At 64.9% G+C, this 56,995-nt stretch carries 50 protein-coding genes, 1 tRNA gene and 3 pseudogenes (1 of these 54 cut by a window edge); 31 read left to right on the top strand and 23 right to left on the bottom strand.

Going from position 1 to position 56,995, the window contains the following annotated elements; translation table 11 throughout:
• The 8 genes from infB to AS156_RS14145 all read left to right on the top strand — a co-directional run.
• On the top strand, nt 1-827 hold part of the coding region annotated (infB, locus tag AS156_RS14180; RefSeq protein ID WP_245312810.1) for a translation initiation factor IF-2 (this coding region is incomplete at its 5' end). 1,428 nt of the annotated region lie to the left of the window's left edge; 827 of 2,255 annotated nt are visible.
• Between the two features lie 169 nt (nt 828-996).
• Nucleotides 997-1,407 carry a 30S ribosome-binding factor RbfA gene (gene rbfA / locus AS156_RS14175; protein ID WP_066504941.1) on the top strand — a complete coding sequence of 137 codons (411 nt, stop codon included), beginning with the start codon at nt 997-999 and terminating at the stop codon, nt 1,405-1,407.
• Nucleotides 1,407-2,516 carry a tRNA pseudouridine(55) synthase TruB gene (gene truB, locus AS156_RS14170; protein ID WP_066504939.1) on the top strand — a complete coding sequence of 370 codons (1,110 nt, stop codon included), beginning with the start codon at nt 1,407-1,409 and terminating at the stop codon, nt 2,514-2,516. The genes rbfA and truB overlap by 1 nt, the downstream gene beginning before the upstream one ends.
• 2 nt (nt 2,517-2,518) lie before the next feature.
• Nucleotides 2,519-2,788, top strand: a complete 270-nt coding sequence (gene rpsO / locus AS156_RS14165; RefSeq protein WP_066504937.1) for a 30S ribosomal protein S15 — start codon at nt 2,519-2,521, stop codon at nt 2,786-2,788.
• A 318-nt stretch (nt 2,789-3,106) separates the two neighbouring features.
• On the top strand, nt 3,107-5,263 hold the full coding sequence (pnp, locus tag AS156_RS14160; protein ID WP_066504935.1) for a polyribonucleotide nucleotidyltransferase: 2,157 nt from the start codon (nt 3,107-3,109) through the stop codon (nt 5,261-5,263).
• A 209-nt stretch (nt 5,264-5,472) separates the two neighbouring features.
• Nucleotides 5,473-6,204 (top strand): superoxide dismutase, encoded by a 732-nt coding sequence (locus AS156_RS14155; RefSeq protein WP_066504932.1) that lies wholly within the window; start codon nt 5,473-5,475, stop codon nt 6,202-6,204.
• Nucleotides 6,205-6,422: 218 nt separating this feature from the next.
• The gene (locus AS156_RS14150; protein WP_066504929.1) at nt 6,423-6,884 is read left to right on the top strand and encodes a GNAT family N-acetyltransferase; all 462 of its coding nucleotides are present in this window, start codon (nt 6,423-6,425) and stop codon (nt 6,882-6,884) included.
• A gap of 81 nt (nt 6,885-6,965) precedes the next feature.
• Complete coding sequence (locus tag AS156_RS14145; protein ID WP_066504927.1) at nt 6,966-7,562, top strand: glutathione S-transferase family protein; 597 nt, start codon at nt 6,966-6,968, stop codon at nt 7,560-7,562.
• Nucleotides 7,563-7,614: 52 nt separating this feature from the next.
• Here the strand turns inward: AS156_RS14145 and fabV are convergent, their stop codons facing one another.
• The 3 genes from fabV to fabA all read right to left on the bottom strand — a co-directional run bounded on the left by fabV (nt 7,615) and on the right by fabA (nt 10,654).
• Entirely contained in the window at nt 7,615-8,787 is a 1,173-nt protein-coding gene (gene fabV / locus AS156_RS14140) for an enoyl-ACP reductase FabV (protein ID WP_066504925.1), read from the bottom strand.
• Between the two features lie 78 nt (nt 8,788-8,865).
• Nucleotides 8,866-10,089: a beta-ketoacyl-ACP synthase I gene (gene fabB, locus AS156_RS14135; protein WP_066504923.1), complete on the bottom strand. Its 1,224-nt coding sequence runs from the start codon at nt 10,087-10,089 to the stop codon at nt 8,866-8,868.
• Nucleotides 10,090-10,132: 43 nt separating this feature from the next.
• Nucleotides 10,133-10,654 carry a bifunctional 3-hydroxydecanoyl-ACP dehydratase/trans-2-decenoyl-ACP isomerase gene (fabA, locus tag AS156_RS14130; protein ID WP_066504921.1) on the bottom strand — a complete coding sequence of 174 codons (522 nt, stop codon included), beginning with the start codon at nt 10,652-10,654 and terminating at the stop codon, nt 10,133-10,135.
• A gap of 326 nt (nt 10,655-10,980) precedes the next feature.
• Between fabA and AS156_RS44355 the strand changes: the two are divergent.
• Together AS156_RS44355 and irrA are read left to right on the top strand one after the other, a co-directional pair.
• A pseudogene (locus AS156_RS44355) lies at nt 10,981-11,120 on the top strand (transcriptional repressor); the annotation flags it as partial.
• Between the two features lies 1 nt (nt 11,121).
• Nucleotides 11,122-11,477: iron response transcriptional regulator IrrA (irrA, locus tag AS156_RS14125; RefSeq protein ID WP_245312809.1), on the top strand; the 356-nt coding region annotated here is incomplete at its 5' end.
• A 172-nt stretch (nt 11,478-11,649) separates the two neighbouring features.
• On the opposite strand, the gene AS156_RS14120 is transcribed toward irrA, so the two are convergent.
• Nucleotides 11,650-12,174: an SH3 domain-containing protein gene (locus AS156_RS14120; protein ID WP_066504918.1), complete on the bottom strand. Its 525-nt coding sequence runs from the start codon at nt 12,172-12,174 to the stop codon at nt 11,650-11,652.
• Between the two features lie 339 nt (nt 12,175-12,513).
• Between AS156_RS14120 and AS156_RS14115 the strand changes: the two genes are divergently transcribed.
• Nucleotides 12,514-13,518: a 2-hydroxyacid dehydrogenase gene (locus AS156_RS14115; RefSeq protein WP_066504916.1), complete on the top strand. Its 1,005-nt coding sequence runs from the start codon at nt 12,514-12,516 to the stop codon at nt 13,516-13,518.
• A 307-nt stretch (nt 13,519-13,825) separates the two neighbouring features.
• On the opposite strand, the gene AS156_RS14110 is transcribed toward AS156_RS14115, so the two are convergent.
• Nucleotides 13,826-14,737 (bottom strand): LysR family transcriptional regulator, encoded by a 912-nt coding sequence (locus AS156_RS14110; protein ID WP_066504914.1) that lies wholly within the window; start codon nt 14,735-14,737, stop codon nt 13,826-13,828.
• Nucleotides 14,738-14,861: 124 nt separating this feature from the next.
• Here AS156_RS14110 and AS156_RS14105 point away from each other — a divergent pair, with 124 nt between their 5' ends.
• Complete coding sequence (locus AS156_RS14105) at nt 14,862-15,869, top strand: aldo/keto reductase (protein WP_066504911.1); 1,008 nt, start codon at nt 14,862-14,864, stop codon at nt 15,867-15,869.
• 215 nt (nt 15,870-16,084) lie between these two features.
• On the opposite strand, the gene AS156_RS14100 is transcribed toward AS156_RS14105, so the two are convergent.
• On the bottom strand, nt 16,085-16,885 hold the full coding sequence (locus AS156_RS14100; protein ID WP_066504909.1) for a HesA/MoeB/ThiF family protein: 801 nt from the start codon (nt 16,883-16,885) through the stop codon (nt 16,085-16,087).
• A gap of 28 nt (nt 16,886-16,913) precedes the next feature.
• On the bottom strand, nt 16,914-17,108 hold the full coding sequence (locus AS156_RS14095; RefSeq protein ID WP_066504906.1) for a hypothetical protein: 195 nt from the start codon (nt 17,106-17,108) through the stop codon (nt 16,914-16,916).
• Between AS156_RS14095 and AS156_RS14090 the strand changes: the two genes are divergently transcribed.
• Complete coding sequence (locus tag AS156_RS14090; protein ID WP_066504903.1) at nt 17,107-18,483, top strand: serine protease; 1,377 nt, start codon at nt 17,107-17,109, stop codon at nt 18,481-18,483. The genes AS156_RS14095 and AS156_RS14090 overlap by 2 nt on opposite strands.
• 413 nt (nt 18,484-18,896) lie before the next feature.
• On the opposite strand, the gene ggt is transcribed toward AS156_RS14090, so the two are convergent.
• Both ggt and mutM read right to left on the bottom strand, forming a co-directional pair.
• Entirely contained in the window at nt 18,897-20,576 is a 1,680-nt protein-coding gene (gene ggt, locus AS156_RS14085) for a gamma-glutamyltransferase (RefSeq protein ID WP_066504900.1), read from the bottom strand.
• A 62-nt stretch (nt 20,577-20,638) separates the two neighbouring features.
• Nucleotides 20,639-21,520: a bifunctional DNA-formamidopyrimidine glycosylase/DNA-(apurinic or apyrimidinic site) lyase gene (mutM, locus tag AS156_RS14080; RefSeq protein WP_066504898.1), complete on the bottom strand. Its 882-nt coding sequence runs from the start codon at nt 21,518-21,520 to the stop codon at nt 20,639-20,641.
• An 80-nt stretch (nt 21,521-21,600) separates the two neighbouring features.
• On the opposite strand from mutM, the gene ubiE reads away from it, so the two are divergent.
• From ubiE to AS156_RS14040, 8 genes are all read left to right on the top strand, one after another.
• A complete protein-coding gene (gene ubiE, locus AS156_RS14075; RefSeq protein ID WP_066504895.1) occupies nt 21,601-22,362 on the top strand; it encodes a bifunctional demethylmenaquinone methyltransferase/2-methoxy-6-polyprenyl-1,4-benzoquinol methylase UbiE in 762 nt (253 codons plus the stop codon).
• Entirely contained in the window at nt 22,359-23,933 is a 1,575-nt protein-coding gene (ubiB, locus tag AS156_RS14070) for a 2-polyprenylphenol 6-hydroxylase (RefSeq protein ID WP_066504892.1), read from the top strand. The genes ubiE and ubiB overlap by 4 nt, the downstream gene beginning before the upstream one ends.
• Nucleotides 23,934-24,065: 132 nt before the next feature.
• Nucleotides 24,066-25,490, top strand: coding sequence for a bifunctional phosphopantothenoylcysteine decarboxylase/phosphopantothenate--cysteine ligase CoaBC (gene coaBC / locus AS156_RS14065; RefSeq protein WP_066504887.1), 1,425 nt, complete (start codon nt 24,066-24,068; stop codon nt 25,488-25,490).
• A complete protein-coding gene (dut, locus tag AS156_RS14060) occupies nt 25,487-25,945 on the top strand; it encodes a dUTP diphosphatase (RefSeq protein ID WP_066504886.1) in 459 nt (152 codons plus the stop codon). Before coaBC ends, dut begins: the two co-directional genes overlap by 4 nt.
• A gap of 271 nt (nt 25,946-26,216) precedes the next feature.
• Nucleotides 26,217-28,727, top strand: coding sequence for a PAS domain-containing sensor histidine kinase (locus AS156_RS14055; RefSeq protein ID WP_066504884.1), 2,511 nt, complete (start codon nt 26,217-26,219; stop codon nt 28,725-28,727).
• Nucleotides 28,724-30,247 carry a tRNA (adenosine(37)-N6)-threonylcarbamoyltransferase complex ATPase subunit type 1 TsaE gene (gene tsaE / locus AS156_RS14050; RefSeq protein WP_066504881.1) on the top strand — a complete coding sequence of 508 codons (1,524 nt, stop codon included), beginning with the start codon at nt 28,724-28,726 and terminating at the stop codon, nt 30,245-30,247. The genes AS156_RS14055 and tsaE overlap by 4 nt, the downstream gene beginning before the upstream one ends.
• A gap of 86 nt (nt 30,248-30,333) precedes the next feature.
• Entirely contained in the window at nt 30,334-30,654 is a 321-nt protein-coding gene (locus AS156_RS14045) for a PilZ domain-containing protein (protein WP_066504878.1), read from the top strand.
• A gap of 180 nt (nt 30,655-30,834) precedes the next feature.
• Nucleotides 30,835-31,557 carry a nucleotidyltransferase family protein gene (locus AS156_RS14040; protein WP_066505339.1) on the top strand — a complete coding sequence of 241 codons (723 nt, stop codon included), beginning with the start codon at nt 30,835-30,837 and terminating at the stop codon, nt 31,555-31,557.
• 248 nt (nt 31,558-31,805) lie between these two features.
• Here the strand turns inward: AS156_RS14040 and AS156_RS44350 are convergent.
• The 3 genes and pseudogenes from AS156_RS44350 to AS156_RS14030 form a co-directional block, all read right to left on the bottom strand.
• Nucleotides 31,806-32,069, bottom strand: a pseudogene (locus AS156_RS44350) (DUF2891 family protein); the annotation flags it as partial.
• A gap of 1 nt (nt 32,070) precedes the next feature.
• A pseudogene (locus AS156_RS14035) lies at nt 32,071-32,770 on the bottom strand (DUF2891 domain-containing protein); the annotation flags it as partial.
• Between the two features lie 44 nt (nt 32,771-32,814).
• Complete coding sequence (locus AS156_RS14030; RefSeq protein ID WP_245312808.1) at nt 32,815-33,741, bottom strand: hypothetical protein; 927 nt, start codon at nt 33,739-33,741, stop codon at nt 32,815-32,817.
• 57 nt (nt 33,742-33,798) lie between these two features.
• On the opposite strand from AS156_RS14030, the gene AS156_RS14025 reads away from it, so the two are divergent.
• The 5 genes from AS156_RS14025 to AS156_RS14005 all read left to right on the top strand — a co-directional run bounded on the left by AS156_RS14025 (nt 33,799) and on the right by AS156_RS14005 (nt 42,699).
• Nucleotides 33,799-34,755 carry a LysR family transcriptional regulator gene (locus AS156_RS14025; protein ID WP_245312807.1) on the top strand — a complete coding sequence of 319 codons (957 nt, stop codon included), beginning with the start codon at nt 33,799-33,801 and terminating at the stop codon, nt 34,753-34,755.
• A gap of 62 nt (nt 34,756-34,817) precedes the next feature.
• On the top strand, nt 34,818-37,964 hold the full coding sequence (gene addB, locus AS156_RS14020) for a double-strand break repair protein AddB (protein WP_066504865.1): 3,147 nt from the start codon (nt 34,818-34,820) through the stop codon (nt 37,962-37,964).
• The gene (gene addA, locus AS156_RS14015) at nt 37,958-41,434 is read left to right on the top strand and encodes a double-strand break repair helicase AddA (RefSeq protein WP_066504856.1); all 3,477 of its coding nucleotides are present in this window, start codon (nt 37,958-37,960) and stop codon (nt 41,432-41,434) included. Before addB ends, addA begins: the two co-directional genes overlap by 7 nt.
• 116 nt (nt 41,435-41,550) lie before the next feature.
• A complete protein-coding gene (gene trxA / locus AS156_RS14010; RefSeq protein ID WP_066504853.1) occupies nt 41,551-41,871 on the top strand; it encodes a thioredoxin in 321 nt (106 codons plus the stop codon).
• A 369-nt stretch (nt 41,872-42,240) separates the two neighbouring features.
• Nucleotides 42,241-42,699, top strand: a complete 459-nt coding sequence (locus AS156_RS14005; protein ID WP_066504850.1) for a DUF2231 domain-containing protein — start codon at nt 42,241-42,243, stop codon at nt 42,697-42,699.
• Nucleotides 42,700-42,847: 148 nt separating this feature from the next.
• On the opposite strand, the gene AS156_RS14000 is transcribed toward AS156_RS14005, so the two are convergent.
• The 3 genes from AS156_RS14000 to trpA all read right to left on the bottom strand — a co-directional run bounded on the left by AS156_RS14000 (nt 42,848) and on the right by trpA (nt 46,071).
• Nucleotides 42,848-44,092 carry a bifunctional folylpolyglutamate synthase/dihydrofolate synthase gene (locus AS156_RS14000; RefSeq protein WP_430641796.1) on the bottom strand — a complete coding sequence of 415 codons (1,245 nt, stop codon included), beginning with the start codon at nt 44,090-44,092 and terminating at the stop codon, nt 42,848-42,850.
• A 95-nt stretch (nt 44,093-44,187) separates the two neighbouring features.
• Nucleotides 44,188-45,129 carry an acetyl-CoA carboxylase, carboxyltransferase subunit beta gene (gene accD, locus AS156_RS13995; RefSeq protein WP_066504844.1) on the bottom strand — a complete coding sequence of 314 codons (942 nt, stop codon included), beginning with the start codon at nt 45,127-45,129 and terminating at the stop codon, nt 44,188-44,190.
• 105 nt (nt 45,130-45,234) lie between these two features.
• Nucleotides 45,235-46,071, bottom strand: coding sequence for a tryptophan synthase subunit alpha (gene trpA, locus AS156_RS13990; protein WP_066504843.1), 837 nt, complete (start codon nt 46,069-46,071; stop codon nt 45,235-45,237).
• A gap of 72 nt (nt 46,072-46,143) precedes the next feature.
• On the opposite strand from trpA, the gene AS156_RS13985 reads away from it, so the two are divergent.
• The gene (locus AS156_RS13985; protein WP_082747519.1) at nt 46,144-46,488 is read left to right on the top strand and encodes an endonuclease domain-containing protein; all 345 of its coding nucleotides are present in this window, start codon (nt 46,144-46,146) and stop codon (nt 46,486-46,488) included.
• A 79-nt stretch (nt 46,489-46,567) separates the two neighbouring features.
• Here AS156_RS13985 and trpB read toward each other — a convergent pair whose 3' ends face one another.
• The 8 genes from trpB to aroA form a co-directional block, all read right to left on the bottom strand.
• Nucleotides 46,568-47,785 carry a tryptophan synthase subunit beta gene (gene trpB / locus AS156_RS13980; protein ID WP_066504842.1) on the bottom strand — a complete coding sequence of 406 codons (1,218 nt, stop codon included), beginning with the start codon at nt 47,783-47,785 and terminating at the stop codon, nt 46,568-46,570.
• Complete coding sequence (locus tag AS156_RS13975; RefSeq protein ID WP_066504839.1) at nt 47,782-48,441, bottom strand: phosphoribosylanthranilate isomerase; 660 nt, start codon at nt 48,439-48,441, stop codon at nt 47,782-47,784. The genes trpB and AS156_RS13975 overlap by 4 nt, the downstream gene beginning before the upstream one ends.
• Before the next feature lie 75 nt (nt 48,442-48,516).
• The gene (locus AS156_RS13970; RefSeq protein ID WP_066505333.1) at nt 48,517-48,903 is read right to left on the bottom strand and encodes a LapA family protein; all 387 of its coding nucleotides are present in this window, start codon (nt 48,901-48,903) and stop codon (nt 48,517-48,519) included.
• A gap of 71 nt (nt 48,904-48,974) precedes the next feature.
• Nucleotides 48,975-49,304, bottom strand: coding sequence for an integration host factor subunit beta (locus tag AS156_RS13965; RefSeq protein ID WP_066504837.1), 330 nt, complete (start codon nt 49,302-49,304; stop codon nt 48,975-48,977).
• Between the two features lie 172 nt (nt 49,305-49,476).
• Complete coding sequence (gene sppA / locus AS156_RS13960) at nt 49,477-50,454, bottom strand: signal peptide peptidase SppA (protein ID WP_066504834.1); 978 nt, start codon at nt 50,452-50,454, stop codon at nt 49,477-49,479.
• A gap of 194 nt (nt 50,455-50,648) precedes the next feature.
• Nucleotides 50,649-52,358 (bottom strand): 30S ribosomal protein S1, encoded by a 1,710-nt coding sequence (rpsA, locus tag AS156_RS13955; RefSeq protein ID WP_066504830.1) that lies wholly within the window; start codon nt 52,356-52,358, stop codon nt 50,649-50,651.
• A 396-nt stretch (nt 52,359-52,754) separates the two neighbouring features.
• Nucleotides 52,755-53,384, bottom strand: coding sequence for a (d)CMP kinase (gene cmk, locus AS156_RS13950; protein WP_066504828.1), 630 nt, complete (start codon nt 53,382-53,384; stop codon nt 52,755-52,757).
• Nucleotides 53,381-54,718, bottom strand: a complete 1,338-nt coding sequence (gene aroA, locus AS156_RS13945) for a 3-phosphoshikimate 1-carboxyvinyltransferase (RefSeq protein WP_066504826.1) — start codon at nt 54,716-54,718, stop codon at nt 53,381-53,383. Before aroA ends, cmk begins: the two co-directional genes overlap by 4 nt.
• A gap of 145 nt (nt 54,719-54,863) precedes the next feature.
• Here aroA and AS156_RS13940 point away from each other — a divergent pair, with 145 nt between their 5' ends.
• The 4 genes from AS156_RS13940 to AS156_RS13925 all read left to right on the top strand — a co-directional run bounded on the left by AS156_RS13940 (nt 54,864) and on the right by AS156_RS13925 (nt 56,982).
• Nucleotides 54,864-55,274, top strand: coding sequence for a TIGR02300 family protein (locus AS156_RS13940; RefSeq protein ID WP_066504818.1), 411 nt, complete (start codon nt 54,864-54,866; stop codon nt 55,272-55,274).
• Nucleotides 55,275-55,376: 102 nt separating this feature from the next.
• Nucleotides 55,377-55,452, top strand: a tRNA-Ala gene (locus AS156_RS13935).
• A gap of 180 nt (nt 55,453-55,632) precedes the next feature.
• On the top strand, nt 55,633-55,875 hold the full coding sequence (locus tag AS156_RS13930; protein ID WP_066504816.1) for a GIY-YIG nuclease family protein: 243 nt from the start codon (nt 55,633-55,635) through the stop codon (nt 55,873-55,875).
• Nucleotides 55,876-55,917: 42 nt separating this feature from the next.
• Entirely contained in the window at nt 55,918-56,982 is a 1,065-nt protein-coding gene (locus AS156_RS13925; RefSeq protein WP_066503481.1) for an IS630 family transposase, read from the top strand.
• Nucleotides 56,983-56,995 lie beyond the last annotated feature (13 nt).

The following is a 56,995-nucleotide window of genomic DNA, read 5'->3' as shown; positions in this document are numbered from 1 at the left end:
TCGACGAAGCCGGACCGTCCGTGCCGGTCGAGGTGCTCGGCTTCAACGGTCCGCCGGAAGCCGGCGACCGCCTCGCCGTGGTCGAGAACGAAGCCCGCGCCCGCCAGGTCACGAGCTACCGCGCGCACCAGAAGCGCGAGAACGCGGCAGCTTCGATCTCCGGCATGCGCGGCTCGCTCGAGCAGATGATGTCGCAGCTCAAGACCGCGGGACGCAAGGAATTCCCGCTGATCGTGAAGGCTGACGTGCAGGGCTCGCTGGAAGCGATCCTGGGCTCGCTGGAAAAGCTCGGCACCGACGAAGTCGCCGCGCGCATCCTGCATGCGGGCGTCGGCGGCATCTCGGAGTCCGACGTCACGCTGGCGGAAGGCTTCAACGCCGCGATCATCGGCTTCTCCGTCCGCGCCAACAAGGAAGCGGCGGCCGCGGCCAAGCGCAATGGCATCGAGATCCGCTACTACAACATCATCTACGATCTGGTGGATGACATCAAAAAGGCGATGTCCGGCCTGCTCGCGCCCACGCTGCGCGAAACCATGCTGGGCAACGCGCAGATCCTGGAGGTGTTCAACATCTCCAAGGTCGGCAAGGTCGCGGGTTGCCGCGTCACCGACGGGACCGTGGAGCGCGGCGCCAATGTTCGCCTGATCCGCGACAACGTCGTGGTGCACGAGGGCAAGCTCTCGACGCTGAAGCGCTTCAAGGATGAAGTGAAGGAAGTGGTCGCCGGCCAGGAGTGCGGCATGGCGTTCGAAAACTACGGCGACATGCGTGTCGGCGACGTGATCGAGTGTTACCGCATCGAGACGATCCAGCGCTCTCTGTAAGTCCAAATCTTACGAAGCGCAGATCTTACTAAGCGTTGGATCCATTTAACTGAAAATGCGTCGGCGTGGCCGGGCCTGGTCCGGCCACCCCCGCGTTGCCTGAATTGAATAGCTAGGACATTGATGCCTGCGGCTTGGCCCGCGGGCGCGACGGTTTTGGAAGAAGGTCATGCCCCGTCAGAAGAAGAGTTCCACGCCCGGAGGATCACAACGTCAGCTGCGCGTCGGCGAAACAGTTCGCCATGCGGTTGCCGAGATTCTCTCGCAAGGTGACGTCCACGATCCGGATCTTGAAGGCCACATCATCACCGTTCCCGAGGTGCGCATGTCGCCGGACCTGAAGCTCGCCACGATCTACGTGATGCCGCTCGGCGGGCGCGACACCGACGCGGTGATCGCAGCGCTCGAGCGCAACAAGAAATTCCTCCGCGGCGAGATCGCGCATCGCGTTAACCTGAAATTTGCACCCGACATTCGCTTCCGCGTCGATGAGCGATTCGACGAAGCGGAACGTATCGAGAAATTACTGCGAACACCTGCGGTGCAGCGAGACCTTGCACCCGATTCGGACGACGAGTGATGACTGTGACGACGACCAACAGCGTGATCGACGCGAAAGATGCCGACGCGCGCGACGCTGACAGAGATATTTTTTCCGAACAGCGCAGTGAGGGTTCGCGTCGGGTGAACAATGATCCGCGGCAGAAGCAGGGCAAGCAGAATCAGCAGCCGCGCCGCGACAAGCGCGACGTGCACGGCTGGGTCGTGCTCGACAAGCCGATCGGCATGACCTCGACGCACGCGGTCGCCGTGCTCAAGCGCCTGTTTCAGGCGAAGCGCGCAGGCCATGCCGGCACGCTCGATCCGCTCGCCTCCGGGGGGCTGCCGATCGCGCTGGGTGAAGCCACCAAGACGGTGCCGTTCGTGATGGACGGCCGCAAGCGCTATCGCTTCACGGTGAGCTGGGGCGAGGAGCGCGACACCGACGACACCGAAGGACGCCCGACCAGGACCAGCGAGAGCCGGCCGACGGCAGAGGCGATCCGCGAGCTGCTGCCGAGCTTCACCGGGATGATCGAGCAGATCCCGCCGCAATATTCGGCCATCAAGGTGCAGGGTGAGCGCGCTTATGACTTGGCGCGCGACGGCGAGACCGTGGAACTGAAGCCCCGCCCGGTCGAGATCCACGAATTAATCCTTGTCGAACATGGAGATAACGGCCAGTCCGTGTTCGAGGCCGAGTGCGGCAAAGGAACCTATGTCCGGGCGCTGGCCCGCGATATGGGCCGGATTCTGGGCTGTTTCGGCCATATCTCGGCCCTGCGGCGGACCATTGTCGGCCCGTTTACGGAAGCGGACATGATTCCGCTGGAACAGTTGGAGGCTTTATGCAATAGAGCCGCGTCTGGCGAGGGCAGCCTCGCCGACGCGCTTTTGCCCGTTGAGACCGCGCTGGACGACATCCCGGCACTGGCCGTTACACGGGCTGATGCGGCAAGGCTCCACAGGGGCCAGGCCGTTTTGTTGCGCGGACGGGATGCGCCCAATAGTAGCGGCACAGTCTATGTCACGGTGGCAGGCCGTCTTCTGGCGCTTGCCGAACTTGGCAATGGCGAACTCATCCCCAAGCGCGTGTTCAACCTGAGCGGATTGACTGCCAGTCCGGCTCGCAACCATGGAAGCAACTGACGATGTCGATTACCGCGCAACGCAAAGCGGAAGTCATCAAGACGAATGCCACCAAAGCCGGCGACACCGGCTCGCCCGAGGTTCAGGTCGCGATCCTGTCGGAACGCATCAATAACCTCACCGAGCACTTCAAGTCCCACGTGAAGGACAATCATTCACGCCGCGGCCTCCTGAAGCTCGTGTCGACGCGACGCTCCCTGCTTGACTACATCAAGCGCAAGGACGAGGCGCGTTACAAGGCACTGCTCGAAAAGCACAACATCCGTCGTTGATATTGAGAAGCACGCGCGCGCGGTTCGCGCGCGTTTTCGTATGATCTTCCGGGAGTGCGGACTTTCGAATTTTCGAAAGACGATCATGCGCAACAGCATGGCACGCACGCCATGCGCACTAGCGTCCAGCAGCAATCCGGCAGCTGGACGGGGCAAGATGCCCAGATGACCGAAAGGATGGACGCCATCCGAAATCCAGGGACCATGGCAGGATCGCCGGATACTGGTCGCAGCAGCGCACCAGTGTCTCGCCGTCTTGCTCATGGTCTTTGCGTTTCCGGGCGCCGTGCTTTCGCGAAACCATGAAAGAAGACCGAAATGTTCAAAACGCATTCCGTCGAGATCGACTGGGGTGGACGTCCCCTCAAACTTGAAACCGGCAAGATCGCCCGTCAGGCTGACGGCGCCGTGATGGCCACCTATGGCGAGACCGTGGTGCTCGCCACCGTCGTTGCGGCGAAGGCGCCGCGCGAGGGCGTCGACTTCCTTCCGCTGACCGTCGACTACCAGGAAAAGACCTACGCCGCAGGCCGCATTCCCGGCGGCTATTTCAAGCGCGAGGGCCGTCCGACCGAGAAGGAGACGCTGGTCTCCCGCCTGATCGACCGCCCGATCCGCCCGCTGTTCGTCGACGGCTGGCGCAACGAAACCCAGGTGATCGTCACCGTCCTCTCCCACGACATGGAGAACGATCCGGATATCGTCGCGCTGGTGGCCGCATCCGCGGCACTGACGCTGTCGGGCGCGCCCTTCAAGGGCCCGATCGGCGCGGCGCGCGTCGGTTTCGCCAATGACGAATACGTGCTCAACCCGACGCTGGACGAGATGACCGAGACCCAGCTCGATCTCGTCGTCGCCGGCACGGCCGACGCCGTGCTGATGGTGGAATCGGAAGCAAAAGAGCTCAACGAAGACGTGATGCTCGGCGCGGTCATGTTCGGCCATCGCCACTTCCAGCCGGTCATCAACGCGATCATCGAGCTCGCCGAGAAGGCCGCGAAGGAGCCGCGCGACGTCACGACGATCGACAATTCGGAGATCGAAAAGGAGATGCTTGGCATCGCCGAGCAGGAGCTCCGCCAGGCCTATGCGATCCCGGTGAAGCAGGAGCGCTACGCCGCCGTCGGCGCCGTCAAGGAAAAGGTGATGGCGCACTTCTTCCCGGAAGGGCAGGAGCCGAAATTCGACAAGCTGCGCGTCGCCGACGTGTTCAAGGAGCTCGAAGCCAAGATCGTTCGCTGGAACATCCTCGACACCGGCAAGCGCATCGACGGCCGCGACGTCAAGACCGTGCGCAACATCGTCGCCGAAGTCGGCGTGCTGCCGCGCGCCCACGGCTCGGCGCTGTTCACCCGCGGTGAGACCCAGGCGATGGTCGTGACCACGCTCGGCACCGGCGAGGACGAGCAGTACATCGACGCGCTGTCGGGTACGTACAAAGAGACATTCCTGCTGCACTACAACTTCCCGCCCTACTCGGTCGGTGAAACCGGCCGCCTCGGCGGCACCAAGCGCCGCGAGATCGGCCACGGCAAGCTCGCCTGGCGCGCGATCCACCCGGTGCTGCCGCCCCACCACGAGTTCCCCTACACGGTGCGCGTGGTCTCCGAGATCACCGAGTCCAACGGCTCCTCGTCGATGGCCTCGGTCTGCGGCGCTTCGCTGTCGCTGATGGACGCCGGCGTGCCGCTGAAGCGGCCGACCGCGGGCATCGCGATGGGCCTGATCCTCGAAGGCACGCGCTTTGCGGTGCTGTCTGATATCCTCGGTGACGAGGATCATCTCGGCGACATGGACTTCAAGGTCGCCGGCACCGAGCAGGGCATCACTTCGCTGCAGATGGACATCAAGATCGAGGGCATCACCGAAGAGATCATGCGCGTTGCGCTTGGCCAGGCCAAGGAAGGGCGCGTCCACATCCTCGGCGAGATGGCCAAGGCCCTGACCGCGGCCCGCGCCGAGCTCGGCGAATACGCACCGCGCATCGAGACCTTCAAGATCGCCACCGACAAGATCCGCGAAGTGATCGGCACCGGCGGCAAGGTGATCCGCGAGATCGTCGAGAAGACCGGCGCCAAGGTGAACATCGAGGACGATGGCACCGTGAAGGTCGCCTCCAACGACGGCGAGGCGATGAAGGCCGCGATCAAGTGGATCAAGTCGATCGCCTCCGATCCGGAGGTCGGCCAGATCTACGAGGGCACCGTCGTCAAGGTGATGGAGTTCGGCGCCTTCGTGAACTTCTTCGGCGCCAAGGACGGCCTGGTCCACATCAGCCAGCTCGCGGCCAACCGCGTGCAGAAAACCTCCGACGTCGTCAAGGAAGGCGACAAGGTCAAGGTCAAGCTGCTCGGCTTCGACGACCGCGGCAAGACCCGCCTGTCGATGAAGGCGGTCGACCAGACGACCGGCGAGGATCTCGAAGCCAAGCAGAAGGCCGACGCGCCCGCTCCGCGCGAGGCCGCCGGCGAGTAAGGCCAAAGCAAATCGACTGTTACAAACAAATCGACTGTTGCAAAAAGGGCGGCCTACGGCCGCCCTTTTCAGTTTGCGGACACGCGCCGCAAAGCAATCTCCGCTGACCGCATGCGCGGTTTTGACCCGGCATTGTGACCAACAACGTTGGAACCCGTTCACACCTCGCGCCTAACATCAGGATGCCTTTCCAGCAAGGAGAACCGCAAATGTCCCTGATGTCCCGACGCCACCTGATCATCGCAGCAACCGGTATCGCTTCGGCAGCCGCCTCATCACGCACGGTGTTCGCCCAGGCGGCATCGGCTCCGAGCGGACCCTTTAAGGTCGAACCGCTGTCCTATCCGACCAACGCACTGGAGCCGCACATCGATGCCCAGACGATGGCGATCCATCACGACAAGCACCACCAAGCCTATGTCAACAGCCTGAACACGTTCGCCAAGGATCACCCGAAGATCGCGGAGAAGCCGGTCACTCACGTGCTCGCCAATCTCGGCGATGTGCCGGAGCAGATCCGCACCGGCGTGCGCAACAACATGGGCGGCCACGCCAACCATACGATGTTCTGGCAGATCATGGGACCAAACGGCGGCAAGCCAGACGGCGAGGTGCTGGCGGCGATCGACCGCGATCTCGGCGGCATGCAGAAGTTCCAGGCGGACTTCAATGCCGCTGGCGGACGTGTGTTCGGCTCGGGCTGGGTGTTCGTCACCGTGACCAGGGACGGAAAGCTGGCGATAGAGACGCGGCCGAACCAGGACAATCCGATCATGGACGGCAAGCGGGCACTGCTCGGCAACGACGTCTGGGAGCACGCCTATTATCTGAGCTACCAGAATCGCCGGCCGGACTATCTGAAGGCGTGGTGGAATACGGTGGACTGGAAAGCCGTGAGCGCGCGCTACGCAGCGGCGAAGGCAGGGGCGCTCGACGTGTGAGCCGTCAGAAGGATCGTCGGATGCGATCTGCTCGACTAGAGCGCGATGAGATCAGGTTGAACCGTCATCGCGCTTTAGCTTCTTGTTTGAGCATGATCTCCGCACAAACGCTACGCGCTTGTCGCGAGGGAGAACCGCTTCACACTTTTACGGATCATGCTCTAAGCTGAAGGCCTCGCGAGACACCGCGGGGCCTTTCGTACGCTGAGAGATCAAGGATGACGTTGCCGACAATCCGCGCTGCTCGCCCGGACGAATATGACGAGATCGCGCGCGTCTGGATGGAGAGCTGGGTCTCGACCCAACTCTCGCGGTCAAGCGACGGCCTGTTGAGCGATCTGCGTGCACGCCTGCGGCGCGAGATCGATGGCGGCTGGAGCCTTTTCGTCGCCGACGATCACGGCACAATCGCCGGCATGCTGGCGCTGCATCTGCCGACCTGCCTTCTCGACCAACTGATGGTCGCACCGGTCTATCAAGGACGGAGCCTGGGACGCGAGTGCCTCGCCTTCACGCGCCAGCAATTGCCCGATGAAATCTGGTTGAAGTGCGTTCGCGAGAACGAAAAGGCCTGGCGCTGGTATGAGCGCGAGGGATTTGCGTTCGAAAAGGAAGAGCTCAATCCGCAGACAGGCTTCACAATGAAGCACTATCGGTGGAGGAGGGCACAGGGGGCCTGAGCCTCGACCCGGGTTGCATATCCGCGGCAGGCGCGCGATGAACGGGCGCTGTTCGTCCCTCGCCGATGAAAGGTTCAGCCTATGATCAAGCTCTACTGGTCGCCGCGGTCGCGCTCGTTCTCCGCCATCTGGCTGCTCGAAGAATCCGGCCTCGCCTACGAACGAGTGCTGACCGATATCAGCACGGGCGCACAGAAGTCGCCCGACTTCCTCAAGATCAATCCGATGGGCAAGGTTCCGGCGCTGACCGACGGTGACGCCCGGCTCGCCGAGGCGGCGGCGATCTGCGCTTACGTCGCCGACCGCTATCCCGAGACCAAGCTCGCGCCGGCCACGACGGACCCGAAGCGCGCACGCTATCTGCAATGGCTGTTCTTCTCGCCGAGCTGCATAGAGCCCGCACTGATCCAGCTCTTCACCAAGCTCGAAGTGCCCACGAGCACCGCGGCGTGGGGCAGCGCGGCACAGGTGTTCGACGTGCTCGACGCGGAGTTGCAGAAGGGACCGTGGATCCTCGGCGATCAGTTCTCCGCCGCCGACATCGCGATCGGCTCCGGGCTGAACTTTGCCGTGCGCATCTTCAAGACGGTGCCAGCGCGGCCGTCATTCGACGCCTATATCGATCGCTGCATGGCACGGCCCGCGTTCCAGCGCGCAGAGAAGATCGCGGCGGGGTGACGTCGCAACTGTGTAGCCCGGATCAGTGCAACGCGATCCGGGCTACGAAGGCTTAGCCCGGCACGACGCGAGGATCGAGATCCTGTGTGTAGTCGACGCCGTCGATGCCAAATCCGAACAGGCGAAGGAACTGGCTCCTGTATTCCTGGAGGTCCGCCAGTTCACCCATCGTCTCGGTGGAGAGCAGAGGCCAGCGTCGCGACACTTCCGTCTGAACTTCGGGCGAGAGCTCCCAGTCGTCGACCCGCAGGCGCTTGGCCTCGTCAATCTCGGCATTCGCGCCAAGGCGCGTCCGGAACAGGCGATCGATCTGTTCGATGCACCCTTCGTGCAGCCCGAGCTGCTTCATGACCTTGAACAGCACCGTTCCATAGAGCGGCACCACCGGAATGGCCGAACTCGCCTGAGTGACCACGGCCTTGAGCGCCACAACGCGGGCCGCGTCCTCACCGAGCCGGCCCCGGATCTCTTCCGCCTTGCTGTCGAGATCGACCTTGGCGCGACCCAGAGTGCCGTGCCAGTAGATCGGCCAGGTCAATTCACTGCCGATATAGGTGTAGTTGAGCGTCCGGAAACCTGGCGCCAGAACGCCGGCGTCAGCAAGCTGGTCGATCCAGCGCTTCCAGTCATCGCCGCCCATCACCGCGACCGTGGCCGTCGTTTGATCTTCGCTCGCCGGCTCAAGGGTCGTCTGGAACACTTCGCCCGTCTCGGTGTCGAGGGTCTTGATCTCGACAGGCGCACCGAGCGGCTTGATGACCGAGCGATAGGTCTTGCCCGTGACCGGGTCTGTCCGTGCCGGAGCGGCCATGCTGTAGACCAGCAGGTCCAACTGCCCGAACTTTTCGCGCACGCGCTCGATGAAGTTTTTCTTCATCTCGTCGGAAAAGGCGTCACCCTCCAACGTGAGAGGCGATCGTCCGATCCTCTCGGCCTCGATCTCGAATGCGCGATTGTTGTACCAGCCGGCGCTGCCTGTCCTCGTCGCTGTCGGCTCGCGCTCCAGCGACACGCCGATGGTCTCTGCTCCACCCGCGAAGGTCGCAACAATGCGGCTCGCGAGGCCGTAACCCGTCGAACACCCCAGCACGGCGACGCGCTTGGGACATTCCGGAACAGGTCCCTGGCGGAGGACGTAAGCGATTTGCTCGCGGACGTTTGTGGCGCAGCCGACGGGATGCGCCGTCGTGCAAATGAAGCCTCGCACGCGCGGTTCGATGATCATGCCCACCCCATTTCGGATCGTCGCATCATTTGCTGCCTGCCGACCTTCGTCAGAAAGTGAGAAGAGGTAACAGCCAAATCACGCATCCAGCCGCTTGAAGACAAGCGTGGCGTTGGTGCCGCCGAAGCCGAACGAGTTCGACAGCACGGTGGCGAGCTTGGCATTGTCGATGCGCTTGCGCACGATCGGCATGTCGGCGAACACCGGATCGAGTTCGGTGATATGCGCGCTCTCGCAGACGAAGCCGTTGTTCAGCATCAACAGCGAATAGATCGCCTCCTGCACGCCGGTGGCGCCGAGCGAATGGCCGGTCAGCGCCTTGGTCGCCGAGATCGGCGGACACTTGTCGCCGGTGCCGAACACCTTGCGGATCGCCTCGATCTCCGGCGGATCGCCGGCCGGCGTCGAGGTGGCGTGCGGATTGATGTAGTCGATCGGCGTGTTCACGGTCGACAGCGCCATGCGCATGCAGCGCTCGGCGCCCTCACCCGACGGCGCAACCATGTCGTAGCCGTCGGAGGTCGCGCCATAGCCGACCACTTCGCCATAAATCTTCGCGCCGCGCGCCTTGGCATGCTCGAACTCTTCAAGCACCACGACGCCAGCGCCGCCGGCGATCACGAAGCCGTCGCGGCTGATATCGTAGGGACGCGAGGCGGTGGCCGGCGTGTCGTTGTATTTCGAGGACATCGCGCCCATGGCGTCGAACAACACCGACAGCGTCCAGTCGAGTTCCTCGCAGCCGCCGGCGAAGATAATGTCCTGCTTGCCGATCTGGATCGTCTCATAGGCATTGCCGATGCAATGGTTCGACGTCGCGCAGGCCGAGGAGATCGAGTAGTTCACGCCCTTGATCTTGAACCAGGTCGCGAGCGTCGCCGACGCCGTCGACGACATTCCCTTCGGCACGGCGAACGGACCGATGCGCTTCGGACCCTTGGTGCGCGCGATGTCGGCCGCCTCCACAAGCGTCCGCGTCGACGGCCCGCCTGATCCCATGATGATGCCGGTGCGCACGTTGGAGACTTCATTCTCCTCGAGACCGGAGTCGCGGATCGCCTGTTCCATGGCGACGTGATTCCACGCCGCACCTTCTGCAAGGAACCGCATCGCGCGGCGATCGATCACCTCGGCAGGATTGAGTGTCGGCGCACCGTGCACTTGCGAACGAAAGCCCAACTCCGCGTGCTTCGCCGCACGCGAGATGCCCGATTTCGCCTCGTAGAGGCTCGCAAGCACTTCCTGGGTGTTGTTACCGATGGATGAGACAATGCCCATCCCCGTGATGACAACCCGCCTCATGTTCGCCTCGCCCTGCCTAAATGTTGTCGCATGATGATCCTGCTCAAGACGGAGCCGTGCCCTGCTTGAACAACCCGACCTTCAAATCCTTGGCGCGATAAATAATCTCGTCGTCCATGGAAAGCCACCCATCGGCGATTCCAAGCACGAGCTTTGCTCGCATCACGCGCTTGATATCGACGTTGTACACAACCTTGCGCGCATGCGGCAGCACCTGCCCTGAGAACTTCAGCTCGCCGAGGCCGAGCGCGCGACCACGACCTTCGCCTCCGATCCAGCCGAGGTAAAAGCCGACCATTTGCCACATGGCATCGAGACCGAGACAGCCCGGCATCACCGGATCGTTCTTGAAGTGACAACCGAAGAACCAGAGATCGGGCTTCACTTCGAGCTCGGCGCGCACCAGTCCTTTGCCGAACTCGCCGCCGGTTTCGGAGATATCGCTGATGCGATCGAACATCAGCATCGGCGGCAGCGGCAATTGAGCGTTGCCGGGGCCGAAAAGTTCTCCCCTGCCGCAGGCCAGCAAATCCTCGTATTCATAACCGCCGCGCCGATCCAGCATCCTCTTCAGCCTCTCAAATGTCCCGATGAAGCGCTTTTTGCTTGAGTCGGACCGTTGTTCCCGCCGGGCTGGGATATCCCGCCCTTTGGCGCTATCCGGGTACGCTATCGGCCTTGGTTCTCTGCCGATAGCGCATATGTGGTCCGCGCGCTCTCTAACATAGGCTCAAGGGGGCAGCAAAGCAGCATTCCGGGGATAAATCGCCGCTTCTCCATGGGGTTCCCTCTTTACCTTGGATCCGTTCTAGTTGCGAAAAACTTGCATCTGATGGTCATCCTTTTTATATTTCCTAGGAATATCGCCCGAGTTAGGTGCATAGAGTGGATATGAACGAGGAAGTATCGGTTTCGAACGATGACGCCGTGCACCCGGCCGCACGGGGCGCTGGGCATCACCCGGCCCTGACCGGCTGCCCGTGGCATGACGTCAACGAGATGCTGCAGGCTGCCGGCCTTCGGCCGACCCGNCCCGCCAGCGCATGGCGCTGGGTTGGCTGCTGTTCGGCAAGGGCGCGCGTCACCTGACCGCCGAAATGCTGTACGAGGAAGCCACGCTGGCCAAGGTTCCGGTGTCGCTGGCGACCGTCTACAACACCCTCAACCAGCTCACCGATGCCGGTCTGCTGCGCCAGGTCAGCGTCGACGGCACCAAGACCTATTTCGACACCAACGTGTCGGCGCACCACCACTTCTATCTCGAGCACAATCACGAGCTGGTCGATATTCCCGACCCTAACCTCGTGCTGACCAAGATGCCGGATGTACCGGAGGGCTATGAGATCGCCCGCGTCGACATGGTCGTGCGGCTGCGCAAGAAGCGCTGATCCCACCCGATCGTCATGCGCGGGCTTGGCCCGTGCATCCATCGTTCCCGGCTGAATTTTGTCTGATAGATCGCCGGGTCCCGTCTACGCCAAGGCTTCGACGGGGCCAAGGCTCACGGGCGCGCCGAAGCTTCAGCGGAGGCGGCAAGCCCGGCGATGACGGGCTGTCGCGTCAATCCACCTTCTCGTCGGCGTAGACGCCCCACAGGCGCTGCTGCTCGATCCAGCCGTCGAATCCGTTGCCGGTGATCCGGCACCAGTTGTTGGCGCACTTCCTGACCTGCGCAACGACGCCGGCCTGCAGCCGCGCCGCGACCGCGCTGGTGACGTCGGGATGATCGTAGATCGAGGCGAGATCGTCCTTCTTCTTCATCGTGACGACCGCGGTGCGGCGGCCGGACAGCAGGGAGTGGTAGACCCAGCCTTCGGCGCCTTCGGAGTCGCGCACCCTGCGCCAGTTCTCGAATTCGGCCGTGACTTCGACCGGCAGGCCGGCTCGGGTGTAGACCCAGGCGACGTCATTGTCCTTGGTCGGGCCGGCGCGGACGTTCACATGATCGGATTTCAGGCTGACATAGCGCGGGATCGGCAATCCGCTGGTGGTGGGGCTCAGATCCTTGGCCGTATGTCCCGGCATGATCGACGCGCCGAGCATGCTCCCGACCAGCGCCGCCAACGAACCGAAACGCCAGAACATCAACTCGTCTCCTGTCGAGATGACCAACCCGCATTCGGCGAGTTGCAACCCAAACCCACGCCTGGATACCAGGCCCCCTGTGCCGGCGCCGTCCGCTCCCCCAGCCGTGATTCCGAGGGGTTCTTGTCTTGGCCCGGCCTTCTGCTAGAGAGGACGACAAGCTTGAGAACCAGAACGCCCGAATTTTCCGCCGGCAAATGTGCGGTCGATATCGGGGAACCGTAGGAAACGCGAAGGAAACGCCGGGACAGCGCGGCATTCAGCAGTGTCGATCAACCGGGTTAATGAGGTCTGAACGGCTCGAATTTTAGCGAGCTGAATGCCTCATGAGAGCAGGACATGTCGGTAAAGAAAAAGCCTCTCGTCGTCGTCACCCGCAAGCTGCCGGACTCGATCGAGACCCGGATGCGCGAGCTGTTCGACGCCAGATTGAATCTGGACGACACGCCGATGACATCGGAGCAGATCGCGGAAGCCGTGCGCAGCGCCGACGTGCTGGTGCCGACGGTGACCGACCTGATCCGCGACGACGTGATCAACCAGCCCGAATGCAAGCTGAAGATGATCGCCAACTTTGGCAACGGCGTCGACAATATCGACGTGACGGCGGCCCATGCGCGCGGCATCACCGTGACCAACACGCCGAAGGTGCTGACCGAGGATACCGCCGACATGACCATGGCGCTGATCCTCGCGGTGCCCAGGCGCATGATCGAGGGCGCCTCGATCTTGACCGAAGGCAAGCAGCACTGGGCGGGCTGGTCGCCGACCTGGATGCTCGGCCACCGCATCGGAGGCAAGCGGCTCGGCATCATCGGCATGGGCCGGATCGGCCAGGCCGTGGCACGCCGCGCCCGCGCCTTCGGGCTGCAGATCCACTACCACAACCGCCGCCCGGTCGCGCCGGTCATCGCCGACGAACTCGGCGCGACCTATTGGGAAAGCCTCGACCAGATGCTGGCCCGGATGGACATCATCTCGGTGAACTGCCCGCACACGCCCGCCACCTACCATCTGCTGTCGGCGCGGCGGCTGAAGCTGATCCGGAAAGAGGCCTACATCGTCAACACCGCGCGCGGCGAGGTGATCGACGAGGACACGCTGGTCAAGCTGATCGAAGCCGGCGACGTCGGCGGCGCCGGTCTCGACGTCTATGAGCACGAGCCCGCGGTGAACCCGAAGCTGGTGCGGCTGGCCAAGGCCGGCAAGGTGACGCTGCTGCCGCATATGGGCTCGGCCACCATCGAAGGCCGCGTCGAGATGGGCGAGAAGGTGATCATCAACATCCGCACCTTCCTCGACAACCACAAGCCGCCGGATCGCGTGCTGCCGAGCATGCTGTAGCTCCTACGGCACAGCCAAAATATCGAAAACAACCCCATGCAAAGTAGCCGGTGCTCGCTGTAGCCGCGCATTCGGTGTCGTCCCTGCCTAGTGCGCAATTGCGCACGGGAGCAGGGACCCATAACCACTGGCCCAAATTGTTGGACGAGGTCCGCGTTCCGACCAGTCGCAACCTCGTTTTGACGCAATAGATCGCCGTCCGCCCGTTGTGCCTCAAACTATGCCCTGTGGTTATGGGCCCCTGCGCGCAGGGGCGACAGCAGGGTCTCGGCTCAAGGCCGGGACGACGGTGTGGTGACAGCCTGCCCTATTTCTTCCGTCCCGCCTGCTTGCGCCAGTCGGCGACGAACGCCACGAAGGCGGCGAGCGCCGGCGGCGGCTGGCGGCGGCTCGGATAATAGAGGAACGGCCCGGGAAACGGCGGGCACCAATCGTCGAGCACGCTGATCAGCGCGCCGGATTTGACGCCGTAGCGGACATAGCCCTCGAACGTCGCCCAGTAGCCGACGCCGTCATGGACCGCGCGCAGCGCGAGCCCGAGATAGCTTGCGATCAGCCTGGCCGGCGGTGATAGCTTGACCACGCGGCCGTTCTTCTCGAACTCCCAATCGAAGATCGCGCCGTTGCTGAAACGGGTGCGGATGCAGGCGTGGTTCAGCAGGTCCTTCGGCTGCATCGGCCGGCCATGCTTTGCGACGTAGTCGCTCGAAGCCACGACAGCGTAGCGCTGCGGCGCGCCGAGCGGGACCGCGACCATGTCCTGCGCAAGATGCTCGCCATAGCGCACGCCGGCATCGAAGCCCTGCGCGACGATATCGACGAACGCGCTCTCCGCGACGATATCCAGATCGATCTTCGGATATTTCGCGAGGAAAGACGCGACCATCGGCGACAGCACGAGGTCGATCGCCGGCGGCGGCGCGTTGATGCGCAAGCGGCCCGACGGCTCCGCGCGCAGGCCGCGCACCTGGTTGAGCGCATCGCCGACATCGGTCATTGCCGGTCCGACGCGAGCGAGCAACAGTTCGCCGGCTTCGGTGAGCGCGACGCTGCGGGTGGTGCGGTTCATCAGGCGAACGCCGAGCCGCTCCTCCATGTCGCGCAGCCGCTGGCTGAGGCTCGAGACCGAGACGCGGCTCTCCAGCGCGGCACGGCGGAAGTTGCGCGTGCGCGCCACCGCCACGAAGGCGTCGAGGTCGCGGAGGTCGAAATCCTGCATTGTTCGATATAGTGAACAAGCTATTCGGCATTGTCCAGCTTATCGCGGGAAGGTGGCGGACGCATATCAGCTGCACCATTTGCGGCGGATCGCCCGCTCGCGACCTCTAGGGAACACCACCACCATGGACACACGCAAACTCGGTTCCACCGGCCCTGTCGTCTCGCAGATCGGCCTCGGCTGCATGGGCATGTCCGACTTCTACGGCCCGACCGATCGCAGCGAGAGCATCGCCACCATCCACGCCGCGCTCGACGCCGGCATCACGCTGCTCGACACCGGCGATTTCTACGGCATGGGTCACAACGAGATGCTGATCGGCGAGGCGCTGAAAGGCAGGAACCGCGACAATCTGCAGATCAGCGTCAAGTTCGGCGCGCTGCGCGATCGCAACTACGGCTTTCTGGGCTATGACAGCCGCCCCGTTGCGGTGAAGAACTTCGTCGCCTATTCGCTGCAGCGGCTTGGCGTCGATCACATCGACATCTACCGCCCGGCGCGCCTCGATCCCAATGTGCCGATCGAGGACACGGTCGGCGCGATGGCCGACATGATCAAGGCCGGCTGGATCAGGCATATCGGCCTTTCCGAGGTCGGCTCCGAGACCATCCGCCGCGCCCACAAGGTGCATCCGATCGCCGACCTGCAGATCGAGTATTCGCTGATCTCGCGCGGCATCGAGGACGACATCCTGAAGACCTGCCGCGAGCTCGGCATCGGCATCACTGCCTATGGCGTGCTGGCGCGGGGGCTGATCAGCGGCCACTGGTCGAAGGACCATGCCGAGGCGAAGGATTTTCGCCTGCTCAGCCCGCGCTTCCAGGCCGGCAACATCGATACCAACCTCGCGCTTGCCGATCGCCTGCGCGTCATCGCCGGCGAGATCGGCGCTTCTCCGGCGCAGCTCGCCATCGCCTGGGTCGCGGCACAGGGCAAGGATATCGTGCCGCTGGTCGGCGCACGGCGGCGCGAGCGGCTGAACGAAGCACTCGGCGCGCTCGACGTGAAGCTGAGCGACGCGCATCTTGCCGCGCTGGCCAAGGCATTTCCGCCTGGCATCGCCGCCGGCGGCCGCTATCCGGAAGAACATCTCCGGCACATGGACAGCGAGAAGCCCGCAACGGCGTTCTAGAGCAAGATGAGTTTGGATCGAATCGGTTCGACGATGCACTTGCTTCACCTCTCCCCGTCGGGGAGAGGTCGATTTGCGAAGCAAATCGGGTGAGGGGCCGCAGACCTACCGAGGGACTGTAACCCCTCACACGGCGCTACGCGCCGACCTCTCCCAAGGGAGAGGTGAACCTCCGCTGTCGATCCAGTTCGACCTGATCTCATCACGCCTGAATCCTACTGATGCCCGCTCAGATCGGTGATGGCGGGTTCATCACCGTTGAGCGGGTTCTGCGGATCGCGCGCGTAACGCAGGGTTTCGAAGCGCATCGCGCGCGCATCCACCATCAGCAGCCGGCCGACCAGGCCTTCGCCGAAGCCGACGATCTCGCGGATCGCCTCCAGCGCCATCATCGATCCCAAAATGCCGGCAAGCGCGCCCATCACGCCGGCCTCGGCGCAGGCCGGCACGGTGCCGGGCGGCGGCGCTTCCGGAAACAGGCAGCGATAGGTCGGGTTGAACTCGCCTTGCGCGTTTTTCTCATGGGCGCGGATCGTGGTCAGCGAGGCATCGAACTGCCCGAGCGCCGCCGTGATCAGCGGCTTGCCCGCGAGAAAGCAGGCATCGGACACCAGATAGCGGGTCTCGAAATTGTCGGAGCCGTCGAGCACGAGATCGTAATCCGCGATCAACGGCATCGCGTTGCCTGCGTCGAGCCTCATCGCGTGCGCCTCGAACCTCACATGCGGATTGAGTGCGTGGATCTGCGCGGCGGCGCTGTCGACCTTGCGCTTGCCGACATCCGACGTCGTATGGATGATCTGGCGCTGCAGGTTGGAGAGCGACACGATGTCGTCATCGACCACACCGAGCCTGCCGACGCCCGCCGCCGCCAGATACATCAGCGCCGGTGCTCCGAGACCGCCCGCGCCGATCACGAGGACCGAGGCCGCCTTCAGCGCATTCTGGCCAGGGCCACCCACCTCGCGCAGCACGATGTGGCGGGCGTAACGTTCGAGTTCGTCGGCACTCAGCATGTTCGATCAGTCCTACATCCCTATCCCCTCATGGTGAGGAGGCGCGCAGCGCCGTCTCGAACCATGAGGCCCGGTCCGTGGCCTCATCCTTCGAGACGCGGCTCGCGCCGCTCCTCAGGATGAGGGTTGAAAGCTGAACCCAGGCGCGGTTGTTGCCGACCAAGCAGATGTGCTTAATTGCCCGGACGTCAATGGTTTCAGTCGTCTCTTCCGGATTTGTCATGAGATCGGTGCTTTCGGCAACATTGATGGTCGCGGCCGTTATGGTCGCAGGGGTGGGCGCGGCGCACGCCCAGATGACGCCGCCGTCGACGCTTGGCGCCAAGCCGAAGTCCGTGACGACAGTGCCGATCCGGCCCCCGCTGCAAAAGCCGGAAGATACTGCGAACGCGATGGCGCAGGCCGAGCGGCTGGCGCTGCAATCAGACCTCGCCTGGGTCGGCCAATATAACGGCGCGATCACCGGCGACGTCAGCGAGCGCATGGTCAACGCGATCAAGGAATTCCAGAAGGGCCGTGGCGGCAAACCGACCGGCGTGCTGAACCCGCAGGAGCGCGGCGTGCTCGCCGACACCGCGCGGCGGCGGCAGGAGAATGTCGGCTGGAAGATCGTCACGGAGCCCGCCACCGGCGCGCGGCTCGGCATTCCCTCGAAGCTGGTGCCGCAGCTCACCAGCGATGCCTCCGGCGCCAAATGGACGTCGGCGACCGGCACGATCCAGGTGCTGCTGACGCGGCGCAAGGAGGCGAACCCGACCACCGCCAGTCTTGCCGACCGCGAGAAGAAGGAGCCGGCCGGCCGCACCATCGACTACACCGTCGTAAAGCCTGACTTCTTCGTGCTGTCGGGTATGCAGGGGCTGAAGAAGTTTTACCTGCGCGGCACCTTCAGGGGTGACGAGGTCCGCATCCTCACCATTCTCTACGACCAGGCGACCGAGAATACCGTCGAGCCTGTTGTGATCGCGATGTCGAGCGCGTTCAACGCGTTTCCTGCCGGCGCGCAGATCGGACCGCCGCCGCGCAAGACCGTGGAATATGGCACCGGAATCGTGGTCAGCGATGACGGCGCTGTTATCACGGACCGCGTCGCGACCGACGACTGCATCGCGCTGACGATCCCGGGCTACGGCAATGCCGATCGGGTCGCCGAGGACAAGGAGCACGATCTGGCGCTGCTGCGCATTTATGGCGCGCGCGGGTTGAAGCCGCTCGATATCGCCGGCAATGCGACAACGACGGCGCTCGACATCACCGGCATCGCCGATCCGCAAAACCAGGGCGGCGGTGCGGCAGTCAGCAGTGTGAAGGCATCGGTGGCGCAGCTCGGCGGCGGGGGCGATGCGGCCCTGTCACCGGCGCCGGCGATCGGCTTCTCCGGCGCGGCGGCGCTCGACAGCGACGGCAGGTTTGCCGGCATCGCGTTGCTGAAGCCCGTCATCGTTGCCGGCCCCGCGAACGCGACGCCTCCGGCGCAAGCCGCACTGGTGCCCGCAAGCACGGTGCGCGACTTCCTGAAAGCCCATGACGTGACGGCATCAGGCGGATCGGCGGATGCCAAGGCTGCGGTCGTCCGTGTGATCTGCGTCAGGAAATAACTCAAGCCGTCATCGTCCGCCACCGGGTCGCGCGCCCGATGACAGGCTCCGGCGGACGATCCGGCAGAGCAGCCCGGGCTCTGTCCATTCGTCGTCCCGGCGCAGGCCGGGACCCATACGCCGCAGCAGGCGTTGCAGGCGGGACTCGCCGTTTCAGCAGCGCGCAACAATGACGGGCTGTGGTTATGGGTCCCGGCTTTCGCCGGGACGACGATGGGGATGGCTCTCGATTCAAGATTTCAAACACGCGGTGCCGTCGTCCGCCACCGGGGTCGCGCGAACGCGCGCCCGATGACAGACCCCGGCGGACGATCCAGTATTCCAGAGCTAGTTGCGATAGAGCCGAGAAGCCGCGGCGTACTGGATGCCCGCTTTCGCGGGCATGACGATCTCACTTGTGAGTGTACCCGCCCTCACCGCAAAGCGAACCGCACGCCGACGCGGGCGAGACCGCCGGCAATGCCGATCGGTGTGCCGTCGGCGCGCCAGCACGCCGCACCCGACATCGTGCCGTTGCCGTGAAACTGGATCGCATTCATGCCGCCAGCGACCGTCGACACCACCTGCACCTTGTGGCCTTTCGCGACGAGCGCAGCACGGACCGTCTCCGGCACGGCCTGCTCGACCTCCAGCGCGTTGCCTTCGGTCCAGACCCGCGGCGCCTCGACGGCCTCCTGCAGGCTCATGCCGTGGTCGATCAGGTTGATCAGTGCCTGCATCGCGCTCGGGAAGATGCGCTTTCCGCCGGGCAGGCCGAGCGCATAAGCGAGCTTGCCGTCGCGCAGCGCCATCATCGGTGACATCGAGGTGGTGACGCGCTTGCCTGCGGCGAGCGACAGCGCATGTCCCGGCCGCGGATCGAACAGGTTCATGTAATTGTTCGGAACGGTGCCCAGGCCCGGAATGAGGATCTTGGCGCCGAACAGATTGTTGATGGTCTGCGTGGTCGCAACCACATTGCCCATCGCATCGGCTGCGGTCATGTGCGTGGTGTGCGCGCTCTCGAGCTGCGTGACGCCGGCGCGCCAGGCCTGCGCGCGACCGGGATCGATCGCGCGACGACGTTCCTCGGCATAGGCCTTCGAGGTTAGCCGCTCGACCGGCACGTTGATGTAGGCGGGATCGCCGCTTGCTGCCTCGCGATCGGCGAAGGCGATCTTCAGCACTTCGGCGAGATAATGGATCGTCTCCGCCGAGCCGAAGCCAAGGCGCGCGATGTCATAGCCTTCGAGGATGTTGAGCATCTGCGTGATGTGCACGCCGGATGCGGCCGGCGGCGGCGGACCCAGAATCTCCCAGCCACGGTAATCGCAGCGGATCGGCTGCCGCTCGACGGTCTTGTAGGTCGCAAGATCCTCGCGCGCGATGAAGCCGCCATTCTTTTTCATGTAGTCGACGAGGATGTCGCCCAGCGGTCCCTCGTAAAGTGCGTTGTCGCCGTGATCGGCGATGTATTTCAGCGTCTCGGCATATTCGGACTGCACCACGCGCTCGCCGGGCTTCAGCGGCTCGCCTTTCGGCAAATAGATCGCCGAGATCGGCTTGTCCTTCAGCATCTCCGCGGCGCCGTCGGTGATGCATTCGTGCAGATAAGGCGTCGCCGCATAGCCGCGCGCGGCATGCTTGATCGCGGGCTGCATCACGTCGGCGAGGCTCATGGTGCCGAAGCGGCGCAGCGTTTCACACCAGGCCTTCAGCGAACCCGGCACGGCCACCGCTTTCGGCCCGTTGAGGTTCTCGTTGCCGACGGTGTCGAACACGTCATGCGCCGAACCGGGCTTGGAGGTGTAAGTGTCCGGCCGCACCGCCTTCGGCACCGTGCTCTGCCCGTCGATGAAACGATGGCTGCCGTCGGCGAGGCGAATATGCGCCATGCCGCCGCCGATGATGCCGACCATCATCGGCTCGACCACGGTCAGCGTGAACAGGGTCGCGATCGCGGCATCGATGGCGTTGCCGCCGGCAGCCAGCATCTCGGCGCCTGCGGCTGAAGCCAGCGGATGATTGCTCACCACCATGCCTCGGCTGCCGGTCGACGGCTGCTTCTGGCATTCGAAATTCGTTGCCGCGCGATCCCGCCAATTGCCGCTCATGATCCTGCTCCCTTGTTGTTGCGCTTCCGGTGTGCCCCGGAATGATGAACGCGAACCCAAACCTATTTCTGGCACTTCAGGCACCAGAACGTCGAACGGCCGTTCTGGGTGAAGCGCTTCACGATGCCGCCACAGCCAGCGGTCCGGCACGTCTCGCCTTCGCGATCGTAGACCTGGAACGAATGCTGGAAGTAGCCAAGCTCGCCATTGGTCAGCCGATGGTCGCTGATCGAGGAGCCGCCGGCCTTGATCGCCTGGTTCAGCACCGAGTGGATCGCGCCGACCAGACGCTTGGCATGGTCGGTCGGCTCCGCCTTCTTGGTTGCGAGCGTTGCGGCCAGACGCCGCGGCGACAGGTGCGAGCGAAACAGGGCCTCGCAGACATAGATGTTGCCAAGTCCCGCCACCACGCGCTGATCAAGCAGCGCGGCCTTCAGGCTGGTCTTCTTGTTATGGCACGAGCGCGCCAGCATCGCGGCGTCGAATTCGTTGCCGAGCGGCTCGGGCCCCAGTCCTTTCAGGAGCGGCTCGTCCTCGATCGCGTTGCGGGCGACGATCTTCATGTAGCCGAAGCGCCGCGGATCGTTGAACACGACAGCCGCGCCTGATGACATGTGGAACACGACGTGATCGTGCGCGCGATCCTCGCTGCGCGGATGGTGGAATTGCCCCGGGGCAGCGGTGTCATCCGCCTTCAGAACGCGGAACGAACCCGACATGCCCAGATGCATCACCAGCACGTCGCCGGAGGTCAGGTCCGCCATGAGGTATTTGGCGCGGCGGCCGAGCCCGGTGACGGTCTGGCCCTCGAGCCGGGCGATAAAGTCTTTTTGAAACGGAAATCGCAGATCTTTTCGACGGGCTTCCGCCCTGACGATTTGTGAGCCTTCCATCGCCGGTTGCAGGCCGCGGCGGACGGTCTCGACTTCGGGTAATTCCGGCATGGCAGGCATTCACCTTTTGGAAGTGACGTGATAGCGCCATTGCGGCCGCCGCGCTATGGTCCGGCCAGGAGTTAGAATTAATGGATCGGCCGGGTCAAACTACCCATTTCGGCTTCAGGGACGTGCCCCTGGGCGACAAGCAGACGCTGGTGAACGATGTGTTTCACAGCGTGGCGCAGCGCTATGACTTGATGAACGATCTGATGTCGGCAGGCCTGCACCGGGTCTGGAAGGACATCATGATCACGACGCTGGATCCGCCGAAGGGCGACAGGCCGTTCGCGCTGCTCGACGTCGCGGGCGGCACCGGCGATATCGCATTCCGTGCCGCCAAGGCGGCGGGCACCGGTTTCCACGCGACCGTCTGCGACATCAACGGCGACATGCTCGCCGTCGGCCGCGAACGCGCCGCCAAGCAGCATCTCGACGAGCGCGTGTCGTTCGTCGAAGGCAATGCCGAAACGCTGGCATTCGCCGACCGTTCGTTCGACGCCTACACGATCGCTTTCGGCATCCGCAACGTGCCGCGGATCGACCTCGCTTTGCGCGAGGCCTATCGCGCGCTCCGGCCGGGCAGCCGCTTCCTGTGCCTGGAATTCTCCACTGTCGACGTGCCCGGTCTCGACCGGATCTACGATCTGTTTTCCTTCAAGGTGATCCCGCCGCTTGGCCGCGCCGTCACCGGTGACGCCGAGTCCTATCAATATCTCGTCGAGTCGATCCGCAAATTCCCGCGCCCGAACGCGTTCGCCGAGATGATCGGCGCCGCGGGCTTTTCGCGTGTGAAGTGGCAGAGCCTCTCCGGCGGCATCGTGGCGTTGCATACGGGCTGGCGTTTGTGATCTCCGCACTGTCCCACATCGCGCGCCTCGCCCGCGCCGGTTTCGTGTTTGCGCGCGAAGGCGTGTTCGGCGTCGTCGATCCATCGCTGGTGCCGCCGCCCGGACAGCTCGCGCTGAAGCTGGCGCGCCTGGTCGAACGCCACGGCGCCAAATCCGGCCCGCGGCTGTCGCGCGCGCTGACGCGGCTCGGCCCCGCCTATCTCAAGCTCGGACAATTCCTGGCCACCCGGCCCGACGTGGTCGGCGTCGTGATGGCGCGCGATCTCGAAAGCCTGCAGGACCGGCTGCCACCGTTCTCGCAGGAAGAGGCCGAAACCGTGATCACGCAATCGCTGGAACGGCCGCTGTCGCAGGCGTTTGCCAGGCTGGGTCCGGCGGTTGCCGCCGCCTCGATCGCGCAGGTGCATCGCGGCGAGGTCGAACATGACGGCATGCGGCGCCAGGTCGCGGTCAAGGTGCTGCGGCCGAACGTCGCCGCACGCTTCCACCGTGACTTGAGCGATTTCTTCTTCGTCGCGCGCAATGCCGAGGCGCATTCCGCCGAAGCGCGGCGGCTCCGGCTGATCGAGGTCATCAACACGATGTCGCGCTCGGTCGCGATGGAGATGGACCTGCGGCTGGAAGCGGCCGCGCTGTCCGAGATGGCGGAGAACACCGCCGGCGATCCGGATTTCCGCGTGCCGGCGGTCGACTGGGACCGCACCACCCACAATGTCCTGACGATGGAGTGGATCGACGGCATCGCGCTGAACGACCATGCGCGGCTCGAGCAGGCCAAGGTCGACCTGCCCGATCTTGGCCGCAAGGTGATCCAGAGCTTCCTGCGCCACGCGCTGCGCGACGGCTTCTTCCACGCCGACATGCACCCCGGCAATCTGTTCCTCGACGAGTCCGGCCGCCTCGTTGCGGTGGATTTCGGCATCATGGGACGGCTCGGGCTGAAGGAGCGACGCTTCCTCGCCGAGATTCTGCTCGGCTTCATCACCCGCGATTATCGCCGCGTCGCGGAGGTGCATTTCGAGGCCGGCTACGTACCGGGGCACCATTCGGTGGAGAATTTCGCGCAGGCGATCCGCGCGATCGGTGAACCGATCCACAACCGGACCGCCGAGGAAATCTCGATGGCGAAGCTGCTGACGCTCCTGCTCGAGGTGACCGGCCTGTTCGACATGCAGACGCGGCCCGAGCTGATCCTGCTGCAGAAGACCATGGTGGTGGTCGAGGGCGTGGCGCGCGGCTTCGACCCGAAGCTCGACATCTGGAAGATCGCCGATCCCGTGGTGCGCGAATGGATCACGCATAATCTCGGCCCGGCCGGCCGTATCCAGAGCGCACTGTCGGGCGCCGGCGAGCTCGGCCGCGTCATATCCAACCTCCCGTCAATCGCCAGCCGCGCCATGACGGTGCTCGAGCAGCTGGAGACCATGACCCGGGAAGGCCACATGCTGTCGTCGGACACCATCGACGAAATGGCCCGCGCTGAGGCCCGCAAGGCGCGGCTGCAAACCGTCGGCCTCTGGGTCATTGCCGTCGCCCTGATCGGAATCTTCTTCGCCATCCGAGGACAATGATTGCAATGCATGCATCATATGATAGCATCGCTATCATCCTTGTTTGAGCATGATCTCCGCGCAAACGCTTCGCGCTTGCCGCGAGGGAAAAACGCTTCGCACCTTTCCAGGATCATGCTGTGAGGGCATGCCATGGCCAGCCTGACCATCCGCAAACTCGACGACACGCTCAAAGCCTATCTGCGGCTGCGTTCCGCGAAGAACGGGCGTTCGGTCGAGGAGGAGGTCCGGGTGATCCTGCGGGAGCTCTCGGAGGGCCGTGCGGAGCCCGTAGAAGCGTCCGTCCCGGCTCTTGCGGCAGCCCCCGCGCCTGCCCCGCGGGCCACCGGTGCGGCCGGCGAGCCCCGTATCACCCTGATCATCGGCGGCGGGATCGCGGCCTACAAGGCGCTGGACCTGATCCGACGGCTCAAGGAGCGGCGCATCCAGGTCCGGTGCGTGCTGACCAAGGCGGCCCAGCAGTTCGTCACTCCGCTCGCGGCCAGCGCGCTGTCGCATGAGCGCGTCTACAGCGACCTGTTCGATGCCGAGAGCGAGTTCGACGCCGGCCACATCCGGCTGGCGCGGGAATGCGATCTGATCGTGGTGGCGCCGGCGACCGCGGACCTGATGGCCAAGATGGCGCAGGGCCATGCCGACGATCTCGCCAGCGCCATCCTGCTTGCGGCCAACCGGCCGATCCTGCTCGCGCCGGCGATGAACCCGCTGATGTGGAACAATCCGGCCACCCGCCGCAACGTGCTGCAGCTCCGCCGCGACGGCATCCACACCGTCGGCCCCAATGCCGGCGAGATGGCGGAAGCCGGCGAAGCCGGCGTCGGGCGGATGGCTGAGCCGACCGAGATCGCCGCTGCCGCCGACCACATGCTGCGGCCGCCGCAGCCGCGCCCACTCGCCGGCAAGCGCGTGCTGATCACGGCCGGCCCGACCCATGAGGCGATCGATCCCGTCCGCTACATCGCCAACCGCTCCTCCGGCAAACAGGGCTTTGCCATCGCCGCCGCCGCGCGGGCCGCCGGCGCCGACGTCGTGCTGGTCACGGGTCCGGTCGAACTGCACGATCCGCCAGGCGTATCCGTCATGCGCGTGGAGTCGGCGCGCGACATGCTGCACCGGGTCGAGGCGGCGCTACCGGCCGATGTCGCGATCTTCGCCGCGGCGGTCGCCGATTGGCGCGTCGCCACTGAAGGCACGCAGAAGCTGAAGAAGACCGCCGCCGGCATGCCGCCGCTGCAGCTCGTCGAGAACCCGGACATCCTTGCGACGATCTCGAAACTGAAGGACAAGCGGCCGCCGCTGGTGATCGGCTTCGCGGCCGAGACCGAGCATCTGATCGAGAACGCCAAGGCGAAGTTCGCGCGCAAGGGGTGCGACTGGATCGTCGCCAACGACGTCTCGCCCGCAACCGGCGTGATGGGCGGCGACCGCAATACCGTTCATCTGCTGGCGCGCGACGGCAAGGAGGTGACGGTCGATTCCTGGCCTGTCATGACCAAGGAAGAGGTTGCCGCGGCCCTGGTGTCGCGCATCGCAAGAACCGTAGGAGCAACATCGTGAGCGCCGTGATCAAGGTCGAGGTCCACCAGCTTCCGCACGGTGCAGATCTGCTGTTGCCGATCTATCAGACTGCCGACGCGGCCGGGCTCGACCTTTTGGCGGCGGTACCACGCACGGCGCCCCTGATCCTCCTGCCCGGACGGTATGAGATGGTTCCGACCGGGCTGACGATTGCGCTGCCGCCGGGCTACGAGGCGCAGGTGCGGCCCCGCTCCGGCCTTGCCGCCAAATACGGCATCACCGTGCTGAACTCGCCCGGCACGATCGACGCCGACTATCGCGGCGAGATCAACGTGCTCCTCATCAATCACGGCGAGAAGGCGTTTTCGATCCGGCGCGGCGAGCGCATCGCGCAGATGGTGATCGCGCCCGTCACCCGGGCGGAGCTGGTTCCGGTCGACGTGCTGTCGGCGACCGAGCGCGGCGGCGGTGGATTCGGCTCCACCGGCCGCTAGCGCCAGCGTGCAGACCGAGTCACTTCGCGTAAAATTCGCACCATCGCGCCCATTTTTTCACAGCGGATTTTGCGTTCACGGTCTGGACTCTTACTCGCCGACTCCCGTTGGGACTATTCTGCTTTGATTCGAGCACGACGGGGGGTCTTCGTCGAGCTTTCTGGTCCTGCTTGGGCATGATCCCCGCGTACACATTGCGCGTTGTCGCGAGGGAACACCGGTCTCCACTTTTCCGGATCATGCCTGGGAGTTGTGCGTTCTGGGGCAACATATGTCGGGCGTAGTCGCGGCGATGCGTCGAACCCTGCTGTCATGCACCTCACTGGCGCGCGACGGCATGATTGGGCTCGTCGCCACGGCGTTGCTGCCGGCCCGCTCGGCTTTCGCCGCCGAATCGTACCTGGTCCAGGCGATGTCCGATCATTTTGGCCTCAATCACCAGGAGGTCGCGGTTCTCGCGACGTCATTTGCGCTGGTCGGCTTTTCCGTCGTCGCCGCGATCCTGCTGATGCGCACCAGGTTGCGCGCGACCCGGAACGAGGAACTGCTGCGCTCCGAGATTGCCGACCTGCAATCGCAATCCGACCGGTTGCGCGCATTGCTGTTCGTCGAGCCGCAGGTGCTGATCTCCTGGGCGGCAGGCGACAACCGGCCGCAGATCAGCGGCGATATCTCGCTGGTGATGTCGCAGGAGGGATCGCCGCAGCGTATCCTCGCCTTCGGAACCTGGCTGCCGCCCGAGCCGGCGCTGCGGATGGATCACGCCGTCGACGCGCTGCGCGAGAAGGGCGAGGCGTTCCTGCTCAACCTCTCGACATCGGCCGGCCGCGGCATCGAGGCGATGGGCCGCGCCATCGGGGGGCAGGCGATCGTACGGATCCGCGAACTCGGCGGGCTGCGCCGCGAGCTCGCCGAATCGAACCTGCGCTACAAGGCGCTGCAGGAAGAGACCGAGCTGCTGCGCGACTTTGCCGCGGCCGCGCCGTGGCCGATCTGGGCCAAAAGCATCGAGGGCAATCTGCGCTACGCCAACGCAGCCTATGTCCGGGCCACCGAGGGCAAGAGCGTTGCCGATGCACTCCAGCGCAATCTCGAACTGCTGGAGAGCGAGCAGCGCTCCGAGCTGACCCGGGCCCTGAACGACAATGCGAGCTATGCCGCGCGCCTGCCGATCGTCGTCAGCGGCGAGCGGCGGATCTACGACGTGCAGGCGCTCAAGCTCGGCAGCGGCAGCGCCGGCATCGCGATCGACGCCAGCGAGGCCGCGGCCTTGCGCGCGGCATTGACGCGGATGGTCGAGGCGCACCGGCGAACCCTCGACCAACTGTCTTCAGGTGTGGCCGTGTTCGACGCCACCCGGCGGCTCACCTTCTACAACGAATCCTACCGGCGGCTGTGGGGCCTCGACCAGGCCTTCCTCGACAGCAACCCCGACGATTCCAGCATCCTCGACCGGCTGCGTGCCAACCGCAAGCTGCCGGAGCAGCCGGACTTCCGCGCCTGGAAGGCCAAGCTGCACGAGGCCTATCGCGCGGTCGAATCCGGGACCTACACCTGGTTCCTGCCCGACGGACGCGCGGTCAGCGTGGTCACCACGCCGAACCTCGAGGGCGGCGTCACCTATCTGTTCGACAACGTCACCGAAAGCCTCGACCTCGCGCGCCGCTACGACGGCCTGACGCGGGTGCAGCGCGAAACCCTCGACAATCTGGCCGAAGCTGTCGCGGTGTTCGGCAGCAACGGCCGCGCGCAACTCTTCAATCCGGCCTTCGCGAAGATGTGGAAGCTGTCGGCCGACGCGCTCAACGGCGAGCCGCATATCGAGGCGGTGGAAGCGCTCTGCAAGCCGCTCTACGACGATCCGCGGACCTGGCGGACGCTCCGCGAATCGATCACCTCAATCGAGAACCGCGCGCAGGTGGCGCTGAAGCTCGAGCGCAAGGACGGCAGCGTGCTGGATTGCATGACGATCCCGCTGCCCGACGGCGCCACGCTGCTCACCTTCCAGGACATCACCGACACCGAAAATGTCGAGCGCGCGCTGCGCGAACGCAACGAGGCGCTGGAAACCGCCGACCAGATGAAGGTGGATTTCGTCCACCACGTCTCCTACGAGCTGCGCGCACCCCTCACCACCATCATCGGCTTCGCGCATTTCTTGAGCGATCCATCGACCGGGCCGCTGACCCCGAAGCAGGCCGAATATCTCGACTACGTCACCAAATCGACCAACGCGCTGCTGGCGTTGACCAACAACATCCTCGATCTCGCCACCATCGACGCCGGCGCCATGAAGCTCGAGCTCGGCCCCGTCAATATCGCCCAGACGATCGAGGCCGCCGCCGAAGGCATCCAGGACCGGCTCGCGACCGATCGGATCGCGCTCAAGGTCGATGTCGAGCCTGATATCGGCGGCTTCATCGGCGACGAGCGGCGCGTGGTGCAGGTGCTGTATAACCTGCTCGCCAATGCCGTCGGCTTCTCGCCGCACGACGCCACCGTCACGATCAGCGCGCACCGGAACGAGCACAGCGTGGTGTTCGCGGTGACCGATTCCGGCCCCGGCATTCCACCCGAAATGAAGGACAAGGTGTTCAACTGGTTCGAGAGCCATTCCCATGGCTCGCGGCATCGCGGCGCGGGACTCGGCCTGTCGTTGGTACGCTCCTTTGTCGAGCTGCATGGCGGCCGGGTGCGCGTCGATTCCACCGTCGGCAAGGGCACGACCGTGACCTGCGACTTCCCCGTCGACCAGACCGCACATCGCAACGCCGCGGAATGATCGCGATCTCCACATTCTCGGTCGCGCTCGCGAACGAAACCGCGACGGCGGAGCTGATGGCCGACCTCGCGCTGCTGATCGGCGCCGGCGACGTGATCACGCTGTCGGGAGACCTCGGCGCCGGCAAGACCGCGGCCGCCCGCGCGCTGATCCGCTATCTCGTTGATGACGAGACGCTGGAGGTGCCGAGCCCGACCTTTACGCTGGCGCAAAGCTACGAGCTGCCGTCGTATCCGCTGATCCATGCCGATCTCTACCGCATCAACGATCCGAGCGAGCTCGAGGAGATCGGCCTGTCGCCGCTGCCCGACGACATCGTTGCGCTGATCGAGTGGCCGGAACGCGCGCCCGATGCGTTGCCAGACGATCGCATCGACATCGCGTTCAGCCATCGTCCCGCGCTGGGGTCGACCGCACGCGCGGCCGAGATCACCGGCCACGGCAAGGGCGCGGCCAAGGTCACCCGGCTCAAGCTGCTGCGCCAGTTCCTTGACGATGCGGGCTATCTCAACAGCAGGCGCGAGCGCATGCCCGGCGATGCCTCGACGCGCTCCTACGCAAGGCTACGCACCGGCGACGGCAGCGTCATCCTGATGAACTCGCCGCGCCGCCCGGACGGCCCGCCGATGTACAACGGCAAATCCTACAGCGCGGCGGTGCATCTCGCCGAAGACGTGAGACCGTTCGTCGCGATCGGAAACGGCCTGCGCAAGCACAGCTTTTCGGCGCCCGCGATCCGGCACACCGATCTCGAATCAGGCTTCCTGATTACCGAGGATTTCGGCAATGCCGGCGTCGTTGAGGGCGAACCGCCGCGGCCGATCACCGAGCGCTACGAGGCTGCGATCGACATGCTGGCGGCGCTGCATCGCGAGGTGCTGCCCGCGACGCTGCCGTTGACGGCGGACGCGAGCTACGACATGCCCGTGTTCGATGTCGACGCCTGGCTGATCGAGATCGGGCTGATGCTCGAATGGTACATGCCCGACCGCGGCGTCCAGCCGAGCGAACAACTCCGCGCCGAGTTCATCGAGATGTGGCGCACGCTGCTGGAAAAGCCCGCCGCGGCACCGCAGACCTGGACGATCAGGGATTTCCATTCGCCGAACATCATCTGGCTCGCCGAACGCAGCGGCATCCTGCGCATCGGCATCATCGACTTCCAGGACGCGCTGCTCGGCCCCGCGGCCTACGACGTGGTGTCGCTGCTGCAGGATGCGCGGATCGACGTGCCCGAGCAGCTCGAACTGTCGCTCCTCACCCGCTACATCAAGGCGCGGCGCACCACCGTCGAAAGCTTCGATCCGGCCGATTTCGCCGCGAACTACGCGATCATGTCGGCGCAGCGCAACACGCGCCTGCTCGGCACCTTCGCCCGGCTCAACCGGCGCGACGGCAAGCCATGGTACCTGAAGCATCAGCCGCGGATCTGGACCTATCTCAACAGGTCGTTGGCCCATCCGTCGCTGGCGACGCTCCGCGACTGGTACACGGCCAACGTCCCTCCTCCGGTACCGTAGGTTTACCGGTTGTTAGCCGTCGACCGCCTAAGGTTGCACTGGTTGTGCCCTGTACCGGGCGCGGCCGGATCTGGAGCGGGACCATCATGGCGACGGAACGACGCAGGGGCGATCGTGTCACATTCGAGCGTGGCATCACTGCGCACATGATGGGCATCGACGGGACCTGGCGTCGCGACTGCGTCATGGAAGACGTATCCGAGATGGGCGCCAAGCTCACCGTCGAGGGTTCGGTCGAGGGACTGAACCTGAAGGAATTTTTCCTGCTGCTGTCGTCCACAGGATTGGCCTATCGCCGCTGCGAGCTGGCATGGGTCAATGGCGACCAGATCGGCGTCAATTTCCTGAAACAAGGCGACAAGAAGAAAAAAATGACCCGCCGCAGCGCACAGGCCGCTGACGTCTAGAGCGTGATCCGGAAAGGTGGAGACCGGCTTTCCGACAGGATCATGCTCAAACAAGGGTCGCTGTCGTCATTGCCGTCTTACGGCCGTCATGTCGGATGACTATGGCGTCTGGTCGATGTGCCTGCCGAATCGCCGTGGTATGATCGGCGCAGAGAAATGATGATCGAGACTGTCCGGAAGATGCCCGTCACCCCGCACAAAGCCATGGTGCTCGCCGCAGGCCTCGGCGTACGCATGCGCCCGCTGACCGATACGATGCCGAAGCCGCTGGTGAGCGTGGCGGGCCAGCCGCTGCTCGACCATGTGCTCGACAAGCTCGCCGGCGCCGGCGTCAGCGAAGCCGTCGTCAATGTGCACTATCTGCCCGATCAGATCATCGATCACGTCAAGATCCGCAGCCGCCCGCGCGTGATCATCTCCGACGAGCGCGATCAGGTGCTCGGCACCGGTGGCGCCGTCGTGAAGGCGCTGCCGCTGCTCGGCAATGCCCCGTTCTTCCATCTCAACGCCGACACGATGTGGATCGACGGCGTGCGCTCCAACCTGGCGCGGCTGGCCGAAGCCTTCGATCCGGCTCGCATGGATATCCTGCTCTTGATGGCGCCGACCGCCTCGAGCATCGGCTATAGCGGCCGCGGCGACTACGGCATGCTGCCCGACGGCGCGCTGCGCAAGCGGCGTGAGAACCAGGTGGTGCCGTTCGTCTATGCGGGTGTGGCGATCATGTCGCCGGCGCTGTTCGCCGACGCGCCCACTGGCGAATTCTCGCTGACCAAGATGTTCGACCGCGCCAACGAGCAGGAACGATTGTTCGGCCTGCGCCTCGACGGCGTCTGGATGCATGTCGGAACTCCCGACGCAATCCAGGCCGCGGAAGAGGCATTTCTGGAAAGTGTGGCGTAAACCTCCGCCGCTAAGGCGCGATGGCTTTACTTCGAATCTAGCAACGGACTCCGCTTGACCTCGCCCCGCGTGCGGGGAGAGGTCGGAACGCATCGTTAGATGCGTTCCGGGTGAGGGGGAGTCTTCGCAAACGCAGCTATCGCCGTCTGCGCGGAGATGGCCCCTCACCCCAACCCTCTCCCCGTAAAGAACGAGGAGAGGGAGCGCAGCGCAATCATGATCGCTATTCGATCTAATCTCATCCGCATTTAGCCCTCATCGTCGATAGCGAGCACGGCAAAGCTCGCCAGCCAGTGTTCGCCCATATAATCGCCGGCGATATGGGGAAGGCCGACGTCGAGATGGCGTCGTGCGACATCCTGCAGAATCGGACTGCGGGAATCGGCTTCAGGCAACGCCTCGGCCAAAGCACGCCAACACCAGGCGCGGCTGAGATTGAGGCCGTCGAGATGGGCAATCTTGCCGTCGGTGCGATCGGTAACTGTGGCCGGCCGGAACAGCGTTGCCGGCTCNGCTGCGCAAGCCGCGGCAGGAAGCGATCGAACCAGGGCAGGAACGCGTCCTGCGGCAGCAGGCGGCGCATGCATTCGGCTTCGATCAGCGCGGAAGACTGGAAATCGTCGCCGCTCGGCTCGCCCCAGGCGGGGCAATCCTCGTCGACCCCGTACCAGCGCAGTGCCGTCTCGCGCAACAGCGTGGTGAACGCGCTATCCTGGGTCGCGGCCGCATAGTCGGCGGCCATGCGCAGCCCGAAGGCCGTGTTGAAATGCGTGCCGACCCGCACCGGATAGCTGGCAAGCGGCAGGAAATCGCGAAAGCGCTGCGCGAAGATCTCGGCGAGCGGAGCGATGCGGTCGCGCCACCTGGCGTCGTCGAGGGACGCGAGTTCCGCTGCGAGCTTCAATAGCCAGCCCCAGCCATAGGGCCGCTTGAAGCCCCGCGCCGTCGGGGCTGCGAGATAGGCGCACTCGGCCGCGATCTTCTCCGCGACGAACTGCTCGTCGAACAAGGCGCGGATGTCGTCGGCGGCTTCGGACTTCGGATAGCGGCGCAGCAGTCGGGCCAGCATCCAGTAACTGTGGACGCAGGAGTGCCAATCGTAGCTGCCGTAGAACACAGGGTGCAGCTCGCGCGGCGTGCGCGCGTCCTGCGCCCCCGCCAGCACATGATCCGGCTTGTTCGGATATTCGCGCGTGACATGCCCGAGCGCGATGCAGGCAAAGCGGACGGCGAGGTCTTCCGTGAGGATCGGGGCGCTCATGCTGAGGACTCCTCCTTTTGCCTGCGCGAGACAATGAGCTCGATCAGGCGCGGTGTCATGTAGATGGGAAATTGCGTCGCCGCAAAGAACAGCGCCGTCGTTGGCGACACCGCCGCGCCCATCGCCGACCAGACCAGCCCGACATTGCGGTTGCCGAGAATGAGGCCAATGGTCAGCCGCTCGGCCAGACTGCCCGGCGTGAGCAGGGCGCCGAGCACTTGCAACGCGACATTGCAAGCGAAGGCGAGGCCGACACAGGTGAACGCAGCGACCGGCTGCGTTTCGATCTGCGCGCGCACCCCGGCCATGGTGGCAACGGCGAACAGCAGCAGCGAGGCGAGCACGAGGGCGTCGATGCTGCGCGAATGCTTCACCAACAGCGTGCCCGCTTTCTGGCGAAGCAGCAGGGCCACTGCACCGGCGCCGCCGACCAGCAGCGCCAATCGCGCCGCGAGCGCCAGCGGATCGAGTGCGAGACCGGTGAACCCTGCTGCGATCAGCGGCACGGTGATCGGCGCCAGCGCCATCGACAGCAGCGTCACCGCAAGCGGAACGGTCGCATCGAAGCCCAGCATGCGGGCGACCGCAGCCGTGCCGCTCGACGGCGGAGCGCAAACCGAGAGCGCCAGCGCGACGAACAGCTCCGCCTGAAATCCGGCGGCTCGCGCGGCGAAGCCGACCGCGAGCGGACAGGCCAGCATGGCGGCCGCAGGCAACAGCAACCAGACCAGCGGCCGCCGCAGCGCGCGCCGGAAGGCCTCGCCGTCGACCTGGAGGAAGGTGCCGAGCACCAGAACGAAGATCGCGGCCGCCATCAGCGGACGGACGGCATCCGCCAGGGCGGGGAAAGCCAGTCCGGCGAGGACGCCGATCGCGAGCAGCGTCGGCCCCCGTGGCACCAGCCTTGCGAATGATCGCCCCAAATCGTCTCGCCTTGTCGTCATGTGTCCGGTGCAACCATAGATGCGCGCAGATCATTGTTGAAATTGATTATTCAAATAGGCATTATTGTCACTATGAATTTATCGGCCGTCGATCTCAACCTGCTGGTCGCCTTCGAAGCGCTGCTGGAGGAGCGCCACGTCACTCGTGCGGCCGAGCGCATCGGCCTGGCCCAGCCCTCGATGAGCAGCGCGTTGCGCAGGCTGCGCGCCCTGTTTGGCGATGAACTGTTCCTGCGCGCCGGCGCGGGCATGCAGCCGACCCAAAAGGCGCTGGCACTGGCGGCGCCGATCGGCGAGGCCTTGCGTCAGATCCGCGGCGCACTCGCGCCCGATCAAAGCTTCGATCCGTCCACGGCGCGCCGGCGCATCACGATTGCCACGACGGACTACGGCGATCTCGTGCTGGTGCCGGAACTGACCCGGTTGCTGCGCACGGAAGCACCCAACATTGACCTCGCCGTGCGCCCGCTGACGGATGCGACCGCGGCTCTGGCGAAACTGGAGCGCGCCGAGCTCGACACGCTGATCGGCGGGCACCTGCCGGATTCGCCGCGCTGCGTTCGGCATCGGCTGTTCGAGGAGCGCTTTGTCTGCATCCGCGACGCGACCCGCGCGAACGGATCGGAACGCCTGAGTCTTGAGGACTACGCAACCTTGCCGCACGCCCTGTTCTCGGCCGCCGGCGGCGACGGCCTGCCGAGCGTGATCGACGCCCTGCTGGCGCGCCACGCCCTGAAGCGTCGGGTGGCCGTGACGCTTGCGCATGTCGTGGCCGTTCCCTTCGCCGTGGCCAGCACCGATCTTGTCGCCACGATGGCGGAACGCATCGCCCGACGCTTCACGGAAGTCGCCGATGTAGCCGTCGTCACACCGCCCTTCGACCTCCCTGACTTCGCGATCGATCTCATCCACACCAGACGCGCCGCTGAAGATCCTGCGCTGCGCTGGTTTCTGGGTGCCGTCAGCCGTAGCGCCGGGCGACTACGACATTGAAGGGGTGGCTAATGGTGGTTGGCCCTCCCTATATTGGCGCCTGATTCCGAATCAGGCAGCTCATGCGCGTCTTCAGCGTTCCCATCTCCGCACCGTTCTTGCACACCGTCATCTCGGCTTTGGTCGACGGCCGGCTGGTCGCGGGATTCGACGCGCGGAACGATCCGGCGCAGCTTGCCAATGCCACGCTCTATCTGCCGACCCGGCGTGCCGGGCGGCTGGCGCGCGAAGTCTTCCTCGATGTGCTCGATGCCGATGCCGCGGTGCTGCCGCGGATCGTCGCGCTCGGCGATATCGATGAGGACGAGCTCGCCTTCGCAGACCAGTCTGACGACGTCGGCGGCGCGGCGCCGCTCGATATTCCGCCAAAACTCGGCGAGCTCGAGCGCCGCCTGACGCTGGCGCATCTGGTCGCCGCCTGGGCGAAGACGCCGGTGTCGTCGCCATTGGTGGTTGGCGGCCCGGCGTCGACGCTGCAGCTCGCCGGCGACCTCGCACGGCTGATGGACGACATGGTGACGCGCGGCGTCGACTGGCGCGAGCTCGACCGGCTGGTGCCGGACCAGCTCGACAAATACTGGCAGCATTCGCTCGAATTCCTGCGCATCGCGCGCGATGCCTGGCCGAACTACCTGAAGGAGATCGGCCGGATCGAGCCCGCGGCGCGGCGCGATCTCCTGATCGAGGCGGAAGCGGCGCGGCTCACCGCGCATCACGCGGGCCCGGTGATCGCGGCCGGCTCGACCGGCTCGATGCCGGCGACCGCCAAATTCCTGCACGCCGTGGCAAAGCTTCCCAACGGCGCGGTCGTGCTGCCCGGGCTCGATACCGACCTCGACGAAGACTCCTGGGACACCATCGGCGGGGAGCGCAGCGACGACGGCAGGTTCACTACGCCGCCTTCGTCGAACCATCCGCAATTCGCGATGCATGCGCTGCTTGATCGTTTCGGCATCAAGCGTCGCGATGTCGAGAGCCTTGCAACACCAGCGCCGCTCGGCCGCGAGGTGCTGGTGTCGGAGACGATGCGGCCGTCGACAGCGACCGCGCAATGGCACGACCGCCTGGAACGCCCCGAGATCGTCGCGCGTATTTCCGCCGGCATGAGCAGCCTCGCCGTGGTCGAGGCGCCGAATCCGGAGATGGAGGCGCTGGCGATCGCGGTAGCGATGCGCGAGGCGCGGCATCTCGGCAAATCGGCCGCGCTGGTGACGCCGGACCGCGCGCTGGCGCGCCGCGTGATGGCTTCTCTGACGCGCTGGAATCTTGAATTCGACGATTCCGGCGGCGATGCGCTGATGGAGACGGCACCGGGTGTGTTCGCCCGCCTCGCGGCAGAGGCGGCCGCGAAGGGACTGGAGCCGCCGACATTGCTCGCGCTGCTCAAGCATCCGCTGTTCCGGCTCGGTGGCGCTCACGGCGCGCTGAAGCGCGCGATCGAGGTGCTGGAGCTCGCGGTGTTGCGCGGGACGCGGCCGCAAGCAGGAACCGGCGGCCTTGCGCGAGATTTCGAGCGCTTCCGCACCGAGCTCGCAAAACTGCGCAACGGCGAGACCTCGTCGCTGCACCCGGCCGAGCAGCGCGCGCGCCTGCGCGACCACGAGCTCAACCAGGCGCAGGCCCTGATTGCGAAGCTGCAGGCGGCGCTCGCGCCGCTTGAGGGTATGGCGTCGTCGAAACCCCACGATTTCGCAGAACTGGCATCACGGCATCGCGAAGCCTTGATGGCGCTGTCCTGCGACCAGCACGGCGTCGCCGTCGTGTTCGAGGAGCGCGCCGGCGGAGCGCTGGCATCGGCATTCGACGATTTGCTCGCCAAGCAGCAGCCGAGCGGTCTGGCCACGCCGCTCGCTGACTATCCCGAAGTGTTCCAGACCGCGTTCGCCGACCGCATGGTGCGGCGGCCGGAATCCGCCGGCGCCCAGCTCAACATCTTCGGCCAGCTCGAAGCGCGTCTCACCGAATCCGATCGCGTCATCCTCGGCGGACTGGTGGAGGGCGTCTGGCCGCCGGCGCCGCGGATCGATCCCTGGCTGAGCCGGCCGATGCGGCACGAACTCGGCCTCGACCTGCCGGAGCGGCGCATCGGCCTCTCCGCACACGATTTCGCGCAGCTGCTCGGTCATGACGAGGTGATCCTGACGCATGCGGCCAAGGTCGGCGGCGCGCCGGCGGTCGCCTCGCGCTTCCTGCATCGGCTGGAAGCGGTTGCAGGCGAAGAGCGCTGGAAGGCAGCGAACGCCGCCGGCGAAATCTATGTGCAATATGCTGCCGAACTCGACCGGCCCGACAAGGTCGAGCCGATCCCGCAGCCGGAACCACGGCCGCCGCGCGAGGCACGGCCGCTGAAAATGTCCGTCACCGCGATCGAGGACTGGCTGCGCGATCCCTACACGATCTATGCCCGCTATATCCTGAAGCTCGATCCGCTCGATCCCGTCGATATGCCGCTGTCGGCCGCCGATCGCGGCTCGGCGATCCATGAAGCGCTCGGCGAGTTCACGCAAACCTATGCCGACGCCCTGCCACCCGACACGATGCGCACGCTGCGCGAGATCGGCGGCAAGTATTTCGCGCCCCTGATGGAGCGCCCGGAGGCGCGCGCGCTGTGGTGGCCGCGTTTCCAGCGCATCGCGGCATGGTTTACCGAATGGGAGCAGGCCCGGCGCGGTCAGATCGAGGCGCTCAAGGCCGAGATCCGAGGCGAGATCGGCATTCCCCTCGGCAATGAGCGGACCTTCACGCTGTCCGCGCGCGCCGACCGCATCGAGCGGCGGGATGACGGCAGCTTCGCGATCCTCGATTACAAGACCGGCCAGCCACCGACCGGAAAGCAGGTGCGCATGGGGCTTTCGCCCCAACTCACTTTGGAAGCCGCGATCCTGCGCGAGGGCGGCTTTGCCGACATTCCGGCCGGCTCCTCGGTCGGCGAGCTCGTCTATGTCAGGCTGAGCGGCAACAATCCGCCCGGCGAGCAGCGCACACTGGAATTGAAGATCAAGCCCAGCGACACGCCGCAGCCGCCCGATGAGGCCGCCGACAGCGCGCGGCACAAGCTGGAGGCACTGATCCGCGCCTTCGACGACGAGCAGCAGGCCTATACCTCACTGAACCTGTCGATGTGGGCAAACCGCTACGGCGCCTACGACGATCTTGCGCGGATCAAGGAATGGTCCGCCGCCGGCGGCCTGGGAATCGAAGAATGGTGAAAGCGCCCCGCCCGATTCCGTCCGCGGTGCGCGACGCGCAGGCGCGTGCGTCCGACCCAAAGGCATCCACCTTCGTGTCGGCGAATGCCGGCTCGGGCAAGACGCACGTGCTGGTCCAGCGCGTCATCCGCCTGCTGCTCGAAGGCGTTCCGCCCGAGAAGATCCTCTGCATCACCTTCACCAAGGCTGCCGCCGCCAACATGGCCGAGCGCGTGTTCACGACGCTCGGTCACTGGGTGACGCTCGACGACGCCGCGCTCGATGCTGCGATCCGCGAGGCCGGCATCGCCTACCCGAGCGCGAAGCTCCGGCGCGATGCGCGAAAGCTGTTTGCCTGCGCGCTGGAGACGCCGGGCGGATTGAAGGTGCAGACCATCCACGCGCTGTGCACCCGCCTGCTGCAGCAGTTTCCGTTCGAGGCCAACGTGCCGGCGCGTTTCGCCGTGCTCGACGACCGTGACCAGACCGAAATGATGGAACGCGCCAATCTCGCGGTGTTCCTGGAAGCGTCGCGCAATCCCGACAGTCCGACCGGCCGCGCGCTGATGACGGCGATGGCGAGCGCTGCCGACGTCACCTTCAAGGACGTGATCCGCGAAGCCTGTCTCAGCCGCGACCACTTCATGGCCTGGACCGATGCAGCCGGCAGCGCCGCCGCGGCGGCCGCGCAGATGTCGGCCGCACTCGGAGTATCGCCCGATGATCGCATCGAGGATGTCGAGCGCGAGATCGTCGATGGCCCGAACCTGCCGCGTTCAAGCTGGAAAGACGTGGCCTCGGTCCTCGACACCAGCAGCAAGGCGGACCAGAAGCAGGCGGAACGGCTGCGCGGTGCGTTGACCTTTACCGGTGCGGCTCAGGTCGATGAGTATCTCGGCGTCTTCCTCACGGACGACCGCGCACCCCGCGCGTCTGTCATCACCAACAACTTCATCAAGAAGAATCCCGTCCCGGGCCGGCGCTTCGAATCGGAAGTCGATCGGCTCGGCCCCCTGATCGAGCGCCGCCGCGCCGTGGTCGCCCGCGACCGCACCGAGGCGCTGATCTACATCGCAACCGCGGCAGCCGCGAACTACCGCCGCGAGAAGCTGGAACGCGGCCTGCTCGACTATGACGACCTGATCGACAAGACGCTGGAGATGCTGAACCGCGTCTCCTCGGGCTGGGTGCACTACAAACTCGACCGCGGCGTCGATCACGTGCTGATCGACGAGGCGCAGGATACCAGCCCGCGGCAGTGGGACATCGTCGCCCATATCATCTCGGAATTCACCTCCGGCGCCGGCGCGCGCGACGGCCTGGTCCGCACCGTGTTTGCGGTCGGCGACGAGAAGCAGTCGATCTTCTCGTTCCAAGGCGCCGCCCCGCGCGAATTCGACCTGCGCCGGCGCGAGCTGAAGCGGCGGTTCGAGGAGGCCGGGCTGAAGTTCGACCCGGTCTCGTTCACCTACTCGTTCCGCTCGGGACCGACGATCCTGCATTCGGTCGATCATGTGTTCCGCGAGCAGGAGATCTATCGCAGCATCCATGCCGTCGAGAACGGCTATCCGATCCACAACGCGATGACCGACGCCGGCCCGAGCCTGATCGAACTCTGGGATCTCGCCGAAGCCGACGATCGCCAGGATATCGAAGGCTGGCGCGCGCCATTCGACGGCGTGTCGGTGACGAGCCCCGAGGTGAAGCTCGCACGACGCATCCAGGCCGAGATCAAGCGCCTCGTTGAGAGCGGCACCATGACCGGCAGCGCCGGCGCGCGGCGGCCGTTGCGCTACGGCGACATGCTGATCCTGGTGCGCCGCCGCGGCAACGCCTTCGATGCCGTGATCCAGGCGTTGAAGCACGCCAACATCCCGGTCGCCGGTGCCGACCGGCTGAAGCTGACCGAGCACATCGCAATCATCGATCTGATGAACCTTGCCGATGCGCTGTTGCTGCCGCAGGACGATCTTGCGCTCGCAGTCGCATTGAAGAGCCCGCTGTTCGGTCTCGACGATGACGATCTGTTCAAGCTGGCGTGGGAGCGCCGCGGCTCGCTGCGCGAGGCGCTCGCCGCGCAGGCGCCGACCGATGAGCGCGTTGCTGGTGTGCTGAGGCGTCTCGAGCAATGCGAGCGTCGCTTCGTCAGTGAAACGCCGTTCGCGTTCTATGCCTGGCTGCTCGGCGGCGACGGCGGACGCGCGCGCATTTTGCGGCGGCTCGGGCACGAGGCCAATGACGCGCTCGACGAATTCCTCGAGCTCGCGCTCAGCTATGAACGTAAGGCGCCGGCCTCGCTGCAGGGCTTCGTGGCATGGCTGCGCGCCGCCGACACCGAAGTGAAGCGCGACATGGAGATCTCGCGCGACGAGGTCCGCGTCATGACCGTGCACGGCGCCAAGGGCCTGGAATCCTCGGTCGTCTTCCTGGTGGATACCACGACGTCGCCATCCGACACGCAGCGCCTGCGCCTGATCCATCTGCCGCAGGGCAACGCCGCGCCGCATGCGCCCGGCGTCGTGGTGTGGGCCGGCAAGAAGGCGGAAGACCCGCCCCGCGTCGCCGACGCGCGCACGGCGATGCTCGGCGACACCGAGGACGAATATCGCCGCCTGCTCTATGTCGCGATGACGCGCGCCGCCGATCGGCTCGTCGTCGGCGGCTGCCTGCCGGGCAACATGAACACGGTGCGGAAATCCTCCTGGTACGACCTGATCACCAGGGGACTGGCCAATTCCGGGCTCAAGCTCGAGGAGCTGGAGACGCCGGCCGGCAAGATCAAGCGCTACTCGCGGCCCGAGGACGGCACCGCAACTACCGGCGCAACCGCATCGACGGCACTGGCGCCGGTCGCGCTGCCGTCGTGGCTGCACACCACAGCCGCACCCGAAGCGTCCGCCCCCGGCCTGCTGCGTCCGTCCGATCCCGCCGATGGCGATGGCCACCATGTGCGGACCGGCGAGTCCGTCCTGCTGCGCGCCCGAGCCTTGCAGCGCGGCACGCTGGTGCATCGCCTGCTGCAGTCGCTGCCCGATGTCGCCGCCGAGCGGCGGCGCCACGCCGCGCTCGGCTATCTCGCGCGCAATGCCGACGGCTGGAGCGAGGAGGAGCGCGCGGCGCTGGCGGACCAGGTGCTCGGGCTGATCGTCGACCCGCGTTTCGCTGCGGTGTTCGCCCCCGGCAGTCGCGCGGAAGTCTCGATCGTCGGGCGGCTGGACCGGCCGGGCCAGCCCAAGGCGCTGGTCTCGGGCCAGATCGACCGGCTGGTGGTGACGCCGGATGAAGTCCTGATCGTCGATTTCAAAACCAACCACGCGCCGCCGACGACCGCGGCCGAGGCGCCCAAGGGCTATGTCAGGCAGCTCGCGCTGTACCGCGCGCTGCTCGCCAGGCTTTATCCCCAGCGCCCCGTCCGCGCCGCGCTGCTTTGGACGGAAACACCTGAAATCATGGAACTTTCTGCCCACGCGCTGGACGCCGGGCTGGCATAAGGTCATGTCGGCGTGACTGAGCTTGACCCGGCAAGGGGGCGTTCATACGTTTGCCCCATGCTCCCGGGCGCGATTCTCAACCGCGCCCTTTTGTCACAACCGAACGAGGTACTTCCATGTCCGTTGGCAAGGTGTCTGACGCCGATTTCGAAGCCGAAGTGCTCAAGGCGACCGGGCCGGTGGTCGTCGACTTCTGGGCCGAGTGGTGCGGTCCTTGCCGCATGATTGCGCCCGCGCTTGACGAGATTTCCGGCGCGATGGGCGACAAGGTCAAGATCGTGAAGCTCAACGTCGACGAGAGCCCGAAGACCGCTTCGAAATATGGCGTGATGTCGATCCCGACCCTGATGATCTTCAAGGGCGGCGAGATGGCGTCCCGTCAGGTCGGTGCCGCGCCGAAGGCGAAGCTGCAGCAGTGGATTTCCGCCGCAGTCTGATCCGCATCAAATTAGCTGATTGTGAAACGGCCGGCGATCAGCCGGCCGTTTTGTTTTTGCTCGTGTAGCCCGGATGAAGCGAAGCGTAATCCGGGGTTCTGTATCCGCGGATCGCGGTCCCGGATTACGCTGCGCTCCATCCGGGCTACGGGCTGGCGTCCGGACAAGTCGCCGAGGCAATGCACGCTCGAGCAACTGATGCAGAGGGCCGCCGATCCAATGAAGCTGTTGAGAGCCTAAAGTGCGATGAAATGAGTTGAACCGTCCCCGACTTCTGCATTGCAGCGTTTAACCCTGCATTGCGCTCGCTCATAGGAACTTGTGTGTGCAGCCCCGGTTGAGGTCTCAAACGGCCCTTAGGAGGGACCTATGTCGAACCCCAGATCAACCGCGCAGGTCGCGGGACATCCCATTCATCCGATGCTGATTCCGTTTCCGGTTGCCTGCTTTGTCTTGACCTTTGTTGCCGACCTCGCCTTCTGGAAGACAGGCACTGACTTCTGGGCCAGCGCCTCGCTCTGGCTGCTTGGAATCGGCTTGATCATGGCAGCCCTCGCAGCGGTTGCCGGCCTGACCGATCTCCTGGGAGATGACCAGGTCCGCAACCTTTCCGATGCGTGGCAGCATGCGGGCGGCAACGTCATTGTGGTGTTGATCGCGCTGTACAACTGGTATTCCCGCTTCGAGCACGGCTCATCCGCCATCATACCAACGGGCCTCGTGTTGTCGCTCATCGTGGTCCTGATCCTGCTGTTCACGGGCTGGAAGGGCTGGGAGATGGTCTATCGCGAGCACGTCGGCGTGTCGGATGAGGCACACATCCACTGACGCGGCGGAGAGAAGCTCGCCCCTTGTGGACCGGACGAAGCGATGCGCAATCCGGCGATCTCCGTCCGCAGACAAAGTCGTCCGGATTCACCACGCGTCATCCGGGCAACGACTCAACCTATCCGCCGCGTCGACGACGCAAGACGCATCATGCAGGAGGCGTGCCGTTGGCGGCAAGCACGGGGCCGGCAAGATAGAGCGAGCCGGTGATCAGGATGCGCGGCGGCACCTCGTAGGCCAGCATGGCGAGACGCTGCAGCGCGGCGTCGACACCAGGTGCGATCTCGACCCGCATGCCAAGCGCTCGCGCGGCGTCGGCCAGCCTGTCGGGCGACATCGCGTTGTCGCGGCCGGGCACCGGGACGGCGATGATATGGCGCGTCAGCCCGGCGAAGTTGGCGAGGAAGGCGTCGGCGTCCTTGTTGCCCATCATGCCGGCGATGACGACGAGCGGCCGCGACACCCGCTCCTCGAGATCGCCGAGCGCTGCCGCCGCGACGCGGCCGCCTTCGGCATTGTGCCCGCCATCGAGCCAGACTTCAGAGCCTTGCGGCCCCTGGCTGACGAGGGCACCGGCGACGAGCCGCTGCATCCGCGCCGGCCATTCGGCATTGACGATACCGGCCTCGTAAGCGGCCATGTTGAGCTTGAGCGCATCGATGGCGCGCAGCGTTGCGATCGCAAGTCCCGCATTGTCGAACTGGTGCCGGCCGAACAGTTTCGGTGCGGCGAGATCCATTAAGCCGCGCTCGTCCTGATAGACCAGCCGGCCGCGCTCGACGCCGACATGCCATTGCTGACCGGCCGCGTGCAGCGGCGCACGCATGCGGTTCGCCTGCGCCTCGATCACGGCCATCGCCTCCGGCGCCTGTTCAGCGCAGATCACCGGCACCTTGCGCTTGATGATCGCGGCCTTCTCGCCGGCGATCGAGGTCAGCGTGTCGCCGAGGAATTCCATGTGATCCATGCTGACCGGCGCGATCACCGAGGCGAGCGGCGTCTCCACCACATTGGTCGAATCCAGCCGGCCGCCGAGGCCGACCTCGAGCAGCGCCACGTCGGCCGGATGCTTTGCGAACAGACAGAACGCGACCGCGGTTTCCATCTCGAAGATGGTGACGGGATTGCCGGCGTTGACGCGCTCGCAATGCTCGAACGTCGTGCGCAGCTCGTCGTCATCGACGAGCTTGCCGCCGCCGACGGCGCCCAGTCGGTAGCATTCGTTAATCCGCACAAGATAGGGCGACGTGAAGACATGCACCCGAAGGCCGGCGGCCTCCAGGATCGCGCGCAAATAGGCGATCGTGGATCCCTTGCCGTTGGTGCCGGCGACATGGATGACCGGCGGCAGCTTGCGCTCGGGATGATCGAGCCGCTCCATCAAGCCGAGCATGCGATCGAGACTGAGATCGATACGCTCGGGGTGCAGCGCCGACACCCGCGCGATCAACGCCTCGAACGAGGACTGCGATGAGGCGGCGTTCGCGGTCACGCGTGCGGCGCAGCCGGCACCGTCTCCGGGGCCGTGACGATCTGGGTCGGCTCGGTGACGGCGATGGTGGGCTTCGAGGCGGTTTCAAGCGCCGGCGCTTTGGTCAGCAGGCGGCACAGCCGTGCCAGCGTGGCCTTCATGTCGTGACGGTGCACGACCATGTCGACCATGCCGTGCTCGCGCAGATATTCGGCGCGCTGGAAACCCTCAGGGAGCTTTTCGCGGATGGTCTGCTCGATCACGCGGGCGCCGGCAAAGCCGATCAGCGCGCCGGGTTCGGCGATGTGGACGTCGCCGAGCATCGCATAGGATGCAGTGACGCCGCCGGTGGTCGGATTGGTCAGCACGACGATGTAGGGCTGGCGAACCTCGCGCAGCATCTGCACGCCGACGGTGGTGCGCGGCATCTGCATCAGCGACAGGATGCCTTCCTGCATCCGCGCGCCGCCGCTGGCCGCGAACACGATGAAGGGCGACTTCTTCTCGACCGCGAGCTCGAGCCCGCGCACCATCGCTTCGCCTGCGGCCATGCCGAGCGAGCCGCCCATGAAATCGAAATCCTGCACGGCGACCACGACGCCGGCGCCTTCGAGCTTGCCGTAGCCGACCTTGACCGCGTCGTTCAGCCCGGTCTTGGCGCGGGCATCCTTGATGCGGTCGGCATATTTGCGCTCGTCGCGGAACTTGAGCGGGTCGGCCGTCACCTCGGGCAGCGCGATGTCGTACCAGGTCTCGTTATCGAAGATCGACTTCAGCCGCGCCACCGCGCCCATGCGCATGTGGTAGTTCGAGCCGGGTATCACGAACTGGTTGGCCTCGACGTCCTTGTAGAACACGAGCTGCCCGGAATCCGGGCATTTGATCCACAGATTCTCCGGCGTCTCGCGGCGCAGGATGTTGCGGATCTTCGGCCGGACAACGTTGGTGAGCCAATTCATGGTTCGCTCCGAAATGCGGATCGGTCCCGCATCGATTGCATATATGGCGGGCCGGCCAAGGGCCGGCAAGCCGCCGTCCGCGGACTTGTCGCCGCAAATTATGGCTTATTCAGCGGCCTGCTTGGCGCCGCGGACGCCCTGGGCGAGCGCCGCTGCCAGGTCCGCCACCGCGGTCACGGTCTTGGCCGTGGCGCGGCCCTCGGCATCGAGGCTGCCCTTCAGCGCGTCGACCAGCGCGGTGCCGACCACCGAGCCATTGGCTCTCTCCGCGATCGCCCGCGCCGTTTCCGGCGTGCGGATGCCGAAGCCGACACAGATCGGCAGGTCGGTGTGCCGCTTGATGCGGGCCACGGCCTCGCCGACCACCTTCGAATCGGCGGCCGCGCTGCCAGTGATGCCGGTGACCGCGACGTAATAGACAAAGCCCGAGGTGTTGGCGAGCACCGCTGGCAGGCGCTTGTCGTCTGTCGTCGGCGTCGCCAGCCGAATGAAATTCAGCCCGGCCTTCATCGCGGGAATGCAGAGCTCGGTGTCTTCCTCCGGCGGCAGATCGACGATGATCAGGCCGTCGACGCCGGCACCCTTCGCATCGGCCAGGAACGTCTCGACGCCGTAGATATAGATCGGGTTGTAGTAGCCCATCAGCACGATCGGCGTGGTATTGTCGCCTTCGCGAAAACCGCGGACCATCTCCAGCGTCTTCCGCAGCGTCATGCCGCCCTTCAGCGCGCGCAGGCCCGCGGCCTGGATCGACGGGCCGTCGGCCATCGGATCGGTGAAGGGCATGCCGAGCTCGATGATATCTGCGCCGGCTTTCGGCAGCGCCTTGATGACGTCGAGCGAAGTCTTTGCGTCGGGATCGCCGGCCATCACGAAGGTGACGAAGGCGGAGCGGCCCGCTTTCTTGAGCTCGGCAAACTTGGCGTCGATACGGGTGGTCATGGTATGGTGGTCGCCGTGCTATACCTCTCCCCTCCGGGGAGAGGTCGGCTGCGTAGCAGCCGGGTGAGGGGGATGGAGCGGTTCAAGGCAAGGGCACGAAGCTTCCGCGCGTCACAGACAAGCGCAGAAGCAAAGCTTTGGCAGGCGCTGCGCAATCGAAGATTGGCGCGGTGGAAATTTCGTCGCCAGCACCCGATCGGCCGGTACATCGTCGATTTCGTGACGCTGGACGGAAAGCTGGTCGTTGAGGTCGACGGTGTCACACACGCTGAACCGAACGAGATAGAGCGAGACATTATTCGATCGCAGTTCCTTGAGTCCTGCGGTTTCCTCGTCGTTCGTGTCTCAAACAGTGACGTATACGAAAATCTAGACGGAGCGCTCGAGATGATCGAAACATCACTTCGATTCGATTGAGCGGAAAGGCCCCTCACCCGGCTGCTGCGCAGCCGACCTCTCCCCGACGGGGAGAGGTGAAGGGAGCGTGCCTCGCGCCTCACTTCTTCCTGCCCTTCAAGATGTCGCCGACCTGCGGCACGTCCTTGTCGCCGCGGCCGGAGAGATTGACCACCATCAGGTGATCCTTCGGACGCTGCGGTGCGAGTTCGGACAGCTTCGCGATGGCGTGCGCCGATTCCAGCGCGGGGATGATGCCTTCGAGCCGCGACAGCAGCTGGAACGCAGCCAGGGCCTCCTCGTCGGTCGCCGAGAGATATTTCACGCGGCCGGTCTCATGCAGCCAGGCGTGCTCGGGCCCGATGCCGGGATAGTCGAGGCCGGCCGAGATCGAGTGCGCTTCCTCGATCTGCCCGTCCGCATCCATCAACAGATAGGTGCGGTTGCCGTGCAGCACGCCGGGGCGTCCGCCGGCGAGCGAGGCGGCGTGCAGCTGGGTCAGCCCGTGGCCAGCGGCCTCGACGCCGAAGATCTCGACCGAGGGATCGTCAAGGAACGGATGGAACAGGCCCATCGCATTCGAGCCGCCGCCGATGCAGGCCACCAGCGAGTCCGGCAAGCGGCCCTCGGCCTCCTGCATCTGCCGGCGGGTCTCCTCACCGATCACAGACTGGAAGTCGCGCACCATCATCGGATAGGGGTGCGGACCTGCGACGGTGCCGATGCAGTAGAACGTGTTGTGCACGTTGGTGACCCAGTCGCGCAGCGCGTCGTTCATCGCATCCTTCAGCGTGCGCGCACCCGACTGCACCGGGACGACCTTGGCGCCGAGCATTTCCATGCGGATCACGTTCGGCTGCTGCCGCTCGACGTCGACCGCGCCCATATAGACCACGCATTCGAGCCCGAAGCGTGCGCACAGCGTCGCCGTCGCCACGCCGTGCTGGCCGGCGCCGGTCTCGGCGATAATGCGCTTCTTGCCCATGCGGCGCGCGACCATGATCTGGCCGAGCACATTGTTCACCTTGTGCGAGCCGGTGTGGTTGAGCTCCTCGCGCTTCAGATAGATCTTGGCGCCGCCGAGATGCTCGGTGAGCCGCTCGGCAAAATAAAGCGGCGAGGGCCGGCCGACATAGTCCTTCAGATAGGCGTTCATCTCGGCCTGAAACGACGGATCGGCCTTCGCCTCGGCATAGGCCTTCTCGAGGTCGAGGATCAGCGGCATCAGCGTTTCCGCGACGAAGCGTCCGCCGAAAATGCCGAAATGCCCGCGCTCGTCGGGACCGCTGCGGAAGGAATTGGGCAGGTTTGGATTCATCGAACCATCAGTTCCTGGGTTGCGCGCGCGGCGCGGATGAAGGCGCGGATCAGCTCGGGATCCTTGACACCGGGCGAGCGCTCGACGCCCGACGAGACATCGACGCCGCCGGCACGGGTAACACTGACCGCCTCTGCGACATTGTCGGCGTGAAGTCCGCCTGAGACCATGTAGGGCAGCGCGAGATCGAGATTTTCCAGCACGTGCCAATCGAAGGGCGCACCGAGCCCGCCCGGCCGCGTCGCGCCCTTCGGCGCACGGGCATCGAACAGGATGCGGTCGGCGACACTGGCATAGCCCGGCAACGGCGCGAGATCGGCAGCGGTCTCGACCGGCAGCGCCTTCATCAGCGGCAGGCCGAACTTCTGCTTGATGTCGCGCAGCCGCGCCGTGGTCTCCTTGCCGTGCAATTGCAGGATATCCGGCCGCAGCGTCTCGACGATGTTTTCCAGCGTCGCGTCGTCCGCATCGACAGTCAGCGCGACCTTGACCGCGCGGCCCTTGGCGCGGCTGCCGAGATCGCGCGCGACTTCCAGGCCGATGTGGCGGGGCGACGGCGGAAAGAACACGAACCCGACCATGTCGGCACCGGCGTCGAGCGCGACGTCGAGCGTCTCGCGCGTGGACAGGCCGCATATTTTGACGAGCAGGGGCATGGTCTCGAAACGTGGTCTTTCGAACGGGTTTTCGGGCGGCCGGAACGGGACGCGCCGACGTCCGACGGGCGGGTTCTACAACGTCGCGCCCTGCTTGTCTCGCCCGGCGGACCCGTAAAAGCCGGATTGGCCCGGCGCCGAAAGGCGCGGCACATCGCCCCGGGAGGCGGCGGCCCTGAGATCGGCGAGCTCCGCCCGGACATGGCGGGCGTCGGCCTCGTGCTGCCGGGCGGCGCGGCGCCAGCGCCCCTGCCGGAACCAGGTCGCGATCCCCCCGGCGATCACGCCCAGGATCGCGGCGGCGATGATGACGACGAACAGCGGCAGCGTGACTGCAACCGTCGGGGTAACAGAGTTGAAGGGATCGAACGACACCGTCACCCAATGACGGTTGGCGACCGCGAAGATGATGAAGATCAGCCCGAGCGGGATGACGACCACTGCCGTGAAGAACTTTCGCATGACCATCTCTCATAGCGATGGAGAAAGCGCGGGCGCACAGCCCGCAACACGGCAACGCCTGACGTCGCGCGCTACGCGTCAGCCTTTGGTGCGTCGATCTTGGACGCTTGCGCCTCGGTGCCGTCGCGATTGAGACGCTCGCGCATCTCCTTGCCGGTCTTGAAGAACGGCACGCTCTTCTGATCGACCGGCACATGCTCGCCGGTGCGCGGATTGCGCCCGGCACGCGCCGGGCGATGCTTCACCGAGAATGCGCCAAAACCGCGCAGCTCGACGCGGTCGCCGCGCGCCAGCGCCGCGACGATTTCGTCGAGAATCGCATTCACAATGTTCTCGACATCCCGCTGATAGAGGTGCGGGTTGTGCTCGGCGATGCGCTGAACAAGTTCGGATTTGATCATCGAAAATGGGATCCGGGATCTCGCGGAAGTCCATTTCCGTGAAAATGCCCTGCACTGTCAAGACGCTAAATCAATTCCCGACGTCGCGATTTAGGATGATAAGTAGCCCAATTGGGCCATTTCACGATTCCCGCAGAACGGGAATCCCCTCAACAACACGCCCAGACACCGATCAATTGGTTCCGGCCGGGGTCCACAAGGCCAACATGCCGTCAAGTCCGAACCGATCGACCGCCTGCGCCATCCCGCCCTGCTCAATTCGCCGCGCGATAGGTCCCAGCCCGAGCGCATCGAGCGTTATGGATGCCGCGGTGCGCAGGAATGTCAGGTCGCCGAAGCGCGGATTGAGGCTGTAATCGCGCACCGGAAGGTCGCTTTTGACCTTCTTTTCCGCGACGAGCCATGCGATCGCGGTCTTCTCATCGCCGAGCTGATCGATCAGCTTGAGATCAAGCGCCTGCCGGCCGGTGAAGACGCGTCCATCCGCGACTTTTTCGAGCAGGGCGTCGTCCATGCCGCGCCGCACCTTCACCAATCCACGGAACCATGCATAAGAGTCCTTCACCAGCGAGTCGATCGCGTCGCGCGCTTCGGGGCTGGTCGGCTCAAGGCCATTCGGCGCCGCTTTCAACGGCGACGACTTGATCTCCTCGACCCTCACGCCGACGGTCTTGAGAAGTTCTGAAACGTTCGGAAACTGGAAGAGCACGCCGATCGAACCGACCAGCGAAGTCTGCTGGGCAACGATGTGATCGGCCGCGATGGCGGTGATGTAGCCGCCCGACGCGGCCAATCCTTCGACGACGACGACGAGCGGCTTCTTCGCCTTCAGCTGCACCAGCGAATCATAGAGCTGCTCGGAGCCCGCGGTGGTGCCGCCGGGCGAATTGATGTGCACGACGACGGCGGCATAGCTCGACTTCTCGAGCCACTCCAGCGCCGCGACGCGCTGCTGGTCGCTGCGGATCAACCCCTCGATATTGACACGCGCGATCGCGCCCTTCGTCTCCAGCACGCCGCGTCCGCCGGTCGCGAAAAGACCGATGCCGACAATGGCCGCGATCGTCACGACCGCGGCGGCGATGCGCCAGAAAGCCAGCTTGCGTCTGATACGGCGGCGATCGACGATCACGTCTGAATCCAGCGACATCGAAATTCTCCAGGAATGTCCGCGCGGTTTTGCAATCGCAGCGTCACTATCACCTTAGCCAAATACATCAATTGCGACGCAATATGAAGAAAACAAGGCCCGGTCTTTTGCAGTATCCGTAGCCTGCGTGCCTCAAACAAAAGGCCCCGGCTTGCGCCGGGGCCTCGTTGGTTCGCGCAAAACCGCGCGAACGCTTACTTGTCGGTGCCGCGATTCTTGAGCGCGGTGCCAAGGATGTCGCCGAGCGTCGCACCCGAATCGGAGGAGCCGTACTGCGCGATGGCTTCCTTTTCTTCGGCGACTTCCAGCGCCTTGATCGAGACCTGCACCTTGCGGGCCTTCTTGTCGAACTGGATGACGCGGGCATCGACCTTCTCGCCGACGGCAAAGCGTTCGGCGCGCTGATCGTTGCGGTCGCGGGCCAGCTCGGACCGCTTGATGAAGGTGGTGAACTCGGTGCCCGAGATCCGGACCTCGATGCCGCTCTCCTTCACTTCGAGCACTTCGCAAGTCACGACCGCGCCCTTCTTGACGTCGCCCGGCTCGGCGAAGGGGTCGCCTTCGAGCTGCTTGACGCCGAGCGAGATCCGCTCCTTCTCGACATCGACATCGAGCACCACGGCCTTGACCATGTCGCCCTTCTTGAAGTTGTCGATGACCTGCTCGCCCGGAAGCTTCCAGTCGAGGTCGGAGAGGTGGACCATGCCGTCGACGTCGCCCTCGAGGCCGAGGAACAGACCGAACTCGGTCTTGTTCTTGACCTCGCCCTCGACCACCGAACCGACCGGGAACTTCTCGACGAAGACCTCCCAGGGATTGCGCATGGTCTGCTTGAGACCGAGCGAGATGCGGCGCTTGACCGAATCCACTTCCAGCACCTGCACTTCGACTTCCTGCGAGGTCGAAACGATCTTGCCGGGATGCATGTTCTTCTTGGTCCACGACATCTCGGAGACGTGGATCAGGCCTTCGATACCCGGCTCGAGCTCGACGAACGCGCCGTAGTCGGTGATGTTGGTGACGCGGCCGGTGAAGCGGGCACCCAGCGGGTACTTGGCTTCAATGCCCTGCCACGGATCATCCAGCAGCTGCTTCATGCCGAGCGAGATGCGGTGCGTCTCGTGGTTGATCTTGATGATCTTGACCTTCACGGTCTGGCCGATCGTCAGCACCTCGGTCGGGTGGTTGACGCGACGCCAGGCGATGTCGGTGACGTGCAGCAGGCCGTCGATGCCGCCGAGATCAACGAACGCACCGTAATCGGTGATGTTCTTGACCACGCCGTCGATCACCTGACCCTCTTCGAGGTTCTGCACCAGCTCCTGGCGCTGCTCGGCGCGCGTCTCTTCGAGAACCGTGCGGCGCGACACCACGATGTTGCCGCGGCGGCGGTCCATCTTGAGGATCTGGAACGGCTGCGAGTTGTTCATCAGCGGCGCAACGTCGCGGATCGGACGGATGTCGACCTGCGAGCGCGGCAGGAAGGCCACTGCGCCGTCGAGGTCGACGGTGAAGCCGCCCTTGACCTGGTTGAAGATGACGCCGTTGACCTTTTCGTTGTTCTGGAACGCCTTCTCGAGCTTGCCCCAGCTTTCCTCGCGGCGCGCCTTGTCGCGCGACAGCACGGCTTCGCCGAGCGCATTCTCGATGCGGTCGAGGAACACTTCGACGGTGTCGCCGACCTTCAGATCGCTTTCACGGCCGGGGCCGGCGAATTCGCGCAGCGCGACGCGGCCTTCGGTCTTCAGGCCGACGTCGATGACGGCCATGTCCTTCTCAATTGCAACCACCTTGCCCTTGATGACCGAGCTTTCCTGCAAATTGCCGCCGGCAAAGGACTCATCAAGCATCGCCGCGAAGTCGTCGCGGGTGGGAGTATAGGAAGACGCAGTATTCGAAGCCATTTGTTCTCCAGATGCGGGAAATTGCCGGCCGTTCGGGTTGATGGGCGCACCGTGCGAGAAGTGTCTGGGTTCCGCAAACCCTGACGTCCGCTCGTTGCAGGAGACGCAACAGCGGGCCGGCAGCAGGACTGCACGTACGGTACGTTTGATTTTATCCGGAGCCTGAAACGAGAATATCGCCTTCAAGACCTGGGAGCGGGCGTTCCTCCAGATGCGGCGTTGGTTTCGTTTGAGAATAGCTCAAACCCATCGCCGGCCCGCTCGGACATAGCCTCGACATGGTCGATGGGTGTCCGGACGGCGCTGATATAGCCCTGCGAGCCGTTTTCGGCAAGCAGGAAATGCCTCATTTTGCTGGACTTTGAGACCGAATCGGTCTGCTTCCGACGACCGATCTCAGCGTTTGGCGCGCGCCTGCTCGACGATAGCGATCGCGGCGCGCACGCCGGCCTCGATGTCGAGATTGGAATTGTCGAGCGTATGGGCGTCCGGGGCCGGCCGCAACGGCGCAACGGCCCGGTTCTTGTCGCGCTCGTCGCGCTTGAGGATGTCGGCCAGCACCGCTTCCTCGTCGGCTACCTCGCCGCGGGCGCGGGCCTCCAGCGTCCGCCGCCGCGCGCGCACCCGTGGATCGGCGACCACGAAAATCTTCACGTCGGCGTCAGGGCAGATCACGGTGCCGATATCGCGGCCGTCGAGCACCGCGCCGGGCGGATCGGCGGCGAACTGGCGCTGGAAGTTGACCAGCACCTCGCGCACTTTGGGAAAGGCGGAGACCACGGATGCGCCTTCCCCGACCTGCTGCGTCTTCAGGATCGGATTGCCGAATTTCTCGGGGTCGAGCTCGAGCGCGGCGGCCACCGCCAGCACCTCATCGTTGAGATCGGCTCCCATCGCCATCATCGCATAGGCCACCGCGCGATAAATCACGCCGGTGTCGAGATGACGATAGCCATAGTGGTGGGCGAGCCGCTTGCCGAGCGTGCCCTTGCCTGAGGCGGCGGGACCGTCGATGGCGATAATCATGCGAAGTCTGCTCCGAGCGAGCGCATCATCGGAATGAAATCCGGAAAGCTGGTGGCGATGAAGGTGATGTCGTCGACCTTGACCGGCTTGTCGGAAGCACAGCCCATCACCAGCGCAGACATCGCGATGCGATGGTCCATATGGGTCGCGACGAGCCCGCCACCCTCGACATGGCCGCGGCCCTCGACAATCAGGTCGTCGCCAGAGACCTCGACCTTGACGCCGTTGACGCGCAGCATGTCGGCGGTGGCTTCGAGCCGGTCGGATTCCTTGACGCGCAGTTCCTGCAGGCCGCGCATGATGGTTGTGCCCTCGGCAAAGCTGGCCGCCACTGCCAGCACCAGATACTCGTCGATCATCGACGGCGCGCGCTCCGGCGGCACCACGACGCCGCGCAGCTTCGAAGCACGAACGCGCAACTGCGCCATTGGTTCGCCGGCATCGCCGCGGACCCCGCTCTCCTCGATGGATGCGCCCATTTCGCGCAGCGTGGTGAGCAGGCCGGTACGCAGCGGATTGGTCATCACGTCGGAAAACACGACGTCGGAACCTTCGACGATCAGTGCCGCCACGATCGGGAAGGCGGCCGAGGACGGATCCGCCGGCACCACGATCTCGGCGCCGTGCAATTCGGGTTCGCCGTTGAGCGTGATCCTGCGGCCATCGCTGCCTTCCCTCTCCGACGAGATCTCGGCGCCGAAATGCTTGAGCATCAGCTCGGTATGGTCACGGCTCGCTTCCTGCTCGATCACGGTCGTGATGCCCGGTGCGGACAGCCCGGCCAGCAGCACCGCGGACTTGATCTGGGCCGAGGCGACCGGCGTCTTGTAGACGATCGGCACCGGGTAGCGCGCCCCGTGCAATGTCAGCGGCAGCCGGCCGCCCTCGCCGATATCGCTGGTCCTGGCGCCCATCAATTCCAGGGGATCGAGGATGCGGCGCATCGGGCGCGAGCGCAGCGAGGCGTCGCCATCGAATACCGCCGCGATCGGGCAACCGGCGACCGCTCCCATCACCAGCCGACAGCCGGTGCCGGAATTGCCGAAATCCAGCGCTGCGGCGGGCTGGGCGAAGCCTCCGACCCCGACGCCGGAGACCGTCCAGGCAAACGGCCCGGTCCGTTCCACCCTGGCGCCCAGCGCGCGCATGGATTTGGCGGTATTGAGCACGTCCTCGCCTTCCAGGAGGCCGGAGATGCGGGTTTCGCCGACCGCCAGCGCCCCCAGGATCAGGGCGCGGTGGGAAATCGACTTATCGCCGGGTACGCGGACTTTGCCGGCCAAGGGGCCGCTCGCGCGGGATTCCAGCGGGGTCGGGGTGTCAGAATGGGCCAAGATTGTGTCCTCTCGCGCCGCGGCAGGTATCACATAGGCAACACCGCGTCACGCGCCCGTCAAATGCGCGCAAACCGCTATTGACAGCGGCCCCTCAACTAGCCAAGTGAAGCTCCGTTTTTCAGGAAAATTCTGGGATTACCACGTGGCCAAGTCCGACCTCGGAACCAAGCGCATTTGCCCGACGACGGGCAAGAAGTTCTACGACCTCAACAAGAATCCGGTGATCTCGCCCTACACCGGCGAGGTCGTGCCGATCGCGCCGGTAGCCCCGCCGCGGGGCGGCCGCAGCGCGCCCGTGAGTTCGCCCGCAACCGCTGCCGATATGCCCGAGGCGGCGGAGGCCGAAGAGTTGGTCTCGCTCGAGGAGGCCGATGCCGAAGAGAACACCGGCAAGGTCAAGACTCAGGTTCCCGAATCCGAGGACGACATCGAGATGGATGAGACCCTCGAGGACGATGACGACGATGATTCGACCTTCATCGCCGACGAGGAAGAGGGCGACGAGGACGTCACCGACATCATTGGTGACGTCGGCGGTGACGAAGAGACTTGAGATCGTCGCCGATCTGTGATCAACGGTGCTGCCTCACGAGTCGCCTAGGACTCGGGGGCCGGGCAGGGTCTTAAGGATCGCGCCCAAGCCGGAATACTGTAAGGGGCCATAGCTCAGCTGGGAGAGCGCTTGCATGGCATGCAAGAGGTCGGCGGTTCGATCCCGCCTGGCTCCACCACGCTTCGCCCTTCGGGCTACGCGTGGCGCAGCCGCGCAGAGCCCGAAGGGTGAAGCGTGGTGTCCGGCGTAGCCCAAAGGGCGAAGACGGACCGGCTCCATCCGCCGCCACTTTATCAACCTGCCTCGAATCAGTAGGCTGCCGAAAACTCCGAACGTTACTGCTTATGCGCGGATGCCAATGTGGTACGTCTACATCATCCGCAGCGTCGAATTCCCGGACCAGGAATACGTTGGCGCCACCGAAGACCTGAAGCGCCGCATCCCGGAGCATAACGCCGGCAAGTCCGCACACACCTCGAAGTTCAGGCCGTGGCAGCTCACCTGGTACTGCGCATTTCCGGATAAATACAAAGCTCTCGCGTTCGAGAAATACCTCAAGTCCCATTCCGGCCGAGCCTTCGCCAAGAAGCGCCTGTGCTAGTACCCGCTTTTCTTGGAACGTGAGTCGTGATTCAAGGTCGGGATGATACCCGAAGCAAGAGAAGTCCGCCTTTCGAGGAAAGATCGCAAGGTGCTTGAGGCGTGTTGTCGCTCACCGATGACATTGCAGCGCGATTTGAAGCGGGCGCGGATAGTCCTGTTAGCGGCGGACGGGCGCAGCACCCGGTCGATCGCCAAGGAAGTTGGGGTCCAGCCGCGGATTGTCAGCGTTTGGCGGCATCGCTATGCCGACCAAGGCCTTGAAGGGCTGCAAGACAAGCCGCGGCCCGGCAAGCAGCCGATCTATACGAAGACGACCGACAAGCGGATTCTGAAGCTGCTGGATAAGCCGCCCCCGCAAGGGTTTGCGCGCTGGACCGGCCCTCTGCTGGCCGAGGCGCTAGGCGATGTTGACGTCCAATATGTCTGGCGGTTCCTGCGCAGCCACAAGATTGACCTCGCGGCTCGCAAGTCCTGGTGTGAGAGCAACGACCCGAACTTTACGGCCAAAGCCGCCGATGTCGTTGGCCTTTACGTCGCCCCGCCGGCGAAGGCTATTGTGCTCTGCGTGGACGAGAAGCCCTCGATCCAGGCTTTGGAGCGAGCGCAGGGCTATCTGAAGTTGCCCAATGGCCGCGCCTTGACCGGCCAGAGCCACGATTACAAGCGGCATGGCACCACGACATTGTTTGCAGCGCTCGAAGTCGCCACCGGAAAGATCATCGCTACGCATTCAAAACGCCGTCGCCGTGTCGAGTTTCTCGATTTCATGAACAGCCTCACCGCGGCCTTTCCGGGCCGAAAGCTTCACGTCATCCTCGACAACCTCAACACCCACAAGAAGAATGAGAGCTGGCTCAAGGCCCATCCCAATGTGCAATTCCATTTCACACCGACGAGTGCGTCCTGGCTCAACCAGATCGAGGTATGGTTCTCAATCCTGCAGGGGCAGTCGCTCAGCGGCACCTCCTTCACAAGCCTCAAGCAGCTTCAGGAACACATCGATGCCTACGTCAACGCCTACAACGACAAAGCCGAGCCCTTCGTCTGGACCAAGAAAAAGATCCGTCAACGCCGTTTCAAGGGCCGCCGTATCAATCAACTCTGATTCCGGGTACTAG

The sequence above is a fragment of the Bradyrhizobium macuxiense genome (assembly GCF_001542415.1).
GTDB classification, from domain to species: Bacteria; Pseudomonadota; Alphaproteobacteria; order Rhizobiales; family Xanthobacteraceae; genus Bradyrhizobium; species Bradyrhizobium macuxiense.
This window is presented reverse-complemented; position numbering and strand designations above follow the sequence as displayed.

Coding starts and splice junctions, on each gene's coding strand:
- AS156_RS13975 (WP_066504839.1), bottom strand. CDS start 48,441: ATGCCCCTGCTCGTCAAAATATGCGGCCTGTCCACGCGCGAGACGCTC.
- AS156_RS14045 (WP_066504878.1), top strand. CDS start 30,334: ATGGCGACGGAACGACGCAGGGGCGATCGTGTCACATTCGAGCGTGGC.
- AS156_RS14100 (WP_066504909.1), bottom strand. CDS start 16,885: ATGCTGAGTGCCGACGAACTCGAACGTTACGCCCGCCACATCGTGCTG.
- pnp (WP_066504935.1), top strand. CDS start 3,107: ATGTTCAAAACGCATTCCGTCGAGATCGACTGGGGTGGACGTCCCCTC.
- fabA (WP_066504921.1), bottom strand. CDS start 10,654: ATGCTGGATCGGCGCGGCGGTTATGAATACGAGGATTTGCTGGCCTGC.
- sppA (WP_066504834.1), bottom strand. CDS start 50,454: ATGTCGCTGGATTCAGACGTGATCGTCGATCGCCGCCGTATCAGACGC.
- cmk (WP_066504828.1), bottom strand. CDS start 53,384: ATGATTATCGCCATCGACGGTCCCGCCGCCTCAGGCAAGGGCACGCTC.
- AS156_RS14095 (WP_066504906.1), bottom strand. CDS start 17,108: ATGACAAATCCGGAAGAGACGACTGAAACCATTGACGTCCGGGCAATT.
- AS156_RS13985 (WP_082747519.1), top strand. CDS start 46,144: ATGGAGCGGTTCAAGGCAAGGGCACGAAGCTTCCGCGCGTCACAGACA.
- AS156_RS14110 (WP_066504914.1), bottom strand. CDS start 14,737: ATGCAGGATTTCGACCTCCGCGACCTCGACGCCTTCGTGGCGGTGGCG.
- AS156_RS14120 (WP_066504918.1), bottom strand. CDS start 12,174: ATGTTCTGGCGTTTCGGTTCGTTGGCGGCGCTGGTCGGGAGCATGCTC.
- AS156_RS13970 (WP_066505333.1), bottom strand. CDS start 48,903: ATGCGAAAGTTCTTCACGGCAGTGGTCGTCATCCCGCTCGGGCTGATC.
- AS156_RS14000 (WP_430641796.1), bottom strand. CDS start 44,092: ATGCTCGGCTTGATGGAGCGGCTCGATCATCCCGAGCGCAAGCTGCCG.
- AS156_RS14005 (WP_066504850.1), top strand. CDS start 42,241: ATGTCGAACCCCAGATCAACCGCGCAGGTCGCGGGACATCCCATTCAT.
- AS156_RS13930 (WP_066504816.1), top strand. CDS start 55,633: ATGTGGTACGTCTACATCATCCGCAGCGTCGAATTCCCGGACCAGGAA.
- ubiE (WP_066504895.1), top strand. CDS start 21,601: ATGGATCGGCCGGGTCAAACTACCCATTTCGGCTTCAGGGACGTGCCC.
- AS156_RS14105 (WP_066504911.1), top strand. CDS start 14,862: ATGGACACACGCAAACTCGGTTCCACCGGCCCTGTCGTCTCGCAGATC.
- fabB (WP_066504923.1), bottom strand. CDS start 10,089: ATGAGGCGGGTTGTCATCACGGGGATGGGCATTGTCTCATCCATCGGT.
- trxA (WP_066504853.1), top strand. CDS start 41,551: ATGTCCGTTGGCAAGGTGTCTGACGCCGATTTCGAAGCCGAAGTGCTC.
- AS156_RS14155 (WP_066504932.1), top strand. CDS start 5,473: ATGTCCCTGATGTCCCGACGCCACCTGATCATCGCAGCAACCGGTATC.
- trpA (WP_066504843.1), bottom strand. CDS start 46,071: ATGACCACCCGTATCGACGCCAAGTTTGCCGAGCTCAAGAAAGCGGGC.
- trpB (WP_066504842.1), bottom strand. CDS start 47,785: ATGAATCCAAACCTGCCCAATTCCTTCCGCAGCGGTCCCGACGAGCGC.
- AS156_RS14040 (WP_066505339.1), top strand. CDS start 30,835: ATGCCCGTCACCCCGCACAAAGCCATGGTGCTCGCCGCAGGCCTCGGC.
- AS156_RS14145 (WP_066504927.1), top strand. CDS start 6,966: ATGATCAAGCTCTACTGGTCGCCGCGGTCGCGCTCGTTCTCCGCCATC.
- addA (WP_066504856.1), top strand. CDS start 37,958: ATGGTGAAAGCGCCCCGCCCGATTCCGTCCGCGGTGCGCGACGCGCAG.
- AS156_RS13965 (WP_066504837.1), bottom strand. CDS start 49,304: ATGATCAAATCCGAACTTGTTCAGCGCATCGCCGAGCACAACCCGCAC.
- fabV (WP_066504925.1), bottom strand. CDS start 8,787: ATGATCATCGAACCGCGCGTGCGAGGCTTCATTTGCACGACGGCGCAT.
- AS156_RS14090 (WP_066504903.1), top strand. CDS start 17,107: ATGAGATCGGTGCTTTCGGCAACATTGATGGTCGCGGCCGTTATGGTC.
- AS156_RS14150 (WP_066504929.1), top strand. CDS start 6,423: ATGACGTTGCCGACAATCCGCGCTGCTCGCCCGGACGAATATGACGAG.
- mutM (WP_066504898.1), bottom strand. CDS start 21,520: ATGCCGGAATTACCCGAAGTCGAGACCGTCCGCCGCGGCCTGCAACCG.
- AS156_RS13925 (WP_066503481.1), top strand. CDS start 55,918: ATGATACCCGAAGCAAGAGAAGTCCGCCTTTCGAGGAAAGATCGCAAG.
- rbfA (WP_066504941.1), top strand. CDS start 997: ATGCCCCGTCAGAAGAAGAGTTCCACGCCCGGAGGATCACAACGTCAG.
- coaBC (WP_066504887.1), top strand. CDS start 24,066: ATGGCCAGCCTGACCATCCGCAAACTCGACGACACGCTCAAAGCCTAT.
- ggt (WP_066504900.1), bottom strand. CDS start 20,576: ATGAGCGGCAATTGGCGGGATCGCGCGGCAACGAATTTCGAATGCCAG.
- truB (WP_066504939.1), top strand. CDS start 1,407: ATGACTGTGACGACGACCAACAGCGTGATCGACGCGAAAGATGCCGAC.
- rpsO (WP_066504937.1), top strand. CDS start 2,519: ATGTCGATTACCGCGCAACGCAAAGCGGAAGTCATCAAGACGAATGCC.
- rpsA (WP_066504830.1), bottom strand. CDS start 52,358: ATGGCTTCGAATACTGCGTCTTCCTATACTCCCACCCGCGACGACTTC.
- AS156_RS14055 (WP_066504884.1), top strand. CDS start 26,217: ATGTCGGGCGTAGTCGCGGCGATGCGTCGAACCCTGCTGTCATGCACC.
- accD (WP_066504844.1), bottom strand. CDS start 45,129: ATGAATTGGCTCACCAACGTTGTCCGGCCGAAGATCCGCAACATCCTG.
- addB (WP_066504865.1), top strand. CDS start 34,818: ATGCGCGTCTTCAGCGTTCCCATCTCCGCACCGTTCTTGCACACCGTC.
- tsaE (WP_066504881.1), top strand. CDS start 28,724: ATGATCGCGATCTCCACATTCTCGGTCGCGCTCGCGAACGAAACCGCG.
- AS156_RS14115 (WP_066504916.1), top strand. CDS start 12,514: ATGTCGGTAAAGAAAAAGCCTCTCGTCGTCGTCACCCGCAAGCTGCCG.